Below are 55,145 nucleotides of genomic sequence, written 5' to 3'. Positions count from 1 at the left end.
ATAATTGCATGAAGGAGAATAAATTAGCGACAAGATTTTCTATAAAAACTGTACCTCGTATAATATGGGAATATGGCCCAGAGTCTCTACCCATCACCGTAAATGATGGACTATGAGGGAAGATGAATCATTGTGTGAAGACCAACAATGATTGTTACGAATGCATATATGAGTGATTGACGTATGCCTATTCATCTTCTCTTATTTCATAGGAGATGAATAGGCTTTTGTTGTGTGTAAATAGTATAACTACAGGGCGTAAATCGCTATTAATCGAAAAAATACGTACTACTTATAAAGAAAAGAGGCAAAAGTGATGGCAACTGTTGGTGTGATCATGGGAAGTATTTCTGATTGGGAAACGATGAAACATACATGTACGATCCTAGAAGAGTTGAACATCTCTTATGAGAAAGAAATAATATCTGCTCACCGAACACCGGAAGATATGTTTCAGTATGCGGAGCAGGCGAGAGAAAAAGGAATGAAAACAATTATCGCAGGAGCTGGTGGAGCAGCCCATCTGCCAGGCATGGTAGCAGCAAAAACAACGTTACCTGTGATTGGCGTGCCCGTGCAATCAAAAAGCTTAAATGGATTAGATTCGCTGCTTTCTATCGTACAAATGCCTGCAGGTGTTCCAGTTGCAACAGTAGCGATTGGAAAAGCAGGAGCGATGAACGCTGGTCTTTTAGCAGCACAAATCATTGGAAGTGCGGATGAAAAAGTTGCCGAACGGTTGAATCATTATCGCAAACAAATGAAAGCAAAAGTAGATGAAATGAGGGAGCAGCTTGAAGATGAATAGTCTGTTACCTGGAAGCACTATAGGAATTTTAGGTGGAGGACAGCTTGGGCGAATGATGGCGATGGCGGCAAAGCATATGGGCTATAAAATTGTCGTATTAGACCCAACACCAGATTGTCCAGCAGCACAGGTGAGTGATGAACAGATTGTTGCTAAGTATGATGACCTGGATGCGATCGCACAGTTAGCTAATAAAAGTGATGTTGTGACATATGAATTTGAAAATGTTGATCTAACAGCAGCTCGGTTATTGGAAACAAAGGGATGTTTACCGCAAGGATCGCAACTTTTAAAAATAACGCAAGATCGCGAGCAAGAAAAAACAGTGCTTGCTGAAAATGGACTTCCAGTTGCACCATTTAAGGTTGTGGAGACAGGACAAGAACTAAAGCAAGCGTTTGATACAGTTGGCTTGCCGGCTGTTATTAAAACTTGTCGAGGTGGATACGACGGTAAAGGGCAGCTTCAGCTTACTTCACTTCAAGATCTCGATATAGCAACTCAATTTATACAAAAAAATGGACGCTGTATTGTAGAACAATGGATAAAGTTCGATAAGGAAGTTTCCGTTGTATTTACGAGAACAATAGACGGAAATATCAGCTACTTTCCGTTAGCAGAAAATGAGCATAAAAATCATATTTTACATAAAACTACCGCACCAGCCAGAGTCTCCAATTCAGTGACAGAGCAGGCATTGGATGTAGCGGCACGAGTAGCGGAGGCAATAGAGGTTGTCGGCACATTTGCAATCGAAATGTTTGTTGTTGGTGAAGACATCTACATTAACGAAATGGCACCACGCCCACATAACTCTGGTCACTTTACAATTGAAGCGTGCAGCGTGTCACAATTCGAGCAGCATATGCGTGCAATTTGTGGTTTACCACTTGCACCAATCAAGTTTCACGGTGCTAGTGTGATGATTAACCTACTAGGCGACGATGTGACTGCTTTTACAGAAACGCCAGAAATATATGAACAGGCACATGTGCACGTGTACGGAAAAAAAGAAATTAAAGACAAACGAAAAATGGGGCATGTCACATACGTTGGCAACAGTCTTCCAGAGCTCGAGCAAATTGTTGCTGACAATCTACGAATTACGGAAAAAGTTTGATAGACTAGTCAATTTTTGATTCAGACAAATAGGAGGAAAATGATTATGATCGGTCGCTATACAAGAGAAGAAATGGGTGCGATTTGGACAGAGGAAAACAAATATCAAGCATGGTTGGAAGTGGAGCTACTCGCTTGTGAAGCGTGGAGTGAGCTTGGTGTTATTCCGAAACAAGATGTACAAAAGTTGCGCGAGAAAGCATCCTTTGATGTTAATCGCATTTTAGAAATTGAACAAGAAACAAGACATGACGTTGTTGCATTTACACGTGCCGTATCGGAAACGGTAGGCGAAGAACGTAAATGGGTTCACTATGGTTTAACTTCTACCGATGTGGTTGATACAGCATTATCTTACTTATTAAAACAAGCAAACAACATATTGCGTAGTGATTTGGAACGTTTTGTTGAAATTTTAAAAGCTAAAGCAATCGAACATAAGCATACCGTCCAAATGGGCAGAACCCATGGTGTTCACGCAGAACCTACTACGTTTGGTTTGAAAATGGCGCTTTGGTATGAAGAAATGAAGCGTAATTTGGAGCGCTTTGAAGCAGCTGCGAACACGATTGAAACGGGTAAACTTTCTGGAGCGGTTGGCACGTATGCTAACATCGACCCGTTCGTTGAAGAGTATGTTTGTAAAAAATTGGGCCTTGCTGCTGCACCAGTTTCTACACAAACATTACAACGTGATCGTCATGCGCAGTACATGTCGACACTAGCGTTAATTGCGACATCAATTGAAAAATTCGCAACCGAAATTCGTGGTCTGCAAAAAACAGAAACACGAGAAGTGGAAGAATTTTTCGCTAAAGGACAAAAAGGATCGTCTGCAATGCCACATAAACGTAACCCAATCGGGTCAGAAAATATGACTGGTATGGCAAGAGTAATTCGTGGCTATATGATGACAGCTTATGAAAATGTATCGCTTTGGCATGAACGTGATATTTCACATTCATCTGCGGAACGTGTAATTTTGCCAGATGCTACAATTGCACTTGACTATATGTTGAGTCGTTTTAGCAACATCGTCAAAAACTTAACCGTGTTCCCGGAAAATATGAAGGCAAACATCGACAAAACATATGGCGTTATTTTCTCACAACGTGTGTTGTTATCGTTAATCGACCAAGGCATGAGCAGAGAAGAAGCATACGATTTAGTGCAGCCAAATGCAATGAAGGCATGGGAAAACGGGATATCGTTTAGAGAACTAGTAGAAGCAGAGTCGAAAATTACAAATTTACTTTCTGCAGAACAAATTGCAGACTGCTTTGACTATACGTATCATCTGAAAAATGTCGATAAGATTTTTACTAAAATCGGACTATAAGTGCGTGTTCAAAAAGTTCCGTTTTTAGCATCGAGAAGATTGGATGAAGCTAGAAAAAGAAGACCGGAGTGTAGACAGAACCTACATGATGACCGGATTTTTCGGCTGATTCCAATATTCGACATCGGGTAAGCTACTTGAATAATCGTTGTGATTAATTGGGACTTTTTGAACATCCTCTATAAGGTACTAACCAAAATTGCTAATTGAGGTGAACAAGATGAAGGGTGAACTTTTGTACGAAGGTAAAGCGAAGCAAGTGTTTACAGTAGTTGGAGATGATACACAGTTAGTCTTGTCTTATAAAAATGATGCAACAGCATTTAACGGCGAAAAGAAAGCAACGTTTACTGGTAAAGGCAGATACAACAATTTAATATCCGCTAAGGTATTTGAGTTTTTGCATGAAAAAGGTGTTGCAAGTCATTTCGAACGGGTGTTAAACGATACCGAACAGCTCGTACAAAAAACGACAATTATTCCGATTGAAGTCGTCGTTCGTAACCTTGCAGCAGGAAGTATTACCCGTCGCTTCGGAATTGAAGAAAAAACAGCATTCACACCATCACTTGTTGAGTTTTATTACAAAAATGATGCGCTCGGTGATCCGCTTATGAGCGATGATCATGCCTTATTATTAACCGATGTTAGCTTAGAAGAAATTGCCGAAATTAAGTCAGCGGCTCTTCAGGTAAACGAACAGTTACAAAAGTTCTTCCTTGGTATTAATCTTGTATTAGTCGACTTCAAATTAGAGTTTGGTAGAAACGTAGATGGAAAGATTGTATTGTCGGATGAAGTATCACCAGATACGTGCCGGCTTTGGGATAAAGATACAGGCAAGAAGATGGATAAAGACGTGTTTCGTGAAGGTTTAGGCGATTTGCTGGACGTGTATGACAACATTCTTAATCGACTGGAGGCAGTAAAATGAAAAAAGTGAAAATTTACATTACATTAAAGCCGGGCGTATTAGACCCTCAAGGTAAAGCAGTACAAGAGTCATTAAATACACTAGGGTTTGCAGAAGTACAGCAAGCACGTGTTGGGAAATATATGGAGCTTGAGTTAGCAGATAACGGTGATGTCGAAAAGCAAGTAGAAGACATGTGTGCAAAATTACTAGCTAATCCAGTCATTGAGGATTATTCCTATACGATTGAGGAAGGTGTTACGCAGTGAAATTTGCCGTTGTTGTTTTTCCGGGATCAAACTGTGACAGAGACATGTACCATGCAGCTAAAGATAGCTTAGGAGAAGAAGCAGATTTAGTGTGGTACCAAGATGCAAATCTAGAAGACTATGACGCTATTTTACTGCCAGGTGGATTTTCTTATGGAGACTACCTTCGCACAGGGGCAATTGCCTCAACGTCAGCGATCGTCAATCAATTAAAACAACAAGCAGCCAAAGGTGTTCCCATCTTAGGTGTTTGTAATGGATTCCAGATTCTTTTAGAAGCAGGCTTACTTCCAGGGGCGATGCTGCGCAACAAAAATTTAAAATTCATGTGCCATTTTGAAGATTTAGTCGTACAAAACAACGAATCCATGTTCACCTCTGCATATACACAAGCAGAAACGATTGCATTGCCAATTGCACACGGCGAAGGAAATTATTATTGTGACGAAGCAACACTAGCACAGCTACAATCGAACAATCAAATCGTGTTCACCTATGCAAACAATCCGAATGGCTCGGTAAGTGACATTGCTGGAATTGTGAATGAAGCTGGTAACGTATTAGGGATGATGCCGCACCCAGAACGTGCAGTAGAAGCATTGCTCGGTGGAGATGACGGTTTGAAGCTATTTAAATCAGTAGTGAATCATTGGAGGGAAACACATGTTGCAAGCGCCTGAGATTAGCCCAGAAGTAGTTGAACAAGACCGCCTTTACCGCGATATGGGATTAACAGATGAAGAATATCAAAAAGTCAAAACGATTTTAGGTCGTCGTCCGAACTTTACAGAGACTGGGATTTTCTCGGTGATGTGGTCGGAGCATTGCAGCTACAAAACTTCCAAACCACTATTGAAGAAATTCCCGACAGAGGGCGCACACGTACTGCAAGGTCCTGGTGAAGGGGCTGGAATCGTTGATATTGGTGACGGGAAAGCAGTTGTATTTAAAGTGGAAAGCCACAATCATCCATCTGCTGTAGAGCCTTATCAAGGTGCTGCTACAGGTGTTGGTGGGATTATCCGTGACGTATTCTCGATGGGCGCTCGTCCAGTTGCCGTGTTAAATTCTTTGCGGTTCGGTAATTTAGATTCAAATCGCGTTAAATATTTATTTGAAGAGGTAGTCAATGGAATCGCAGGTTACGGCAACTGTGTTGGTGTGCCAACCGTTGGCGGTGAAGTTCAATTTGATAATTGTTATGAAGGCAATCCACTCGTTAACGCAATGTGTGTTGGAATTATTGATCATAAAGATATTCAAAAAGGAATTGCTGCAGGAGTAGGAAATACAGTCATTTATGCAGGGCCACCTACAGGTCGTGACGGTATTCACGGCGCAACTTTTGCATCTGAAGACTTATCGGAAGAGTCGGAAAGTAAGCGTCCATCCGTGCAGGTTGGCGATCCTTTTATGGAAAAATTACAAATTGAAGCATGTTTAGAGGTTATTCATTCGGAGGCGCTGATCGGTATTCAAGATATGGGTGCAGCGGGTTTAACATCGTCAGCAAGTGAGATGGCAAGTAAAGCAGGCACTGGCTTGGAAATGAACCTTGACCTTGTTCCACAACGTGAATTAAACATGACGCCATACGAATTGATGCTGTCAGAATCACAAGAGCGGATGCTACTTGTCGTCAAGCAAGGGCAGGAGCAAGAGATCATCGATGTTTTTAACAAGTATGGACTTGAAGCAGTACCAGTAGGTAAGGTAACCGAGGATAAACAATTCCGTCTGTTACATAAAGGCGAGGTTGTTGCAGATATTCCAGTTGATTCATTAGCAGAAGACGCACCAGTTTATTATAAAGCATCTGCGGTACCGGCTTATTTTGAACAGTTCCAGACGATGGAAGCTTATATGCCTAGTGTGAAAGACCATCAACAAGCATTACAAGCACTCTTACAGCAACCAACGATCGCTAGTAAAGAATGGGTGTATGACCAATATGATTCAATGGTACAAACGAATACAGTTGTCACACCTGGATCAGATGCCGCCGTGTTACGCGTGCGTGGCACAGATAAAGCATTAGCAATGACAACAGATTGTAATTCTCGTTACATTTATTTAGATCCAGAAACAGGTGGAAAAATTGCGGTTGCTGAAGCAGCACGTAATATCATTTGTTCAGGTGCCAAACCGTTAGCATTAACCGACGGCTTAAACTTCGGAAATCCCGATAAACCGGAAAACTTTTGGCAAATGGAAAAAAGCGTCGACGGTATGAGTGCAGCATGTTTAGCGCTTGGCACACCAGTTATCAGCGGTAACGTATCTTTATACAACGAAACAAACGGGCAAGCAATCTTCCCAACACCTGTTGTTGGCATGGTCGGATTACACGATTCGGTTGAACATATTACCCCATCTTTCTTCCAATCAGAAGGAGATGCGATTTATGTAATCGGAGCGGCGAGACATGAGTTTGGTGGAAGTGAACTGCAAAACATGTTAGAAAATAATTATTTTGGTAAAGCACCAGCGATTGACTTAACTGTGGAAGCAACGCGCCAAAGTGCTCTATTACAAGCAATTCGGTCAGGGTTAGTTGCTTCTGCACATGATCTTGCAGAGGGTGGCTTAGCCGTAGCCATAGCGGAAAGCTTATTCGATAAACAATTAGGTTGTGACATAAGTTTATCTGGTGATGCGACGGTAGAACTATTCAGTGAAACACAGTCACGTTTCCTTATATCTGTTACCCAAGCAAATCGCCAGGCGTTCGAAGCACAGGTTACAGACGCAGCGTATATTGGTGACGTTACAGCAGACGGTATCATGAACATAAAAGTTAACGAACAAATGACGATTGATACGGAAGTTGAAGGCTTGAAAGCATTATGGAAAGGGGCTATACCATGCTTGCTGAAATCAAGGGATTAAATGAAGAGTGCGGTGTATTTGCAATTTGGGGACATGAAAAAGCAGCTGAAATGACTTATTACGGCTTACATGCCCTGCAGCACCGTGGGCAAGAAGGAGCAGGCATCGTCACAAGTGATGGTGAAGCACTTCACCTGCATAAAGGCATCGGTTTGATTAACGAAGTATTTCAGCAGGGGGAGTTTTCACGACTAAAAGGCAATGCTGCTCTTGGTCACGTTCGCTACGCAACCCAAGGTGGTGGCGGATATGAGAACGTTCAGCCACTTTTATTTCGTTCCCAGAAAAACAGCATGGCGCTAGCACATAACGGAAATCTAGTGAATGCGAATGCAATGAAAAACCAATTAGAGGCACAAGGCAGTATTTTGCAAACTACCTCTGATACAGAAGTACTGGCACACTTAATCAAGCGCAGTGGCCATTTGAATATGGAAGAAGCGATTGCTTCTGCCTTATCGATGATTAAAGGGGCCTATGCACTTGCGCTTTTAACAGAAGAGCAGCTATTTGTCGCCTTAGATCCACGTGGATTACGTCCACTATCGATCGGGATGCTCGGTGGTGCGTATGTAGTATCGTCAGAAACGTGTGCATTTGATATTATTGGTGCAACTTATATTCGTGAAGTGCAACCAGGTGAATTACTAATTATTGATGATAACGGGATTACATCAAAGCAATTCGCTTCACCTCTCCAACGGACACTTTGCTCGATGGAGTATGTATATTTTTCCCGCCCTGACAGTGATTTGAATGGTACGAACGTCCATGCAAGTCGTAAAAAAATGGGCAAGCAACTAGCGGCGGAAGCACCAGTCGAAGCCGATGTTGTCACTGGTGTACCAGACTCTAGTATATCGGCGGCGATCGGTTACTCGGAGGCAGCGGGTATTCCGTACGAGTTAGGTTTGATAAAAAATCGCTATGTTGGTCGTACGTTTATCCAGCCGTCACAGGAATTACGTGAACAAGGCGTGAAAATGAAGTTATCTGCTGTACGTGGTATTGTGGAAGGCAAACGGGTCGTTATGGTTGATGATTCTATCGTGCGCGGCACTACGAGTAAAAGGATTGTTCGAATGCTTAAGGAAGCAGGTGCACTAGAGGTACACGTTCGTATTGCCTCCCCGCCTATCGAAAACCCTTGTTATTATGGCATTGATACTTCGAACAAAGGTGAGCTTATAGCCTCGAATAATTCGATCGAGGAAATTCGTGAACTAATCGAAGCGGATAGTTTAGCCTATTTAACAACAGATGGATTAGAAAAGTCGATTGTCACCGAAGATTCAATCGAACAAGGTATTTGCAACGCTTGCTTTACAGGTAATTACCCTACTGAAATTTATCCGGACACAGTGTTACCTGCATATAAAGGCTAAAAATCCCGTGTGATACGGGTAGACCAAATACCTTGATAAGGAGCTAAAGTGATGAGTGAAATATATAAGCAAGCGGGCGTCGATGTGACCGCAGGCTACCGAGCAGTAGATTTAATGAAAAAACATATAAACAAAACAAACCGCAAAGAAGTAATCGGCGGTGTCGGTGCATTTGCCGGGCTTTTTGAATTAACTTCTTTTTCCTATGAAGAGCCTGTACTCGTATCCGGAACAGACGGCGTTGGTACTAAGCTGAAGCTTGCCTTCGATACAGATATCCATGATACAGTAGGGATTGATTTGGTCGCTATGTGTGTGAACGATATTGTTGCCCAAGGTGCTGATCCGTTATTTTTCTTGGATTATATTGCTTGTGGTAAAAATGAGCCGGAAAAAATTGAGCAAATTGTAAAAGGAATCGCAGATGGTTGTGTTGAGAGCGGTGCTGCTTTGATTGGTGGCGAAACAGCTGAAATGCCAGGTATGTATCAGGATGGCGAATATGATTTAGCAGGCTTTGTTGTTGGAATTGCTGACAAAAAACAGCTAATTACAGGCGAGCACGTCCAAGCCGGAGATGTTGTCATCGGTATCGCGTCTAGTGGACTGCATTCGAACGGCTACTCACTCGTTAGAAAAATAGTAGCAGATTATCAACTCGATTTAACATCAGACTACGGTCAATTTGAAAAAACACTAGGAGAAGTATTACTTACTCCGACTAAAATATATGCAAAAACGATCAAGCAATTAAAAGAAGCTGTTACAATTAAGGGAATTAGCCATGTTACTGGTGGTGGTTTTTATGAAAACCTACCACGTGCATTACCAGCAGATTTAGGGGTAGAGATTAAATCCGGCTCTTGGGAAATTCCAGCAGTTTATAATTTCTTGCAAGAAAAAGCAAATCTAGTATTTAGCGACATGCTCGGCGTATTCAATATGGGCATTGGAATGGCTGTCATTGTTTCTGAAAACGAAGCTGACCAAGTATTAGATCTGCTTGCTGCTAACAAGGAAGTAGCTTCGGTGATCGGTAAAGTTACAGAAGGCCAAGGAGTGACAATTACAGCATGACACATTCCAACATTGCTGTGTTTGCCTCTGGTACAGGAAGTAATTTTGTTGCTATTATGGAGGCAATCGAACTAGGAAAGCTCGATGCAACAGTTAGTCTGCTAGTTTGTGATAAGCCAGAAGTGAAGGTACTAGAAAAAGCGGAACGATACGGTGTGCCAGTTTTCGCATTTCAACCAAAGAGCTATCCATCGAAGCAAGCATTTGAGCAAGAAATCGTTGCACAACTTACAGAAGCGAATGTAGCATGGATTGTCCTGGCTGGTTATATGCGGTTAATTGGACAAACTTTACTAGACGCATATCCGTCGAAAATAGTTAACATCCATCCGTCATTATTGCCAGCATTCCCAGGCTTAGACGCGATAGGTCAAGCGTTACAGGCTGGCGTTCAAGTAACCGGTGTAACCATCCATTACGTTGATGCTGGTATGGATACTGGGAAAATCATTGCCCAGCAAGCATTGTCGATTGAGCCAGAAGAAGATAGAACTTCCTTACAGCAACGCATTCAAACAATTGAGCATTATTTATATCCACAAACGATTCAACACTTACTGAACGACAAGTAGAAAGGGGAACACACCCATGAAAAAAAGAGCACTACTGAGTGTTTCAGATAAAACCAACTTAGCTGCATTTGCAAAAGGGTTGGACGCACTAGGCTATGAACTAGTATCAACAGGCGGAACGTTAAAAGCATTACAAGCAGAAGGATTACCAGCAATACCGGTATCTGCAGTTACAAATTTTGATGAAATATTAGACGGCCGTGTCAAAACATTACATCCATTTATCCACGCAGGACTACTCGCTCGCCGCGACGATTCATCGCACATCGAGCAGTTAGAAGAGCGCGATATCGACCCAATTGATATTGTCGTTGTTAATCTTTATCCATTTAAAGAAACAATCGCAAAAGAAGGTGTTAGCGAAGAAGACGCCATCGAAAACATTGATATTGGTGGACCAACGATGCTGCGTTCTGCTGCAAAAAATTTCCGTGACGTGACTGTTATTGTAGATCCGAGCGATTATGATAGCGTGCTTGCTGGATTGCAGGAAGGCACACAATCAGTAGAAGACCGTAAGCTACTAGCGGCAAAAGTATTCCGCCACACAGCAAATTACGATGCGATGATTTGCAATTATTTTATTGATATCACAGACGAACAAGATCCAGAAACGTATACCGTTACATATGAGAAAGTGCAGTCATTACGTTATGGTGAAAATCCACATCAGCAAGCTGCTTTTTATAAAGAAGGCAACGTGAAAGGTGCATCAATTGCAAATGCCAAACAACTTCACGGTAAAGAGCTGTCTTACAACAATATTCAAGACGCAAACGCAGCACTTGAGATGGTATTAGAATTCTCTGAGCCTGCGGCAGTAGCTGTAAAGCATATGAACCCGTGTGGCATCGGTATTGGCGCATCGATTTCAGAAGCTTTTGCAAAAGCTTACGATGCTGATCCAGTCTCGATATTTGGTGGTATCGTAGCCTTGAACAAAGAAGTAGATGAAGCAACTGCAAACCAGTTAAAAGACATTTTCTTGGAAATAGTAATCGCTCCATCTTTCTCGGAAAAAGCACTTGAAATCTTAACTGTAAAGAAAAATATCCGTTTACTTGAGACTCCAGTAGACCAATCGCCTGTAAACCCGAAAAAGGTGGTAAGTGTGATTGGTGGATTGCTCGTTCAAGACCGTGACGTTGCAAGCGTAACAAAAGACGACGTAACCGTTGCAACTAAACGTCAACCAACCGAGCAAGAGTTAGAGGAATTACTTTTCGCATGGAAAGTCGTGAAACACGTGAAATCAAATGCAATCGTTGTTGCAAAAGGTGATCAAACGATCGGTGTCGGTGCTGGTCAAATGAACCGTGTTGGTGCAGCGAAAATCGCACTAGAGCAAGCGGGCGATAAGGCCAAAGGTGCAGTGATGTCATCAGATGCATTTTTCCCAATGCCGGACACAGTTGAAGCAGCCGCTGCAGCAGGTATAACCGCAATTATTCAACCAGGTGGATCAAAGCGTGATCAAGATTCGATTGATGCATGTGATAAACATGGCATCACCATGGTATTCACGGGTATGCGTCACTTTAAGCACTAAAATTTTCGAAAACAGGGGGAAGTGCGATGGATGTTTTAGTTATCGGTGGCGGCGGACGCGAGCACAGCATTGTGAACAAGCTTAGAGAAAGTGAACAGATCGATATGATTTACGCTACACCTGGAAATGGTGGCATCGATCAGGTTGCTACCTGTATCGACATTAAAGATGATGATGTCGACCAGCTTGTTGCCTTTGCATCAGACCATATGATCGATTGGACATTCGTTGGACCAGAAGTACCTTTGTTGGCAGGTGTGGTCAATGCGTTTCAAGAGGCTGGATTAAACGTGTTTGGTCCAACAAAGGAAGCTGCATTAATTGAAGGTAGCAAAGATTTCGCTAAGGAATTTATGAACAAATATAATATACCAACTGCAAATCATCAAACATTCACAAATGTGGACGAAGCGAAAAGCTATATTGCTGAACAAGGTGCCCCGATTGTGATTAAAGCGGACGGTTTAGCTGCTGGCAAAGGTGTTGTCGTTGCACTTTCTGTTGAGGAAGCGATCGCTGCGGTGGAAAGCATGCTCGTTGATAATCAATTTGGCGAAGCGGGAAGTCGTGTTGTAGTTGAAGAGTTCCTAGACGGAAAAGAGTTCTCTTTAATGGCATTCGTCCACGGTGAGAATGTGTTTCCAATGGTGCCTGCACGTGACCACAAACGTGCCTATGACGAGGATAAAGGTCCAAATACCGGTGGGATGGGGGCATTTGCACCAGTGCCAGATTTGGCTGCCCCGGTCGTTGAGGAAGCGATTGAAAAAGTTCTGCGGCCCGCTGCTGCTGGATTGTTAGCTGAAGACCGTGCGTTTACTGGCATTTTATATGCAGGATTAATTGAAACTCCAGAAGGGCCAAAAGTAATAGAGTTCAATGCACGATTCGGTGACCCAGAAACCCAGGTTGTATTGCCATTGCTTGAGAACGATTTACTACAGGTCATGATTGACGTAAGTAACGGGGATGACCCACGTTTGAAGTGGCGTGATGCCTATTCAATCGGCGTCGTCGTCGCATCGAAAGGTTACCCGGGAGCGTATGATAAAGGTGTTGCTCTTCCTGTTGGATTAGATGCTGTGCCGGATGACTGCTTTGTCATTCATGCGGGCACAGACAAACGTGGAGATGACTACGTGTCCACTGGCGGGCGTGTTCTGCTCGTTGGATCCGTGCAAGCAGAGTCTGCGGCGGCTCAAGCGAAAATATATGATTATTTGCGTATTTTTGATAAGGTGGACGGATTCTTTTATCGTCGGGATATAGGTTTTTAAATATAATCCGAGTTGTGACCACGTTAGGGGAATGGGGTTACAGCTCGGATTTTTGTTTTTGTTAATTAAGGGCTTTGTTGTTTGGGTGATTTGCGTAGTTCATCGGTTGAATTAGTACGTTTGATGCAGTGTGGCAGGAAGATGTACTAGATCCTCGTTTGAACGAGTACGATTGATGCAGTGGAGCAGGAAGATGTACTAGATCAGGAGCTGAACGAGTATGTTTAGTGCAGTGAAGCAGGAAGATATACTAGATCGGCAGCTGAACGAGTACGTTTAGTGCAGTGAAGCAGGAAGATATACTAGATCAGCGTGTGAACGAGTACGTTTAATGCAGTGAAGCAGGAAGATATACTAGATTGGCAGCTGAACGAGTACGTTTAGTGCAGTGAAGCAGGAAGATATACTAGATCAGCGTGTGAACGAGTACGTTTAATGCAGTGGAGCAGAAAGATATACTAGATCGGCAGCTGAACGAGTACGTTTAATGCAGTGAAGCAGGAAGATATACTAGATTGGCAGCTGAACGAGTACGTTTAGTGCAGTGGAGCAGAAAGATGTACTAGATCAGCAGCTGAACGAGTACGTTTAGTGCAGTGAAGCAGGAAGATATACTAGATCAGCAGCTGAACGAGTACGTTTAATGCAGTGGAGCAGAAAGATGTACTAGATCAGCAGCTGAACGAGTATGTTTAGTGCAGTGGAGCAGAAAGATGTACTAGATCAGCAGCTGAACGAGTATGTTTAGTGCAGTGGAGCAGGAAGATATACTAGATCGGCAGCTGAACGAATACGTTTAATGCAGTGGAGCAGGAAGATATACTAGATCGGCAGCTGAACGAGTACGTTTGATGCAGTGGAGCAAGATAATATACTAGATCCGCAGCTGAATCGCAGGTGATTGAAAAAATACTAGATCACTCTCGACCACAAATCCCTAATTAACTAATTGCCACTCTGTTAGTGCCAAACCAAAGAAATCATTCTCGTGCCCTCGCTTCTTTCCTGATAATATAGTAGGATGATTGGCCTCGGGATACTAACTGATAGCTTTTACATAAAATATCTTTTAACGATTCTCTACTTCTAATCCTACCACACCATTCGTGTACTGTTCTTGTTGTGATTTTATGCTTAGGAAGTAACAGGATTAATTCCTCCACGCTCCGTTTTACTCCTACGTAGGCCCTCTCTTCATACCCACAACGATCACACACAAAATTCCAATTAACAGACTTCAAAAAGGAACAACACTCAGGACAAACTACCCCTTTTTTCAAAGACTCGAAATCAAATGGTGGTAGTTGTGCGAATGAGTTGTCAATCGAGTGTAAACTTGCTAGGTGCTTGGCCAACTTGTGATGTTTTTGGTTTAGCTTTTGTGTGTTATTAGATATTTTTTTCATATAGCGGTTTAGTTGGGTTGGGAAAATGATTGGTGAGTTCAATGGGGCTTGATATAGGGTGAATTCGGGATTTACAAAAACGAGGGAAGCGCTGATGGTGAATTTGTAGCCATTTTGTTGAAGCAGTTGTCTTAGCAACGATTCACTTCGCTTTAGCTGCTGGATCGGATTTTTAATCTCAGATCCTGATGCTGCATAAAAGCGATCTCCTTCCATGTAAAAGTCTCCTTCGTAATTTTTCACTTCATATAAATAGACTGCTTGCTGACAGATTAATAAGGAATCAATTTGGAAAGTGGTATTATTTACTTCTAGGAGTAGATCGTTGAGGATGAGACAATCACTTGAGATTTCTTCTAAAACACTATCAAAACGTCGTTCTCCCTCCCATCCTTTTTCCAAATTATAAAGATAGTTCAAATTCTCTTCGGGTAAATCTGAGCGGTTTTTCAAATGCTTTAATTGCTGTAAAATCAATGGTTCCACACGATGTTTTGTAATCACGATTCGCTTCCTTTCTATATATTATTCCCACTCTCTCTATCATACATGAATTTTCAAAATTATCTATAAATTAGTATAATAGATAAAAAGAGATGGGGGACGATCATGAGCTACGATTTGGTCATAAAGAATGGGACTGCGATTTTAGCGAACGAAGCTGAAAAAGTGGATATTGCAGTCAAAGATGGAATTATAACTGATATCGCCGAAAGTATAACTGCCTCGGGAGCAAAAATCATCGATGCCGAGGGCAAGCACATTTTCCCAGGAATGATTGATGTGCATGTGCATTTTAACGAACCAGGACGCGCGGATTGGGAAGGGATTTCGACTGGATCTGCGATGATGGCAGCTGGTGGGGCGACGGCGTATTTTGATATGCCTCTAAATGGAGTACCATCTACTATAGATAAAAAAGCGCTGAAAGATAAAACGAAAATAGCAGCGGCAAAATCATATACTGATTTTGGATTATGGGGCGGCCTCGTACCCGGCAATATTGATCAGTTAGCTGACCTAGCTGAAGCGGGTGTGGTAGGGTTTAAAGCATTTATATCACCTTCTGGAAATCAAGAGTTTGAGGCGGTTGATGATCAAACGTTATTTAATGGCATGAAAAAGATAGCTGAACTAGGCAAAATTTTAGCTTTACATGCCGAAAGTGCGCTTATCGTTACTGAGATGCAACGAGAAATGGAAGCACAAGGGTTAAAAAGTGCTGAATCATACACGGCTTCACGCCCGATTGCTGCTGAGGTTGAAGCAGTACAACGCGCCCTACATTATGGGGAGGTTACCGGGTGCGCCCTCCATTTTGTTCACATTAGCAGTGAACGTGCGGTCAAACTAATTACGGAAGCAAAGCAACGGGGACAGGATGTTACGGTGGAAACGTGCCCACATTATCTCATGTTTAATGATAATGATTTAAGCGAAATCGGCCCAGCAGCAAAATGTGCTCCGCCACTGCGAGCACAATCCGAGCAGCAAAAATTAATTGAATTAATTAAAGAAGGCCAATTTGATATGGTAGCATCAGATCACTCGCCAAGTCCGTGGGAATTAAAGGTGACCGAGGATAATAATATGTTTAAAGCTTGGGGCGGTATTAGTGGTGGACAATTCTCGTTATTGTCGATGGTCGAGCTTGCACTTGAAAATGATATCCCGTTATGGAAAATTGCTAGATTAACAGCGCTCCAGCCAGCACAACGATTTGGACTTTACCCACAAAAAGGGGAGATTAAAGTTGGCTGTGATGCAGATTTTGCAATCATCAATTTGAATGCTGGTTTTAAAGTTACGGAAGAGGACTTGTTTTCCAAGCATAAGCACAGTCTGTATGTAAATCACACGTTTCCATGTAGTATTGATACGACGATATTAGGCGGAAAGATTGTTTATCAAAATATGCAGATAATCGAAAGCCCAACCGGAAAATGGTTGAAAAATTAAGCAACAGTCGTGCATCCGTGCACGACTGTTTTCTACTCCCATCCTTACTGGACTAGCTGAAAAAGCCATTTAATTGGTCCACATCACCAAAAACATAAGTAGCTCCGGCATCTATTAGCTCTTCCGCTGAACCATAGCCGTATGTAACACCTACGGAGTCAATCCCGTTTTTCACAGCCCCGATTATATCGTGCTTTCGGTCCCCAATCATAACGAACTCATCTTGCTTAAAATCTTTGTAAATATCAGGAATGTATTGAATAATCTCTGCTTTTGAATTCCTTGTACCATCTAAATTACTGCCAACAACGATTTCAAAATAGTTATCAATTTGAAAGAAACTCAGTATTTGTTCTGCAAAAACAGTAGGCTTGGACGTTGCCACAACAAGTGTGTATTGTTGCTTCAATTGCTCTAACAAAAGAGAAATGCCAGTATATAGCTTGTTCTCAAACATGCCATTTTCCACAAATCTTTCTCTGTAAAAAGCGATTGCCTCATTTGTTTGCGTATTATCTAAATCATAAAAGTCAGCAAATGAATCCTGTAGCGGTGGACCGATAAAACGGTCAAGATTATCTAAAACAGGTTCGTCGATACCGATCCTTTTTAATGCAAATTGTACCGATTTAGTGATGCCTTCTTTCGGATCGGTTAGTGTCCCGTCTAAATCAAATAAAATAATTTTGTATTTTTCCATAGTACAAACCTCCTAATCTAATTAGCTGTCAAAAAAGCTACTACTTTCGGTACCCGCTTTTTAAAATTCTCATAGTTATGCTCCGCATCATCCAACACGTGAAATTCCGAATCTGCTATTTTTTCTTTAACAATCAAGAAGACAGCTTCGTTCGATTATAAGAACGCTGTGGATATTACATCATTAGCCCCGCTTTCCCTTGTCCCGCAATCCAAGTAAAATCGTTCGACCTTAGATAAATCGGAGCTTCTTAATAGCCTCTCAATTTCTTCTTGATTGCGATAGTAAGCGGCAGAAATTGCAGCAATTCGTTTGAAAATTTGCGGGTAACAACACATTGCATAAGTGGAAATTAAAGCACCTAAGGAAATACCAGCCATGTAAGTTTCGTTTGGTAATGTACGGTACTTTTTGTCGATCATCGGTTTTAACTGATCAACGATAAAATCAACATAGTGTGCCCCTTTGCCACCGGAAGTGCTTTGGTAGCCTAATAGTTTTTTACTGTATTCGCCGTTCGTCCATGGACAATACTCATTGATACGTTCCTCGCCAGTAATATTAAGGTCGATGGCAACAACAATCAGGTTAATATGATTATCTTCTAAATATCGATGAATTTCTAAAGAAACACCGCCAATAGCGTCTTCCTCTAAAAAAACATTCTGCCCATCATGCATGTATAAGACAGGGTAATTTATACTGCTAGAATGGTAATTTTCAGGCACATATATACGGATTTGTCGGTCCTCATCAAATAAAGGAAGTTTAAAAGTTTCTATCATTTTGGCACCTGCTTTACAGAAGATTAGCTTTTATAAAAACTATAAACAGTTGTTAGATTACGCTTAATTCCATTTATACCCTTCCAATTTTTGAATTGATCTGGAAGACTAAACGTAGCAGTAAATTCATCGAATGTCTTATTATGGTCATGTGCTTTCTTCACCTGCTTAATGATATTAGAAAGGTATTCCGTTAACGTTTCAGCAAGCGATAATGTCCCGATTTCTCCGTGTCCAGGTACGATTGTATCGATGTTGATTTGTCTAACTTTCGCTAGTATTGATATAAAGGCTTCTGGGTCAAAAATTGGCAAATGGATACCGTCAGTCACGATATCCCCCATAAATGCAATGTTATCATCGGGTATATACAGAAATAAATCGCTTGACGTATGTCCACCGCCAAAGCAATGTAATTCAACATCGCGTTTAGATCCATGTATAGTTAAGTGTTCGTTAAATGTAAGAGAAGGATACACCATTTGCAAGTGTGGTAGGTCATCAAGAACCTTGGACATTTCGTTGTATTGATTGGTCAAGCTATCTCTTAAAATAGCATCATGAGTTGCATCCACCTGCTTTTGTAAACTGTTTAGATAGGCGCGCATTTGCTTTTGTTCTAGGACAAGAAAGTATAAAATTATGCATGTGTCTAGCTCCGAGCGCCAGAAACTAGGCGACTTCACGAATCGCCTTACGATAAGTCATCATCGATTCGCAAGCTCATCGTGATTCCTTTATCTTAGTCGATTCGCTCCAGTCGCTACGTTTCTAAGCGGGCGCTCTGCGCTTTTCTTATGATTCGATATCTTTGATCACATTCTGTTCGATGCTCCACTTTCGTGTTAAAGCTGTGGAGACTATCACGGCATCGATAAACACTTGGTTACCGAAGACATGGTCACCATGATAGTGACTATTAATTAAGTATTTCACCTTTTTTGAAGTGAGCTTTTCTGCTATTTGTTTTAATGATTGTGCAGCAGATATAGTAGAAAAGGCATCAAATACGAGTAACTCCTCACCCAAATCTACAAAGCCCGCATTACTCCATGCCCCCTGTCCAGGTTTTGCAATCGCTGCATAGACTCCATCTCCCAGTTGACGAAGCGTGAAAAATTCAGTTTCTATGTTCATATAATATTTCGCCTCACATTCATCTATTTACTTATTATAATCAAATAGATGAGCAAATAATATCTAAAATAGCAGTCCATTTCTTCTAGAACAGTCAAATTATACTTCTGTTTCGCCTCCACATCTCCAAATTGGAAAATCTCACATATAAATCGTAATCGGTTGACTTGGTAGGTTATAATAGAAGTGGTGAATACCTATTAGTTATCTCTTTACTTTTACAGTATAAACTACTGTTAACGTGGCAATGAATAGCACAATAATGTTTTGAACGAAATCATAATCAAACTACTGAAAGGGAGTGTTCATGATGGGGCGTAAGTGGAATAATATTAAAGAGAAAAAAGCTTCAAAGGATAAACAAACGAGTCGGATTTATGCGAAATTTGGACGTGAAATTTACGTAGCGGCGAAGCAAGGGGAGCCGGATCCAGAATCAAATCAATCGTTAAAATTTGTATTAGAGCGGGCGAAAACATATAGTGTACCAAAACACATTGTTGACCGTGCCATTGAAAAGGCTAAAGGTGGCGGCGATGAAAATTTTGATGAAATCAGGTACGAAGGTTTCGGGCCGAATGGATCTATGGTGATTGTCGACACATTAACGAATAATGTAAACCGTACAGCAGCCGATGTGCGTGCTTCGTTCGGTAAAAATGGTGGGAACCTTGGCGTGAATGGCTCTGTTTCTTATATGTTTGATGCAACAGCAGTAATTGGTGTTGAAGGCAAATCAGCTGACGATGTGCTTGAAATATTAATGGAAGCTGACGTTGATGCACGTGATATTTTAGAAGAAGATGGCGTCGTGATTGTTTACGCTGAACCGGATCAGTTTCATGTCGTGCAGGAAGCATTGAAACAAGCAGGAATTGAAGAATTTTCTGTTGCAGAATTAACGATGCTAGCACAAAATGATATCGAACTTCCAGCAGACGCGCAAGAGCAATTCGAAAAGCTAATCGATGTATTGGAAGATTTAGAAGATGTGCAGCAAGTGTACCATAACGTTGATTTAGGAGAATAACCTTTGAAGCAGACCTTACATGAAGTGTGGAGGTCTGCTTTTTCTGTTTTTTAGGGCTGAGATTTGGTCCGTTTCTTATGACAAAATTAAATCGAAAATAGTACATAGGAGGAATCTATTATGATTGCAGCACTCATCGCTTGTGGAATTATTGTATTAATTAGTAGTGTAATAGTAGGTGTATTTTCAGGTTCATTTTTTGGCTTTATCCTTGCTGTAATAGGAGGAGTATTCTCTTCCGTTATTTTTTTCGCATTAGCCAAAATAATAGATAATCAAGAAACTATGTTGTTGAAAATATATAAGCTCGAAGACTTCAATAGAAAACAAGTGAAAAAAGAAGACACTGTTTGTTCAAAATGCAATTATACTTACGATCAAGAGTTGAATTCCTGTCCAAAATGTGGATGGCGGCCTAGTTAAACTACCGCCAAATCTGCATTTTGGATTTTTTGTCCTTAAAAGATGTTAAATCACTGTTTGTTCTGTGCGTCTATCTCATCAAGGTTTTTAGCTTGTTGGAGGTGAGCGCCTCGCCCCGCACTATTCTCACTCATTACCGACTTTCAAGCAGCCCCTTCAATTGATCCATAGAAACAATCGATGCAAATTCATTGTGTAGAGTTGCTAAAGATATTTGGTGAACTTCTTCTGCGGAATATTGTTTGTTTTCTGGTCCTGTTAATGCAAAGGCTGCTGTAGCGTCCGCAACTAAATAAGTGTTAAAGCCGAGATTTCCACTCATTCTCGTAGTTGTAGAAACACAATGTGGGGTTGTTAATCCAACGATGACGACGTCTGTGATATGTTGCTCTCTTAACCTTTTCTCTAAATCTGTACCAATAAACGCACTGTTAACACGTTTTTGGATGACAGATTCACCATCGATTGGTTGTACCAGCTCTTTAATATCTACTAAATCAGTTCCAGGGTAAAAAACGGAATTAGGGTTAGTGGAAATATGTTGAATATGAAAAACTGGTAGTTGTTTAGCACGCCACAAGTTCAATAACTCAGCTATGTTTTCTTCGGCATGAACATTGTTGCGCTCACCTAAGCTTGGGTCATCAAAGCCTTTCTGCACGTCTATGATTATAAGCGCAGGATTAGTTAATTGCTCCGCCATTGTGAACCCCCCCATAAAAATATTTTCAAAATTATACCACAAATCTGGCAATAAGTACCTCTAAGTAGACTATGATGATTGGGTTTTTAAATATTTATAGAGGTTGTTCAAAAAGTCCCAATTAATCACGATGATTACTCAAGAAGCTTATCGACGTCGAAGATTGGATTCAGCCGAAAAAACCGGGCCACACGTAGGTTCTGTCTACGCTCCGGTCCTCTTTTTCTAGCTTCATCCAATCTTCTCGGTGCTAAAAACGGAACTTTTTGAACACGCACTTATAGCGAGTTAACCATTGTTTTTTCAAATTATGGTATGATATGTGACGGACCGCATTCGATTAAAATCGCTCAGGAGCACTAGGAAATATCCACCTCTAGACCGAGTCTTTGATCTTGATTATGGATTACAATTGGTGATGGCCTTGTGAATCGATACATTATTTTTACTAATAATCACAGAACTAACGCTTCTTAGAGGGGGGAACATCGATGAAAAGATTCAGAGACTATCATAAAAATATTAAAATACGAATTTATCAAATCTTCTTATCGGATATGGTTTCAGGGGCAGTTATCCCGTTTATGGCCATCTATTTTTCGGAACATTTTGGGGCAACTTTAACAGGTATTTTACTTTTGTTAAATGTCGTTATTGGGCTCTTGGTAGGGCTTTACGGCGGGTATTATTCTGACCAAATGGGAAGAAAGAAATTAATGGTGATTGCAGGATTAATTCGGATGGTTGCTTTTATCGTGATGGCGATTGCCAATTCACCAATGCTTACTTCGCCAATGCTAACGTTTGTGATGGTGCTGATCGTAGGTGCATCATTTGGATTAGACGGACCGGCAGCAGATGCGATGCTGATTGATATTACCAAACCATCTGAGCGAAAAGGTGTTTATTCTCTAATGTATTGGAGTTTTAATTTAGCTTTTGCAGTTGGTGGGATTGTCGGGGCCTTAGCATTTAATCATTATTTATTTGAATTGCTCGTTATTATGGGTATTACGAGTGCGATTTCTAATATTTTGGTTATCTTCTTTATTGATGAGACGTATACGAAGAAAGAAGCAATTAAACACAAAAATGTGTTAGTAAGTATGTTTCATAGTTATAAAGAGGTTGCGGGTGATAAATTGTTTCTCCTATTTGTGCTAGCAGGGATGCTAATACAATCAATTGAAAACCAAATGGAAAACTACATTGGTATACGTTTGAATGAAGATATGCCAGCACAATCGGTCTTTTCATTCGAATTTACTGGTGTGGAGATGCTTGGTTTTCTTAAATCGGAAAATACAATTATTGTCGTATTTCTAACTGTATTCATCACTCGGTGGGTGACAAAGTGGAAAAACGAGGACAGAACATTTTTATCTTCTATTTTAATTTTTACAATTGGATATGTTGTGATTAGTTATGTTAACAATGTGATGCTGTTGTTTATATTCATGGCACTAGCAACAATTGGTGAATTAATGCGCGTTCCAATTCAGCAGGATTTTATGGCTAGTATTCCAACCGACGAAAAAAGAAGTTCATACATGGCTGTGAGTAGCATCGTATTTTATGGATCGATGATGATTAGTGCAATCTTCGTTTCGCTAGGAGCGATATTGAGTAATGAAATCATGTCATTTTTAATCTTACTTACGGGACTAGCAGGCATGCTTATTATAAAAAGCATTTTACCTGATTTGAAGAAAAGAAGGGCAATGCAGTCCCAGAATTAAGGGAAGTTACGTGAAGAAAGAAAAGGAACTTGGTCAACATTCCAAGTTCCTTTTAAAATAAGAACAACAATGCATTGTTAAACGTTACTTCAAGTAATATGTCATTAAATTGTTCAATCGTTAAATTCGGATTTTCTTGACCAGTCGCCAGTTCTTCTTTAAACCCTCTTAAATAACTTTCATCAATTTATCCATGTTAACGAATCCAGTTATTGCTCTTATTAATGGACTAATACCACAATAAACGTAACTTATTAGAAAAATTTTTAAAATTTAAGTTGTTTTTTTAATACCTTAATATATTCAGATGAACAGGTAAAACATCCAGGTCTGTTCCAAGTATCTATGGACATGCTGCAATCTGCAGACTACACTCTAAAGGATATCGTTAACAGTTATTACAAGGGCTTTAAGCTAATATATTCTCAGCAGTTTATTGAGGAATTAGCAGACAATAACTTCATGGATTCTATTCGAGAAATAGATATTCCTGTTACATTTATTCATGGATCAAAAGATTATCATGTGCATGGTAACTTGGTTCAGCAGTTCGTTGATCAATTAGTTACAAAGGATAAGCGGTTTATATGGGTAGATCAATCTGCACATCTATTTCATCCTCAAGATACAAAGCTGATTGAACAAATATTAATAGAACAGCGAAAGCACTATGATCATCGTGACGTGAATATACAAGATATAGGCTAATACCAAAGTGACTTCCTGAAAAATTCTTTTAAACGAAGAATTTACCGGAAGTTTTTTTAATTTCCGAACAAAAGCTCAACAATTTGACAGTACATGCTACTCATGATATATTTATCTCGAATTCAAGATAATATTTCGTGAGTGAATTATAAATTTAAACAAAACCTAACTAAACATAAATTGAGCAGATTTCTGCTCAGAATGGAGGAATCATCATGAACGGTTTAAAAGGAATACACCACGTAACAGCAATTACGAGTAGTGCGGAGAAGAACTATGAATTTTTCACCTATGTATTAGGAATGAGACTTGTGAAAAAAACGGTGAATCAGGACGATATTCAAACGTATCATTTATTTTTCGCAGACGATGCGGGGAGCCCGGGCACAGACATGACATTCTTTGATTTTCCTGGTATTCCAAAAGGGGAACATGGGACGAATGAAATTTCTAAAACATCTTTCCGTGTGCCGAGCGATGCTGCATTAGACTATTGGGTAAAACGTTTTGATCGTCTAGAAGTAAAACATACGGGCATCAAAGAACAGTTTGGCAAACAAACACTTTCGTTTGTCGATTTTGATGACCAGCAATATCAATTAATCTCAGATGAAAATAATCAAGGTGTTGAGTCAGGTACGCCGTGGAAAGATGGTCCAGTTCCGTTAGAATTTGCGATTACTGGTTTGGGGCCAATTTTTGTCCGAATTCAAAACTTTGATTATTTTAAAGAAGTAATGGAAAAGGTGTTGCAGTTTAAAGAAATCGATAAAGACGATTCTTTCCACTTGTTTGAAGTAGGAGAGGGAGGTAACGGAGCGCAGGTTGTTGTAGAACATAATGTTATGTTGCCTCAGGCACGACAAGGGTTTGGTACTGTTCACCATGCTGCATTCCGTGTTGATGACCGTAAAACATTAGAGGAATGGGATAAATGGTATCACCAATTTGGTTTGCAAACTTCTGGTTATGTAGATCGCTTTTTCTTTAAATCTCTCTATACACGAGTGGCGCCACAAATTTTATTCGAGCTTGCTACAGATGGTCCAGGATTTATGGGAGATGAACCTTATGAAACGCTTGGGGAGAAACTATCTTTACCACCATTCTTAGAACCGAAGCGTGAGCAAATTGAGAAGATGGTTCGCCCAATTGATACCGTAAGAAGTACGAGGGATATTCAGAAAGAAGAAGAATAGTTTATATAAGAAAATGAAAAAATCCTGCATCACGTGATGCAGGATTTTTATCGTGTTAATCTACCGGAATGACAAGTTCATATCCGACTGGTAATACGTGTAAATCAATTTCTGGGTTCGCAGCTTTAAGTTCGTTAATTGTTACACCGTCATAGACGCTAGCTATTTCATAAAACGTATTTCCTGGCTGAACTGTGTGATACACCGTATCGTTACTATTTGATTCGTTGCTGTTACGGTCTACTACAGTTACTTCAGAGCCTATTGCCAGATTATACGGATCAATTCCATCATTCATCTCATAAATTTCATCTAATGTTACACCATCATAAACAGAAGCAATCCCGAATAGTGTGTTTTCAGGCTGTACTGTATGCGTCACTTCGTTACCAGCGTTTTCATTTTCTAATTGAATCTCTGTTCCTACTGGGATGGCATAAGGGTCTACATCACCGTTCAGTTCAAGTATTTCATCAACGGTTATGCCTTCATTTTCATTGGCAATTTCCCATATAGTTTCACCTGACTCTACCATTTCCGTGGTGGCGTTAGCTGTCAAACCCATCGCTCCAAAAAACGTACCAAATGCTACAGTACTCGCTATAATTTTTGAAGTTCGTCTCATTCTAACTCCTCCTTAGTAGTGTCTTGTCTTACAGTATTCTCATTCCTGCTTGTCCGGTTGATTAAACATAGGATTTTTAAGAATAGAAAAAAATTCGAATTAAAAATAAAATTTAATGGGAAAAATCTGCATGATTTGGTGAAGAGAGCAGATGTAGGATATATATGGAAGTAAGTTTTAGGGCTGGCTAGATTAGTTTGTCTTCGGTCTTAAGTTTATTTTTAATAACATCGCTAATATGGTATCGGATAATAGTATTTTATTTGTAGAAACTAAAATAGCCTTTTATGTAGAAATAAATTATCCAATTTCATTAAACGGTTTGGCCATTCACATATAGTTGGATTAACTCATCCATTGGTTAGGTAATAATGAAATTGTCTACCATCCCTTATTGAATATTGCTCATGGAGGATTTTTATTGCTAAGTTAGAAAATCAGGGGGTTAGGTTTGCAATTGATGATTTTGGAACAGGTTATTCATCGCTACTCTACTTAAAGAAGTTTAAAGTAGACACCATAAAAATTGATCGCTCATTTATAGTTAATTTGGATGAAGATAGTCATAATGATGAGATTGTTTCTTCTATTGTCTCACTTGGTAAATCGTTAGGACTTAATGTGGTGGCGGAAGAGATAGAAACAAAGGAGCAATATTTTAGTGTTAAAGCATTAGGTTGTGATGAAGCACAAGGTTATCTCTATAGTAAACCTGTCCAAGAAGCAGAAATAGGAAAGCTTCTAACGTCATTAGTAAAAAAGGCGAATCGTAAGTAAAGAGAATAAACAAGGGTGCAACATCCCTTGTTTACTTTTAAAGCTCACTGATTATTATGTTTCCAATAAGTGTCCTTCCCACTGACAGGACATGCTGGAAAGTGTTCCTTTTCATTTAAGGTTGCTTTTTTACCCGACTGACATATATAATCACCAGTTGCTGGCACCCCTTGGCCAGTTCGGTATTCGCGATAAGTATCTGCCATTCTGATCCACCTCCAACTTTATCTTTTCCAGAAAAGATTTACTTACTCTTTGAGCTTAAAATCGTTTGCAAACCTGCCTCATTTCTAAGAGTTATGCGAATCCTTTAATGTATCTTCACATAATCATGTAAAATGGGAATATGTATATATGATGTTAAGGGGTCTTTTGATGAAAAAATTTTCGGCTATTGGCTTTACTGTTTCGATAACAGTTTATGCAGTGATGCATTACATAACTTATTTTTATCCGACTGAAGCAGGACAAGTTATGCTTTCCCTTTCAGGGATCGTTGCAGTTGTATTTACATTTATTTTTCTTCCGTATAGAGCTTTAATCATACCGTCATTTTTGCTTGTAACGGCAGTAATCGTGCATATGGTTTCTGGTGGATCGCTTGCGACATTATTAATGGACGGTATCATAAAAATGCGCAGTCTCATTGCACTACTATTAATCGTTCCTATTATTGGTTGGATTTTACACGAAGAGCGTTATATTGATTCAATCATGAATGTGGCACATAACTTTCTCAACAGTAGTAAGAAATTTTACTTTGGGACGATGGTGGTTAATCAGATAATTGCTTATTTTTTGCTATTCGGTGCAATTCCAATGATGTATCAATTTATCAGTGCATTTCTTGGCGATAAAAAAAGCGAGGCATGGGAATATTTTAAAGGAACTGCACTATTACGTTCGTTTGCACTGACAACGTTATGGGTTATTAGTATTCCAAGTTTTGCTTTTGCTGTCGATCATTTACATGCTTCATTAGGCTGGACGATCTTGCAAGGATTCTTAATATCGCTAGCAGGGATTTTCCTTGCAGTTGTATATTCTTCCTATAAAGAAAAAAGATATGGAGTTAATTATACATCGGGTATCGAGGATGAAATTAAGAAGTTAGTTCAGAAAACGGGTGATAGTACGAATTCAAAGCAGTTAGTGGTTGAATTTGGGTTATTATTTATTTCTTTGTTTAGTGCAATTTTTATTACCCATATCACCATGGGTTGGGGACTACTAATTATCGTACCACCATTCATTGTGATATGGACGGTTGCTTATTATTTGTTGAAAAAAAGACCAAAGCAATTAACAGAGCAAACGAAAACTTATTTTATGAAAGACATGAGATATAAGTCACAGCAGTTTTGCTTGCTACTTGCAGCAGGTATGCTTATCTATGCTGTTAACCAATCAGGAATAGGAAATTACTTAGTAGATGGGTTATTTTACGTAGAAGAAGCCATTCCCTTTTTAAACTTCTTGCTAATCCTGCCATTGACGATCATCATTTTAGGATTTCTTGGATTGGGTCCGCTAACTGTCATTGTGCTAGTAGCGGGTATTTTACAAAATGTTGCTTTACCATATCCACCAGAACTCGTCGTTTTGTCGATGACATCAGGAAGCGTCATTTCTGTCCTGTTATCGCCATTTATACTACCTGTAATTGTTTTAAGTGCGTCCAACGGTTTGAGCGTTGTTAAAAATGGCTTGCGTTTTAATCTTGGGTACACGGTTGCTTTTTATTTTCTAGTTCAAGCGTATGTGCAGTTTATCTGGTATGTTATTTATTAAGTGTGTTATGGATGAAGATAAGTCGGCAACATGAAATTTAATAGCTATAATATTGATCAATTAAAGCCGGAAAGGGAAGTCGCAAAAGCGAATTCTTTTTCCGGTTTCTAATTTTTGAAATTTTAATTACGTTTAAGAGTAATTTATAGTTGCTTTTAAACGTAATTTATAATACTATATAAAGTAACGGGAGGGATAACATGGAAAATATCAAACTTAATGTTGCTTTATTACGCCGACGAGTACCTAACCTTACTTCCGCTGCTAAATCTGTGGGCTTACGACCAGCAACCGTATCAAATCTATGCACTGGAAAAATACCAGTCAGCAGAGCAGAAGTGCGTACGATCGTCGCACTCGCATCACTCGCGGAATGTAGCTTGGATGAATTAATTATTCGAGAGGAGAATGTCGAAATGATTGAGACAGGAATTAAGACACTGGATTTATTTGCTCCGTTAGCAAAAGGAGGAACGATTGGTCTCGTTGCAAGACCAGGAATGGGCCAACTAGTTTTACTTGCAGAACTGTTTTATCGATTTAGAAAAGAAGACTATGTAACGATTTTACTTAAACCAGAGGAAGATATACCTGAAGTAAATGATGTTGTTGATTATTTTAATATAGTTACTAGTTCTGTAGAAGAGGCATATCAAAGCATAGTTAAAGCAGGTGAGCATAAGCAGATTGCTTTTGCTACAGACAGAAGCCATGTGTTAAATGGAAAACTATATGACATCCAAGACCAGTTATCCGCTACTAACATTACTAATGTGACGACATTTCTTATCGATTTGAAGGGAGAAGCGGTTGATGAAGACCTGCCATATGGCCCATTAGAAACGTTATGGAACTTTGATGCTGATCTTTCCGCAAGACACCAGTACCCAGCGGTAAATCCAGTTCAATCTACTTCATCTGTTTTAGAAGGTGCACACATTGACCAAACGCATTTTGTGATTCAGCAAAGAGCTAGAAAACTGTTACGTAGGTACCGTGAGCTAAGCGCTTTAGTTAAGGTTAGAGGACTAGACAGTCTGCCAACTTCAGAGACATCCACTTACAAAAGAGGCGAACGTTTAGAAGCCTATTTAACACAACCATTTTATGTAGCAGAAGCATTTACTGGTCAAAAGGGTAAAACCGTTACTTTGAAAGATACTTTAGAAGATGTACGAAAAATATTGGATGGTAGTACAGATACACAAGATATAGCTGCACTTTCTTATATAGGTACGTTGTAAGAAACCGTATCGTATATACAGAAAAGGTACATGAATAGTATCGTTCATATAACTGCTAGTTCAAATGCAAGCGTTGCATATTGATCTAGTAGTTTTTTGTTAATAGAGTTGGTAAGGTAGGAAAGTATTGACATAATAAATAAAATGGCTTTATAATACATACATAAAGAAAGCGGTTTCACCAAGTTTCCTCATAATATAAAACTGGTTATTAGTCTTTGTACTCGTGCAATTGTAGTCAAAAAAGAAACCGGTTTCCGTCTATCCATTCATCATTGAAAATACTTCATATGTTTTTTATAAGAAATATCGAAACCGGTTTCTGTGGAACTGGTTAAAGTCGTAATGTTAACTTCATCCAACTAAGAGAGAAATAACATGAATCAGTTTTGTAAGCGCCATTTTATGCTGTTAAGGAGGTGTTTAATAACGAACTTTTTCAGGAAAGCAGTTTAAACGCACACTAATATTAGGAGGGATTTCGCTTGCTTAGAAAATGGATGAGTATGTTTTTAATCGCTTTATTAATATTTTCAAACTTCAATATAGTATCCACTAATGCCGCAGCAGAATCAACGGATACTTTATACTTAATCGGCGGAGATCAAACGAAAGCATTATCTCCGGAAAAAGGCACGACAGCAACTGCTGATATATTGCCGCAATCAAATGATAAGGTGCAATATGTAGTAGAGGGTGTGAATGGGGAGTATAAAGGGTCTGGTAATGCAGAATCAAATCTATTTTTAAATGGTCTTGCCGCTGGTATTGGAATTGATGCCAGAATATCTTATGACTATGATGGTGACGGAAATTGGGATCGTATAGAAGTTACACCTTTAAATCCGGTTATGGCAACTAATGGGGATGTTGTCCCTGATAGCTATGAGCATTTTCCAAGAGTACTAGAAAAAGAATCTGGACAAGATCATGCAAGCTTTTCAAACGGAAAGATCATGTTCGAAGCATGGGTTCGATTCGGTCCCGGAGATGCAGAACTAAAAGTAAATGCACCATCTGAGGCATCTCATATCGTCCTACCATATAATCTGACTTTGTCAGATGACGGTAACTCGGATCCTGGTGATGGTGAAGACCCAGGAACTGGAGATGAGGACGTGCCAACTCCACTTCCGGAAGAACACTATGAGGACTGGGAACTTCAGTGGAGTGATGAATTTGATGGTGCTGGAGACAACCTTAACGCAAATGGGGTTGATTTAGATAAATGGGATTTCCAAACTGGTACAGGTTCACAATATGGGCTTGATGGTTGGGGAAATAACGAGCAACAATATTACCAAGAGGAAAATGCTAGTGTACAAGATGGTAAATTAGTGATTGAAGCAAATAAAGAAATGGTGAATGGAAAGCCATACACCTCTTCACGACTTTTCACCAAGCCTACTTTTCAAAAGAAATATGGTAAATTCGAAGCTAGAATGAAGTTACCAGAAGGTGATGGATTTTGGCCAGCTTTTTGGATGATGCCGCAGGATGATGTATATGGTGCATGGGCATCTTCTGGTGAAATTGACATTATGGAAGCGAAGGGTCGTTTTCCACATGAAAGCTCAGGAGCGATACATTATGGTGGAGTAGCCCCGAACAATAGTTTTTCCGGAGGAGCACAAGAATTTGAGAATGGTGATTCAATCACTAACTTCCATGTCTATTCTGTAGAATGGGAACCTGGGGAAATACGTTGGTATGTAGATGGCGAACTTTTCCATACTGAAAATAGTTGGACTAGTGTTGGTGCGAACCAACCAGCAAAATATGCATTTCCAGCACCGTTTGACCAAGAGTTTTACATGATTTTAAATCTAGCAGTTGGTGGAAACTTTGACGGTGGTCGTACGCCGGATGATTCGGAACTTCCAGCACAGATGGAAGTCGACTATGTGCGTGTTTACGAATTAACAGGTAGAGACTACAAAGAGCCAGTAGAAACGGTACTTGATAAAGAGGATTTACCTGAAAATGCAAAGGACCCTATCGATGGTAACTTAATCTGGGATCCAGACTATAGCGAAGGCTTTACTGAAATTTCGACTGACACAGAAACATTGGACACTGATTATTGGAACTTTGTCCATGTGAATACATTCGCTGGAAATGGTACGGTTGCGACTGACACATTAGATGGTGATACTTTTGCAAAAATTGATATAACACAAGCAGGAAATGCAACCCATGCGGTGCAATTAATTCAAAACATGACGTTAGGTACTGCTAGACATTACAAAGTTAGCTTTGATGCAAAAGCTGCTGCAGCGCGTAATATCAATGTTAAAGCAAGTGGCGGGGCATCTCGAGGTTGGGCTTCATACTCAAGCAACGAATCCTTTGCGCTAACACAAGATGTTCAGTCTTATGATTTTACGTTCCAGATGGGTGCAGAAACCGATCCATTAGCTAGACTAGAATTTAATCTTGGAACAGCTACTGGTCCAGTCTGGATTGGTAACGTAAAAGTAGAGGAAATGGAAGTTGAGAATAACGATCCATATAATGAAAATGCCGCAAAAGAACCTTTAGGAAATGGAAACCATATTTACAATGGAACATTTGATTTAGGTAACATGGACCGGATGACCTATTGGAATTTTGATGCATCTGCTACTGCAACAGCATCTGTTAATCCAGACGAAAGAAAGTTAAACGTTGCGATCACAGATGGAGGCAGTAATGTAGATGATGTAACACTTACTCAAAAAGGTATGAACTTACTGCAAAATAACGACTATAAAGTAACATTTGATGCATCTGCTGACCAAGCTCGTGATGTAAAGGTGAAATTGGTTAGTAAAGATGCTAGCATGGTTTATGGTCAGGAAACATTGAGCTTAACCACAGCGAATGCAGAGCATTCATTTACGTTCACGATGAGTGATGCAACTGATGTGGAAGGACAATTCGTTGTTCAGTTAGGTGGTAATAATGCAAATGTCACTATTGATAATGTGAAGTTGATTAGGACGACGAACAATATCGATTTTGATGGTATCGACGTATTTCCTTTAGATAATGGTGATTTTTCAGATGGACAATCGTCATGGGAAACATATGTGCACAATGATGGTGCAACAGCAAGTTTTTCATATGCCAATGAAGAAGCGAAGGCTACTGTAACGGGTGTTGGAGGACAACCTTGGAGTATCCAACTGTTCCAAACTGGAATGGAGTTTACTAAAGGAATTGACTATGTTCTATCTTTTGATGCGAAATCAACACAAAATAGAACAATCAGTGCAATTCTAGAAAATTCTACCTATACAAGATATATCGATCAAACGGTAGAGCTTACAAATCAAATGCAAAATTATAGCTTTGACTTAAAAATGTCAGCAAATGATAGTGCTGATTTGAAGTTCTTGCTCGGAAATATCAATGGCTCAGCATCATTAGGTCAGCATGATGTTGTTATCGATAATGTTGTACTTGAAGTGAAGGATGCACCGATTAACAGGCCACCTTCTCTAAGAGCTGATGCAACCAATACTAAACTTGGACAGGCGATGGAGATTACCTTTAAAGATGACGTTGACTGGAGAGATCAAGTAACTGCAGTTAGATTAGATGGTCAAGCACTTGCTGAAGAAGATTATATTTTGGAAGCAGGTAAACTGACACTATCAGCTGATTTGTTTTCTGAGGCAGCAGCTTATGAAGTAGTCGTAGAAGCTGATGGATATGCTTCATCTTCTGTAACACAGAATGTAGACGCGAATGATGGTAACCTAATACGTAATGGTGATTTTGCCAACAATACGCAAAACTGGGAAACTTGGTCAGGTGAAGGTGGAGCGGCGGCGCTTGCAGTTACGGATGGAATTGCTGAGTTTAATGTAACTGCATTAGGAAGTTATGACTATGCAAATCAATTCTTCCAAGGCCCTATTAATCTTGAAATTGGTAAAACATATGAGCTTAGCTTTAAAGCGAGTTCAACAATCGAGCGACCTACTCAGGTAGAGTTATTTGGTGAAGGTAGTGCTCGAGTACCATTCAATTTCACTACTGCTATGGAAACATATAAACATGAATTCACAGCTACCAAAGCAGCATTGACATTGAACTTTATGCTCGGTGATGTAGTAAATAGTGGTGAAACAACACCAACGGAAGCACATACCGTTTCATTTGATGATTTTGTATTAAAAGAAAAGGTAGAAGAACCAACAGAACCAGAGAAGGATTGGGTAGAAGTTGGGGAAAACCTAGTAATTGACAGTGGTTTTGATACAACAACCACTTTCGGTACAGCACCGGATAATTTAGTAGATGGTTGGAATATATTCAATCAAGGAGATCACGAACCATGGGCAGGGCTTGCTGCATTTGACGTTGAAAACGGGGAACTAAAAGTAAACATACAACAAGTAGGTTGGGCATGGTGGCAAATTCAGCTACTCCAAAACCTAGATGTTCCAGCAGGAATGTACAAAATTGCCTTGGATGTTCAATCTGATGTAGCACGACCAATGTCAGTTGAACTAGCGGGTAGTGAAATACAAACATTTAATGTGGACAATAACAAGCAAACATATGAAGCAGTTATTGAAGTTGGTGCGGATGGAGTGAAACAACTTCTCATCGGTTTAGGTAGAGGAGAGAACGATCCGGAGCTAACTGCACCTTACAATATGGTCATAGATAATGTGAGACTAATAGAAGTAGAAGAAGATACTGGAACAGAAGACCCTGGAACAGAAGACCCAGGCACCGAGGATCCAGGAACAGAAGACCCAGGCACCGAAGATCCAGGAACAGAAGACCCAGGCACCGAGGATCCAGGAACAGAAGATCCAGGGACTGAAGACCCAGGAACAGAAGATCCGGGAACAGAGGACCCAGGGACTGAAGATCCAGGGAACGAAAATAAAAACGTAACCGTAGACGATAAAAAAGTAAATGAGCTTGCAGATGGCGGAACATTAGAGGTGAACCTCAATGCATCTCAAAAAACATTAAAGCTAACTGCAGCACAAGTTGCTAAATTAAAGCTGAAAAATGCTGTTATTCACGTGAATAAAGATGGAATTGATATGATGATTCCGGCATCCAACCTTGTAGGTGAAGGTGATGTTGAAATCACAATGGAAAGATTCCAGGATAATCCAGATGCCCTTTCACCAGTATATGATTTTACAATAAAGCAAGGGGATACAATCATTGATAACTTTGAAAATCCTGTAACTTTGAAATTTAAAGTCGATGAATCAAAGGTTGATAAACCTGACGATGTGAAATTGTATTATTATGATGAAGATAGCGGCGAGTGGGTATTGATCGGTGGAACTTATGCAGATGGATATGTGACTGCAGAAACTAGTCATTTTAGTACTTTCACAGTCTTTGAGATTGCTGAAAAGGAAGATCCAGTTACAGAAGAACCTGAGCCTGTCACTGATGCTCCAGATGAAGACAAGGATGTTGAGCTTCCTGACACAGCATCAAATATGTTTAACTTATTATTGATTGGTGGAGTATTACTATTGCTAGGAATGTTTGTTTTATTTAGAAAAATAATTTTCATAAGAGAATAAATTAGAAAGGGGTAGCCGAGGCTACCCCTTTTTTATCTAATTATGTTAGTCGTATTGCACTAAATGAAGTAAACCGGTTTCTAGATAGTCTAGAGACTTTTGCCAATCAGACTTCCACATGATTCACGAACAACCAGCTGAGGTTCAACAAGTTTAGGTTCAATATCTTGCTTTTGTTGAATTAAATGCTGTAACATTTGTGCTGATAATTTCCCAATAGTTTCTTTATCCTGCTTGATTGTAGTTAATTTAGGCTTGCTAAATTGGCACGCTTCGATATCGTCACATCCAACCACAGCAATATCCTCAGGTACGCTTAATCCGTGCTCTTGAATCGCCTCTATCGCACCTAATGCCATTAAATCAGATATTGCATAAACCGCCCTTGGATAGGGTTTCTTGCTTAATATCCGCTTCGTTGCAACGTAACCACTTTCTGCAAAAAAATCACCAGTTTGAAGCCATTCATCAACTATAGGTAAAGATAAACGTTCCATTATGTTTATAAATCCTTGTTTTCGATTTTTTGCAACATAAGATTCTTGTTCACCGCCAATATAGGCAATATCTTTTATAGAATTATGATATAAATGTTGTACGACACATTCAGACAGCATCTGGTTATCTGTTGTAACGTAACTAGTGTTAGGTCCAATAATTTCTATATCAATCCCTATACAAGGTATCTCACTTTTTACTAATTCTTCAATTGTATCCTCGATATCGTCACCAGAAATAATAAGGCAACCATCCACACCAAAATGCTTACATCTTGCTAAATAGCTACCGTTGTCTTGTTTGAATTGCTCATTAGAAAACAATAAAATATCATAGCCGGACAATCCAACAGCTTTCTTAAAAGAAGTAATTACTTTATTAAAAAATGGGTGGGTAAAATCGACGTTAATTTTTCCAGCATAAATGACTCCAATTAAGTTGGATTTTTTTGTAGCAAGTGATTTAGCAGAAAAAGTTGGCTGGTAGCCAGTTTCATTAATGATCTCCATTACCCTTTGCTTCGTTTTTGCATTTACACCGTTATAATTATTAATAATTTTTGAAACAGTAGCTCTTGAAACACCTGCCCTGTCTGCAATATCTTGAATTGTAAGATTCATGCTAATTCCCTTCCTATCCGGCCTGTCGCTAGCTGATCCTGTCTATCCAATACGCCTAAAATTTATAGTTATATTATACCATATGCTGCTTCAATAGTTGATAAATTACAAAGCTTCTTGTTGAATTATGCCGAAAATTATAAATTTATATGTTTCCCCAATTGTATATGGGGAATCTACTATATATAAGGCTAAATGAAAGTTATCTTATATAGATTAAATAAAAGTTTGTATTATGGAATGATCTATAGGAAATACTAAAAGAGAGATGAACTGAAATTTAACTATAGAGGGGAACAATGATGACGAGAACGAATAGAATAATCTGGATAATAGGGAATATAATAGTTGGAGTTAGTGTTTACTTTGTATTTTTATTAGGTGTTTTCCAAGCGTGGGCACAACAAGGAAGTTTTTTGTTATATGCGATTGGCTCAATTGTAGTAGTTTTAATCATATTCTGTATATTTAACCTTATTATAATTTCTAAAGAAAAAGCGAAGAATTGGGCAATATCTGTATTTATTTTAATGGGTTCCCTAGGAGTTACGATGTTAATTTACGGTACTTTACAGAATACAATTTTTGAATAAGTAAACAATGCATTCTTACAGATTGATATTTTTTAAGTTTAATATTATAGAAAAAAGGACATACTGTTACTAATAAGAAATATATTTGTAATAATAATGAAACATTTCGCGGAGTTCAAACGTCTATATAGATAGAAAGTAAGTAAGTAGAAAGGATGTTTTTTTGTGAAGAACTTGGTTTTAGCTGCAATAGCTATCATTTTATTCTTATCTGGTTGTGGAACAAAGGAACTGAGCAGCAATGACGTGACTAGCGGTAAAAAAGAAGTGCATCAGCACGAAAGCAATGTTGTTAATGCTTCGCCAAAACTAAATACATTTGTAAACATTAACCAACCATCAGATAAACCAAGTACTGAGACGCAGTCCCTTACCGAGCAAACACAACCTGAAAACACAAATACAGAGAGTAAAGATGGAAATGAAGAGCAAATGGATGAATCTGTATTCCTTGAAGTATTAAATAAATACAATAATATGCTAGATACAATAAAATCAGATGTAAACAATGACAATTTCTCTGAAGAAAATATGGGATATAAATTTGAAACGATTCAAACGAAAGAACAGCTTTATGATGTATTCTCAGGATTTATGACAACAGATGCCGCTGGTGCCTTATGGAATGAGTACGTAAACCAAAGTGAAGATGGATTGTATTTAATCCCGAGGGATGGTTATCCTTTATTCACCAAAGAAACTGGCTATACGATTGAAAAGATAGATCAAGAAACTTACAGACTAGTGCATAATCATGATGATGAGCTACATGGAAAATTTGATATGATTTTCACTTTCAAAAAATTCGACGGTAATTGGAAAATTACAGAGATTGAATATCAAAGAACGGATAATGAATTTGTATAAGTGCGTGTTCAAAAAGGTGCCGAATTAGCAGCAAGCAGATCGAGGCGGCGTAGTTTCGAGTAGCGGAACGTATGCTTTTAATACGTGAGCAACGGAAAAACAAGCCAACGAAGAGATGCGCCGCTGATCATTTGGTGACTTTTTGAACAACCTCTATAAGCAAAAAAAGGCACCTAAGTCGGTGCCTTTTTTTATGGGCATGGAAGTATTAAATTTACGCTTGGATAATTTTTGGATAGGTTAGCTGAGGCTCTTACACAGGTACGTAATAATTTCTTGCGTTATTTTAGGATTATACTAGCGATTAAGATTTACTCTTATTGACAGATCATATTGTAAAGTAGATGACTAGGTTTGGTAAAATTAACGCTTCTTCAAGAAAGCCCTGCGTTCTGCATATTCTGAGCAGGCGAGGCATACGTTGATCGTTTTACCTTTGTCGTTTATATACGTTTGCAAAGGCTTAATTTTTCTATTACATATAGCGCAGCTTGAACGGCGGAATATACTAAAAATAGACAATGGCCTCACTCCTATAGCTATAGTTTGTGTATCCATGATAACATGGAACATTCTAATTTATCATGGACAGTGTGTTAGCGTGCTTTTCTAAGGCGGGCAGATATTATCAGTGGTAAAATGGTTATTAAATATAATGAGATCTAATAGGAGACGATAAATTTGTATATATACATCGTGGAACAGTTAAAAGAACAGCATGAACAATCGAATGTACTGCGGATTGAGGCGGGGAAGGAAATGAAATATCTGATCGAAACTGATCAGAAATTAGATGAAGAACTTCTCGGAAGTGAAGACAAAGTATACGAAGTGATTGATGGTTCGTTACATATGAGTGGCAATGCTTTCGCGGTATTTAATAATATCCCGGTAGTAGAAGAAGGCAGGGAGTTGTTTGAGGAAAGGTTCCAGGCGCGCGCCCGCAAAATAGAAAGTGAACCCGGGTTTGTAGCAATTAGAGTTTGCAGACCTTTGAATTCGGACACCTATATGGTGCTTACACTTTGGGACACGGAAGATGACTTTGAAACCTGGAGACAATCAAATGCATACCAACATGCGCATGAAAAGCGGAAAACCTCAGAAGGAATAGACGTACAAAAGCCGCAAATATTTCCACGACCATCTTATGTGGAGAAATATCATATAACAGAGTAAGCCTTAGCCAATTATGGTAGAGGCTTTTTTCTTATTTATTTTATAAATATATTAATGTACTATTTACAATAGTGTGCGATACACACTATAATGAAAATAGGAGTTGATCAAAGTGAGCGATGTAAATGAATTAGTGGATAAATTACTGCAGGAACTGCGCAGAGGAACGATAACGATTGGTGTACTTAGTCAGCTTAATCAGCCGCAATATGGGTATTCACTCGTAACAATGCTTTCGGAGAAGGGTGTACAGGTAGAGCCTGGGACTTTATATCCTTTACTTCGCAGGTTGGAAAAACAAGAATTGTTACAAAGTGAATGGGATACGAATGAAGCTAGACCACGGAAATATTATTTGCTCAGTCCCAAGGGAAAACAAGTGTACGATTTGCTTTGTGTACAATGGCAAAAAATTGTTTCAAGTATGGACATTTTAATTAGCCAAAAGGAGGAATGAAACGTGGAGATTATCGATCGCTATATTTATGCCGTCACGAAACGACTGCCACAAGCTCAACGAACCGATATAGGAGAAGAGCTACGCGGTTTAATTGCAGATATGCTGGAAGACAAAGTTGGAAATCGAGAGGCGACAAATCAAGAAGTAGAGGATGTATTGACAGAGCTTGGCAATCCTTATGATTTGGCAACTAAATATGGAGGGGCTAAAAATTACCTTATAAGTCCGGAGTTGTTTTTTCCTTATCTTACGATTTTAAAGATTGTATTGTTTGGAATATTAATAGCGATGACAGTAGTTTTTGTGATTGAAGTAATCATTGATCCAAACGCTATGATGCAGCATTTCTTAAATTTTATCGGATCAATTATTAACGTAGCCACAGGGGCTTTTGCTTGGATTACGATTTCATTTGCGATCGCCGATTATTATGGGTTGATTCCACCTGAAATGAAGCATAGTAGAATTGGCAATTGGAAGCCGTCAGATCTTCCAGCTGTCCCTGATAAAAAACGTCAGATCAAACGTGGTGAAGTTATAACGGGAATTGTCTTTTCTGTAATAGGTCTTGTATTCATAATTTCCTACAACCATTTGTTTGGGATACCAATCTTTGAAAATGATCAATTGATAACGATTGTTCCATTTTTAAACGAGGAAGCTCTCTCTAGATTTCTACCTGCTATATATATAATTGTCGGGATTGGTATTTTAAAAGAGTGTATAAAGCTTATCTTCGGAAAATGGACGAAAAAGCTTGCAATAATAAATGTACTGCTTAATATTGCAACATTTGCTTTTGTCTTTCTGTTGGTAGTCGATAAAGTAATTTGGAATCCTGATTTTATGCAGCAGCTTGCGCAATATACGGGAATCAATCCTGATGGAGAAGATTATACAACCATAGAAGCAATTTGGGAAAATTCAACATCCGTTGTTTTTATCGGATTTTTAATCGTCTTAATTGTGGATACGGTAACCGTGTTTTTTAAAGCGCTAAAAAAATAGGTGCGTACGGCTTAGAAGTATCTATTCGTAATAAGCTTGTTGTTATTGCACGGGGAACATCGGATTGGGGTATTTATCTATAGCTAGGTTATTACCAATCTGTAACGGTTATGTCAGCGGTGGTATTTGCTGCGGTCAATGAATCTGAACGGCCACTACTGCCCTTTTCTGTGACAAAGAGGCATTATAAAAGATTATGCGGCCACCAGCGCACTTATTTGGCTGGTATTGTGGTTTCAACGATTGTTTTCGACATATAAGTGCGCTGGTGTCCGTCAAATCATCGAAACTAAAACTTCAAGAGAAATAAGCGCTTATATGGCCGCTCAATCCGGTCAGTTCTTCTGCTGCTGGTATAACTAGACCCTTGAGGAGAAATCACGAGCACTACGTCGTATTTTCATTCAATTAGGTAGTTTAAAAGCAACAACTCAAAACAGCCTTTGAGAAAGATAACTATTGAACTTGTTGGTAATAAATAGGATAATATAAACAAGGAGGGATGTTATGAAGGTAATCATAGATCAATTGGACAAGTTATCTCAACAATATAAATATGAAGAAAAAGTGTTAATTGTCGATTCCTATGCAACTGGTAATAAAATTATTACCGCATTCATCCGCGCGGGACATCATGCAATTAACCTTAAAACCAAGACAGTTAAGCAACTAGCAACAGATTTGGTAGAGCAATTTACGAGTGAAACAAAGCATTATTTAGACGATGCTGTTGGATCACACTTTGTTTATACCGTACTTAAACAGTTAGCTGATCAACACTTACTCACGTACTTTCGTGGCATGGAAGTTACCCCATCATTTAGCAATAGCTTACATCGAACGATTACACAACTGCGCCTCGCTGGGTATGCCAGTCACAGCCTCAATAAACAAGCATTTATATCTCCAGAAAAAGCAGCAGATTTTGAATGGATTATGGCTGATTATGAAGCTTTGATGGCAGCAAACCAATTTGTTGATGATGCAGCATTGATTAAACAGGCGATAACACTGGCACCAACGCAAGACAACACAGTTTACATGCTGCAATCAAATTTACCTCTCACAAAACTAGAACATAAGCTGTTAGAACAGCTACTTCCTGATGATACCATTAAGCTCGGATTGCCTAATATACTTGGTATTCCCAGTCCTAACTACCATGATCTGCGAGCAATTTCGTGGTCTGAACCGACTCCATTTAGTTACTTGTACCAGCTAAATGAGGCGAGACAAAAGCCTGATTTATTCCTATCTACTAGCAAAACGGAAGAAGTGGAAATTAAACATATTTTTGAACAGATCAAACAGTCTCAAGCATACTTAGATGAAAGCGTCATTTTTTATACAAAAGCAGAGCCGTATGTAACAATAGCTTTTCAACTAATGGAAAAATATCAAATACCGATCACTTTTGCTGACGGGCTACCGATTAGCTTTAGCCGACCAGGCAAGCTAGTAAAAGGGCTTATAACGTGGATGAAGGATAAATATAGTGTGTCTACTTTTATCACATTAATGAACGAGGGTCTATTTGATTTTCCAGAAGGTGCACCATCAAAAACGAAAATATCCAGTATATTACGCGATACGAAGATTGGTTGGGATCAAGCGCGCTACCATACGCAACTGCAGTTAAGGCTGGAAGCGCTTAATCAAAAAATAGCAGGTGCGACTAGTGATGAACAATTGGAATATTACCAAAAGCAATTAGGTGATGTAACGTGGTTGTATGAATGGTTTGTGAAGCTATTCAAGCACCTTCCTGTAGTTGAAGCAGAGATGAATTATCGAGGTCTTTTGAAAGGAATTGAAAAACTGCTTAAAGATTATAGTCTTGCGGTTTCAGCACTTGATGAGATTGCCAAGGCGGAAATGCTTGAAAGGATCGAGATCATTTTACCATATGCAGAAGCATCATTAACTAGTTACGATGCTTTTGAAAAAGTTACCGACCTTCTATTGTCGTTGCGTATCAACCGTTCCGGTCCGAAACCTGGACATTTACATCTATCTTCTTATAAGCAAGGATTATACGGTAGTTGGTCACATGTATTCATTGTTGGCTTGGACAACCGCTCATTCCCAGGAACACCAAGTGAAAATCCGCTGTTGCTTGATGAAGAAAGAAAGCAGTTGAGCAGTTTTTTGCCTTTGCTTCAGGAAACGGGCAAGGAAAATGTTTATACGATGCTGCAGATTTTAACCTTAACGAACGGTCAGGTGTCATTTAGTTATTGTAACTTTGATATTAATGACAATCGAACAGTAAGCCCTTCGCACCTATTTTTACAAGGTTATAGAATGGCATGGGACAAGCCTGAAGCTGAATTTAAGGATGTTAAAACGATTGATGCACCACTAACTGCATCAGACATTTTTGAAGTGAAAGACTATTGGAATCGTATACTCGCAAAAGATACAGTATCCGAGCTGGATGCTAAGTTGATGCAGTATTATGAAAATCTCCCACATGGTATTAGAGCGGAGCAACAAAGAAAAGTAGATGCATTCACGTCATATGACGGTATGGTTGCCATTGATGAGGCTATTTATGATCCAAGGCAAAACAAAGATAGGCTGATGACAGCAGGGAAGCTAGAACAGCTTGCAGCGTGCCCTTACGCTTATTTCTTGGCGGAAATTCTTAAAGTGAAACCGGTCGAAGATGTGAGCTATGATCCGTATGCTTGGCTTGATGCAGCTACGAGAGGGAGTTTGTTACACAGTGTGTTCGAAACCTTTTACAAGTCTTTAAAACGTAAAAATGAGCAACCCTTTTATGCTTCTCATAAGGCACTTATTACTCAAATTGCCCAAGCGCATATGGATGAATATAAGCAGCTCCAGCCACCACCAAGTGCACGTATATTCGAGCTGGAAAGAGAAGATATTATGCTGTGCTGTGACATCTTTTTGAAAGAAGAAGAAGCGCATGGCAAAGATTACGAAGCCCAGGAATTTGAGTACACGTTCGGAATCGGTGACACCGTCCCAGCCAAGATCACCCTAGCATCACAAGAGACAATTTCTGTATCAGGAAAAATAGATAGAGTAGACAAATCGGCTGATGGTGATTATCACATTATCGATTATAAAACAGGGGGCACCTACAGCTACGCGGAGAATGATTATTTTAAAGGGGGACGTCAGCTGCAGCACTTTATTTATGCGGCAGCAATTGAGGAGCATTTAAAGCTAGAATCAGGATCTGTGAAGGAGAGTGCCTATTACTTCCCGAGCACAAAGGGATTAGGGGAACGATATGTGCGCAAACAAGACGATCATCTTCGTACAAATGGGCATGACATATTAGAAAGATTAGTTGATGTTATCAAACACGGCCACTTCACGATGACAGATGATGTGAACGATTGTAAGTTTTGTGATTTTAAATCGGTATGTCGTCGGGCTTTTTATGCAAAGGAAACATTGGAAGTAAAGCAAATTGATCAAGATGCAGTTGGATTGCAGAAGTTCAAGGGGATACGCGCTTATGAGTAGAGAAATAGTTGACCAACAAGCACGGGTTAAAATAGAGCAGGAGCTTTCTACCAACTTCTTAGTTGAAGCTGGAGCAGGTTCAGGGAAGACGACGAGTCTAGTGCAGCGGATGGTTAATTTGATTTATACAGGCACGTGTGAAGTAAACAAAATTGTTGCGATTACTTTTACGCGAAAAGCCGCTGATGAGCTAAAGCTTCGTTTTCAGGCAGAATTAGAAAAAAAGTGGCAGGCGGAAGTCGAGCCTGCTTCTGAAATACGTCTTGCTCATGCGCTGCAAAATATGGAGCAGTGCTTTATTGGAACGGTTCATGCTTTTTGTGCGAAGCTCTTAAGAGAAAGACCGATTGAGGCAAAGTTAGATTTAACGTTTCAGGAATTAGAGGAAACAGCTGACCAAGAGCTACTAGAAGAAGCGTGGCACAGGTACCTTTATCTTTTACAAGAAACTAATCCAGAGCAGCTTTCCGAAATGAATCTTTTAGGAATCAAGATAGATGAGTTATTTGAAACTCTCAAAGACATTAAAAATTACCCAGATGTAGAGTGGATAACTTCGCCAACCGAAAAACCGCAGCTACTAGCAACCTATCAATCGTTTGTGGCGATTATTCAAGAGGCAAAGCGTGCATTGCCGGAAACGGAACCTGACAAAAAATATGATAGCTTGCAAAAAGCAATCCTTGCAACATTAATGAAAATGCGTCATATCGATGAAGCTAGTGACAAGCAAATCATTGAGATCTTCGAGTTATTTGATAAGAACGTGAAGCCAACTTTAAATCGTTGGGAATCAAAAGAAGATGCAAAATATTACCACGAAAAAATTACAAGCATGTTTGATCAATCAGTTAAAGGATTGCTCCAAGCGTGGAGAGAGTATTGCCATCACAAGGTAATTGCGATTCTTTCTGGGGCAATGCAAGTATATGAGCAATTAAAGAAGCAACGTTCATTACTCAATTATCAAGATTTGTTAATCAAAGCAAATGCATTACTGAAGGATAATCCAGAGATTCGCAGCTATTTCCAACAACGATATCATTGTCTACTCGTTGATGAATTTCAAGATACCGATCCAATTCAAGCGGAGATCATGTTTTTTCTAACAGGTGAGGATCATCATCAAAGATTATGGACAGCATGTAAACCAAAGCCTGGTTCTCTATTTGTTGTTGGTGACCCGAAACAAGCAATCTACCGGTTTCGGCGTGCAGATATCGATACCTATAACCGTGTGAAACAATTGATTGAGGCACATGACGGAGAAGTGCTGCAGCTAACGATGAATTTTCGCACCGTAAATACCGTAACCGAAAAATTAAATGGTGTGTTTCAGCATGCTTTGCCTGAAAATGAAAGCCTTTATCAAGCGGCATACCGCCCGCTACATGCTTTTCATCAAGACACAGGAAATAAGCCTTCTGGGATAAAACGACTCGCTGTTTCTGCTGACTATACGAATAAGGATGAAGTTATTAGCCAAGATGCAGAAAATATCGCCCTCTATATTCAAGCGCAGTTAGGTGAGGGCTTTGCTGCGAAGGACTTTATGGTGCTCACGCGATATAACGATGGGATTGCTACATATGCACAAAAAATTGAGGATTACGGTATTCCTGTTAGTGTGAGCGGAGAAATTGTGATTGGTGAAATAATTGAATTTCAAGATTTATTAACGTTATTAAACACGTTTGTAGATCCGACAGATTCATTAGCGTTAGTTGCTACGTTACGAAGCGTATTTTTCGGTATCAGTGATGACGATCTTTACCAGTGGAAACAGGCTGGAGGATATTTCTCCGTATATAGTGATATGCCGAATACGTTACCTGTGCAAACGCAAGAAAGATTCACGATCGCATTAACTAAACTAGCAACCTATCAAAAATGGATTCGTGCCTTTAACCCTGCAACAGCGATTGAGAAAATCATCGATGATAGTGGCTTTTATCCGTTACTTTTACACAACAAACATGGAAAAAGAGCGCAAAAAAGTTTGCTGCAAATAATAGAAGCAATGCGAAAAGCAGAATCGAATGGAACGACGACATACCAAGCGATGTGTGAATTATTCACTAGCATGGTCATGGAAAAAACAGCAGTCGCTAACTTAGAAGAAGATGCAGATGCAGTTCGGGTGATGAATGTGCATAAAGCAAAAGGGTTGGAAGCACCAGTAGTCTTTCTCGTTCATCCGAAAAAACAAGTAGACCCAGAATCGTTTTTGTCCAAACATATCAAACGGGAAGACAATCGTTCGAAAGGTTATTTTTCATTTTCGATTAAAAAGAGCTTTCAGTCAAAGACAATCGCACTTCCATTAGACTGGGAAAACATGAAAGCAGAAGAACTGCGTTATTTAACTGAAGAAGAAATCCGTATTCTCTATGTTGCAGCAACTCGGGCAGAGCAAGCATTAATTATTAGCTCTAGTGCAAAAAATGATAACAAAAACCCGTGGCGTCAACTGTTGGCAATAGAAGATGTGGAACAGGTTGAACTTCCTGAAGTAGAACGAGGCGAAGAGACAAGTCAAACCACTACATTGATCACGCTACAGGAGTTTCAAACACAGACTACGAAACAATTAGACTGGTTGGAAACTAGCAAACATAATACGTATAGAATGTGGAGTCCAACGGATGACAAGGATTACGCGGCATTGTCAGGGATGGAGCGTGCTGCTGGTGGCGGACAAGCATGGGGGACGATTATCCATGAGGTATTAGAAAAGGTTGTCCAAGGTAAGGATGTAGATAACTTTATTAAAAATAGCTTGAAGCGTCATCGCATCCCGGCCGATCGCGAACCAGAAGTAAAAGACTATGTTCGTATATGGAAACAATCAACAATCTGGGACGAGCTTCAATTCGCTGATCAAGTGTTAACGGAAGTCCCAATAAGCATCAAGGTTGCTTCCGGTGATCCGTTATATCCGCTATTACACAAGCAAGCAGACGATTATTCGCCGGTGCTCGTTAAAGGTGTAATTGATTTAATCTATAGAAAAGATGGACAATGGACGATTGTTGATTACAAAACCGATCGCCCTGAACATGCTGACGATTTTAAAAGACTCCGAGATTTTTACCGTGACCAAATTACTTTTTACGAGCGTGCCTGGGAGTATATGACAGGGGATAAGGTGAAGGAGAGTCGGCTGTTTTTCTTTTCGGAAGTGGTGGGGTAGTGATTTCGAATAGTGTGTTCTGGATAAACAGGAAAAGGCCTCGATTATGCAACCGAGGCCTTTTATTAACTAATGGCGGACACTAGCTACTCTTTATCTACTAATTCTATACTAGCGCTGAATATAATATTCTAATCTCATGGTGACCGATTAAATTTCAGCAAACACACGACTACTCTGCATTCACAAAGTAAACGTGATTATCTGTCCATCCACCAAATTCATAGATGAAAGCTTTTCTCGTACATTCAAATTCCATTCCAACACTTTCTGCTAGACGAATAGATGCTGAATTATCTAAATTAATATGTGCCTCAATTCGGTGGTAATTCAATTGGGCAAAGCCGATCTGTAGAGCCTCTGCGATTGCCTCTTTGCCGTATCCTCGGCGCCAGTATTGATTATGTATCGAGTAACCAATCCGCCCCCATTGAAAATCCATTCTTTCTAACGTGGAGAAGTCTACCATGCCGACATGCATGCCATCATCCAAGCGAAAGATGCCGAATACGTATGCGACATCATCTGCGGCAAGCTGCTGATGCTTTTTCACCAGATCAGAAAACCATTGTTCTGTACACGCAGTCATATCTATCTTTCCTTGATCATGTCTGTGTTGAGAAGGTAATCGATCTGAAAACCCGTGTAACCAATTCGTATAATCGGATGCTTGCAGTGGTCGAATTATTAGTCTGTCTGTTGTTGATATGTGGTCAAATGTAGTCAAATAAACACCTCTTATGCTGTATCTTACTCAGAAAGTCTACCATAAGCAGATGTATTCTAAAAGAGAATGGTGGCAAATGTAACTACCGATATGAAATAGGAAAGCCTTCGAAATATACGATCTGGTCAATTCGGATATGGAAGGCATTTTCTTTTTGAGAATTCAAAGATAGAAGACTCTATTGAAATTAGACAAATGAAGCAGAAGTGATGCTATTCCCATTTAATAAAAGTTATGCTAAAATTTCTACAATTCTAACAACTCATTATAAAGGGGCTGTCTGTGTGAAAGAGGTCATGGAGTTTGCGAATAGCAGTTCGATTTGGATTTTTGCCTCGCTAGTTATTGCAATGGTTGTTTTGCAAGGTGCCATTTTTATTAAATTGGCAGCGAATACAAGTAAAGAAATCGGGATGACAGGTAACAAGGTGAAGAGTGCACTAAAGACAGGTGCGATCAGTGCGATTGGACCATCTTTGGGAATCATGGTGGTTGCCATTTCTTTAATCACCTTCCTTGGCGATCCGCTTACCATGATGCGAATTGGCATTATCGGTTCCGCACCAATTGAAGCGTTAGGTGCCAGTCTTGCTGCTGAAGCGTATGGTGCTGATTTAGGTTCCGAAGCGTTTACCCGTGAAGCACTCACTACAGTCGTCTGGGTTTTATCATTTAGTGGAGCGCTTGGGTTGTTCGTCGTTGCCTTTTTTACAAAATCGATGGGCAATGTTGAAAAGAAAATCGTTGCAAAACGTGGAGATGGAAAAATAATGATTGTTGTTACGACAGCAGCAATGATTGGAGCATTCAGTTATTTAGCAAGTGCTGAGATGATGAAGGGATCTGTTCATACGATTGTTGGGTTTGCTGCAGGGATTACGATGATGGCTTTTGTTTGGATTGCGAATAAGTTTAAGATTACGTGGTTAAAAGAATGGTCACTAGGTCTTTCTATTTTAAGTGGTCTGTTATTTGTTTACATCGTAACCTAATGGAGAGGGAGAGATTATCTTGGAAGCTATCAAAAAGAACAACGAGTCTGTGCAAGTAATCAGTGAAGCGAAAGCAATGGACAAGTTTCATCAACAAGCACATTTATGGGGGCGAATACCGATTTGGGTTGTTATGCTCGTATCAATCACCATGCCGCTTTATCTTTCGTTTGTTGTTGGCTATCATCCTGGCTGGCAACCAATCATAGCAGGATTTCTAGCGTATGCAGCGATTATGGCATTAGGGTGGGCACTTGAGCCTGTGCTTTATTTCCCTACGTTAGGCATATCAGGCACCTATTTAGCATTTCTAACAGGAAACATCTCAAATATGTGCTTGCCTTCTGCCGCAGCCGCACAACATGCAATCGGCGCAGAACCTGGTACAAGAAAAGGCGAGATTACCGCAACGTTAGCGATGGGAGCGGCCTCGCTCGTTAATATAGCAATCTTAATTCCTATCATTTTTACCGGCTCTTATCTATTATCTATCTTGCCTGAATCCGTTTATAGTCTATTTGAATATGTGCTGCCCGCGATCTTTGGTGCGATTGTTGGCCAGTTTGCGATGCGAAGGCCATTGTTTGGCGCCATTGGAATTGCAATCGCGATTGTCGTAGCGGTGTTTGCGCCACCAGCATTACAAAACATTTTCGTTCCGCTTATTGCGACGATTGCTATTTGTGTATGGATTGATTCTAAAGTCAGTTCGAAGGAGGCTTCCTAAGTGGAGAAGCAGCTATTAACTACCAATCAGACGTTAAGCATGCATGAAAGACCGGAGTTAATTTTACAAAAGCTTATCCAATTTAATACAACAAATCCTCCCGGCCATGAAAAGGCCTGTATAAATTATATAAAAGATTTATTGGGGGCGTATGGTATTGTGTCTACAATCGTTAGCCGTGATGAAAATCGACCAAATTTAATTGCTAGATTAAAAGGTGAAGGCGACGCTGCCCCGCTATTACTCTATGGCCATGTTGATGTGGTCACAACAGAAAATCAACGTTGGACGCATGATCCATTTGCTGGGGAAATTATCGATGGTTATGTATGGGGAAGAGGTGCAGTCGATATGAAAGGCTGTGTTGCGATGATGATAGCTGCCTTTCTAAAAGCAAAAGTAGAGCAAACCCAATTATCAGGAGATGTGCTGCTCGTTATCTTAAGTGACGAAGAGGACGGCGGCGATGATGGGGCAAAGTTTTTAGTAGAACAGCATCCCGAGCTATTTGATGGGGTACACTATGCGCTTGGAGAATTTGGTGGCTTTTCTATGGAGCTTGAAGGGGTCCGTTTTTATCCGATTATGGTTGCTGAGAAGCAAATGTGTTCGCTAAAGGTCACCTTAAGAGGTCAAGGAGGACATGGGTCGATGCCGGTTAAAGATGGCGTCATGAATAAGTTAGCTGTATTTTTAGAAAAGTTAAACCAGCCACTGCCGATTCACATCACACCCGTCATCATGGAGATGATTGAAGGTATTGCGAATGAAATGCCTTTTCCAAAAAAACAAGCACTAAAACAATTAGCTAATCCAAGAATGACACGTACGATATTAAAGCTGTTAGGAAAGCAAGGACAACTGTTTGAAGCATTGTTGCATCACACTGTTGCTGCCACGATTATTCATACAAGTGATAAAGTAAATGTGATTCCAGGTGAGGTTACCGTCGAAATTGATGGTAGGATTTTGCCAGGGTTTACGGAAGAACAATTTCTTCATGAGTTAAAGGAATTAATAAAGGATGATGAAATTGAGATCGAAGTGACGCGCGCAGATATAACAAATGCAAAAGTAGATATGGAACTATTTGATCGGTTAGCGACTATTATTAAAGAAAAGGATCCAGATGGCGTGCCGATTCCTTTCGTACTTCCAGGTGTAACCGATGGTCGCTTTCTATCAAGCCTTGGCATTCAAACATATGGGTTTACACCATTGCGATTACCACCAGAATTTGATTTTTTAAAAACGGTGCATGCGGAGGATGAACGCGTTCCTGTAGATGCTTTATACTTTGGTGCCGATGGGATATTTAAGGCGCTGCAGAGCTTTGGGAATAAATGATGGTTGAATTTATTATCATTATCGTTTAACCTTCCTAGTTAGCAAGCATCTTCTTAGATAGGAGGGGTGAGCATGAATCAATTTGAACATTCACTGGAATTATTTATAGAAAGTGCTGGATGGTTAGCTCCTGTACTTTTTGTTATTTTACATTTGATTCGGCCGCTGTTGTTTATTCCGGTTATTGTTATGTGCATTCTTGGAGGAGTACTATTTGGTTTTTTTGAAGGTGCTTTATTAAATTTTATCGGTCTTTCGCTCATGAGTTTGGTCTCTTATCTACTCGTTAATAAATTTCCTAGATTTCGTAAGGGAATCACTAGATTAAAGGACAAAATGTTTAAAGATAGGACAATATCTGTTAGCCAGGTTATGGTTCTAAGAATAATGCCATTTGTTCATTTTCATTTATTATCGTTTTATTTGATCGAAATGACAAAATCAATAAAGGAATATATGTATCTGTCTGTTATAGGGTTAATAATGCCTGCTATTATGTATACAGCATTTGGCGAAGCAATTACCAAACTTCCTTGGTATGTAACGGGAGTAATCGCTATTATATTAATCATTATTTTTCGTTATTTGGAGAAATTAAACAAGACGAAAGTGGAGCCGACGTAAAGGTGCGTCCGGCAACAATAACATACCAGATGCTCATCGATTTGAGTATCTGGTATTTTATGTTTCATGACAATGGAAAAAGGGAAAAATAAGGTTACTACATCCACGATATGGCAGGTGACAACATGTTTGAACTACACGATAGTCTGAGAGAGTTTAAATCAAATTTCACAAAATACATCGCTTTTGCTTTACTTTATATGCTGTTAACAAGTTTATTCTTTGTTCCGTTAATATCACTTATTTTTAATCGGATGTTACGAATGATTGGAACAGGTTCATTGCTAAATGGTGAGGTTTATCAAATTGGCCTAAGCTATACTGGCTTGCTTGGCATGATTTGTATAAGTCTGATTGCAGTTGTGATGTTATTTATTGAATTCGGTGTATTTATTACAATCGCTCAAAAAGGATATTTCGGTAAAAGTATTCTTATCTCCGAAGCATTTGTTACAACGATAAAAAAGTTGCCGAAGTTAATCGGATTTGGCGTTTTTGCAATGGTATTTATTTTATTATTAACGATGCCTTTTTTTGATTTATCTCCGGTAAAGGCACTAATTGATTTTAATTTGCCGATCTTTTTAACTAATCTTTTTTATGATTCATTTGTTTCCATTTTAATATATATAGCTCTCTTGTTTGTCGCTGTCTATCTGTTTATTAGATTGATTTTCACACTACATTATATATTTATTAAGCATCAATATATAATTCAAGCAATGAAAAGCAGTTGGAAGTTAACGAAACGTAAAAAACCTTCCATTATATCTACGTTGCTGTTAGTAAATGTGATTATGTATCTGCTAGGTTTCTTGCTGATTACCGTTGTTTCTTATGTAACAAGTCTACTTGAAACATCAATTATTGCTGATGTTATCCAAAACTACTTAGTCACAGTTACTAGTTATGTTACACTTGTTTTTTCCTTGTTTACATTACCAATCAACATCATTATCATTACAAGATTATTTTACCGACTCAACAAGAACTCCTTAACAGATGAGTTATTAGTGCAGAGAAATGAGAAGTTAAATGGTGTGGAACGTGGAATCACAAACTTTTTTGCTAAAAGGAAATATTCACTAGTAATCACGGTGTTTATTTATATTACGGTAATGTTTTTTGTTAACTTCTTTGTTAATGATAATATCGTTTATTTAAAATGGGATATCTCTGTGACTAGTCACCGGGGCGATCTGCAAAGTGCACCAGAGAACTCGATTAGTAGTATTCGGGCCGCAATTGATAAAGGGGTAGACACCATTGAAATAGATGTACAAATGACGAAGGATAAAGTGATCGTTTTAAATCATGACATTAACCTTCGCAGAACAGCAGATGTCAGGTCAAAGATAAGTGAGATGACGTATGAAGAAGTGTTAAAACTTGATATTGGCCGTCTGTTTTCTGATGAATTTATTGGGGAAAAAATACCAACGTTGGACCAGGTGATGGAAGAAATAAAACAAACCGATATACAACTGCTTATCGATGTAAAATCGGTTGATACAAATGAAGATTTTGCAGAGGAACTAGTAAAAATAATTGAGAAACATAACATGGTGGAAGCTACCTATGTTCAATCATTTAATTACGAAGATATAAAGGATATTAAACAGTTGAATAGTGATATTAAAATCGGCCAGATTATGTACTTATCTGCAGGTGATTTAGAAGATTTAGATGTTGATTTTTATGCAATTAAGCAAACGATGTTAACGCAGCGGTTTGTTAACAATGCTAAGAAGCTAGACCGTGAAGTGTGGGTATGGACAGTAAATAATAAAAGAAATATACGAGAAGTATTGAAGTATGATATTGATGGCATTATCACTGATTATCCGGAAAGGGTGTATCAAGTGTTAGGGGTGGAATTCTCGGAATAGCACCTGTTCAAGTACGAGCCAGTATATTCGAATGTCTGCATTCTATATTGTACAATAAAGGTGTAGTGTAAGGTTTAGGGGTGAATATATGAATCAAAAATCAATCGTAGATAAAGTGATTAACCACCAACCAACCATTCTTGGTGGTAAGCGTTTTTCTAAATATGCTGTCCTTATCCCACTTATTCAAAAAGAAAATGAAATGCAGATTTTGTTTGAAGTGCGCGCCGAAACAATGCGAAGGCAGCCGGGAGAAATCTGTTTTCCAGGCGGTAGAATGGATCGACAGGATTCAACCGCACAAGCTGCAGCGATAAGAGAAACAACGGAAGAGTTGGGGATTAATACAACAGATATCGAGAATGTGTACCCGTTAGATTATTTAGTTTCCCCATTTGGCATGGTCGTTTACTCCCATGTTGGATTTATTCATACTCCAGAAAAGATGCAACCAAATCCTTCAGAAGTGGGAGAGCTATTTACGGTGCCGCTCAGATTCTTTCAAGAAACAAAGCCAAAAATATATAAAGTTAACTTAGATATACAGCCAGAAGAAAACTTCCCATTTGACCTTATTGCTGGCGGAGAAAATTATAATTGGCGCAACAGTACGATGGATGAATACTTTTATACGTATGATGGAAAGGTTATTTGGGGATTAACGGCAAAAATCATTACCCATTTTATTGAAATATTGGAAGAAGCGTAAAGGTGGAAGACGAAATGAGTTGCTGCTTGACGGCCACCACGGACCTTATTTGTGACAGGATTGGCATTTTAAGAATTGCGCGGCCACCAGTACGCTTATTTGAATAAAAACCTTGCTGTAGTAAGCCATTCTTAGTAAATAAGGGCTCTGGTGGCCGTCAAATCATCAAAACTGGTATATTACGAGCAATAAGGTCCACTGTGGCCGCTAAAAGTTTATTAGCATCTTGATCCGCTATTTTATAGCCGTCACCTGCCGTTCTTCACAAAACGACTGCCTGGAGCGGAAATCACGAGCACTACGTCGGATTTCACTTCAATTATGAAGTTAAAAGAAACCGCTTTGACAATTATTTAACAACACCAGCAACAATTTAGTTTAGCTGGAAATCACCTGAAGTAACACGTACCGTGATGCTACTTTTTCCATCACCTATTTGTCCTACGAAGCGATTGCCGATTTTTTCTTCAAACATAAAGCCCGGAACATCGATTTCGCCGTCACCTGATTTTGCTTTAAAATCAAGTGTGAACGAGTCTGCTTCTGTATCAAGATGGATGTCACCACTGGTCAATTTTAGATTTAATGCTGTAAATTCCGATACCTTAGCAGTTATATCATCTTAGGTTGATTCAATCTCGAGTGTATCAGATATTAGCGAGGTTGAGGTAATATCTCCAGCAGTAACCTCCATACCGATACGAATTGTTTCTAGATCTGCAACATGAATATCCCCAGAAGTAGATGCTACATCAATTTCTTCATATAATTTAGAAGGTATGTTAATCGTTAGCATACCTTTTTTATTGATTGCCATAAAGGTAAACGAAGGGCGCATGCTTCTTTTAACAGTTCCGTTGTTTACTGTCACGTCTAAAGTATAGGAATCTTTCACTTTTAAGCAAAAGAAGAAGATATTGTATAGCTTTCATAAAACAATGATTCCTTTTTTTAGTAGGTATAAGCAGCATCTTCTCATAGAAAATAACAATATTGGTTTCTAATGAAGGAGATTGAAAAATGTGTAAAAAAACAATCAAATGTTTACTATTAACTGCTGTCAGTTTGTTTATCATATCATCTGGTGTGATGAAAACACATGCCCAACCAGACAGTCCACCAGAACTAGATGGTGGTGCTGAGGATCCCGAGCGAGTGCGCAATCCAGTTTCTAATTTTATTTTACAAGAACGTTATCCTGAAACAGTATACTTACAAGGCGCACAAACAGAT

At 39.3% G+C, this 55,145-nt stretch carries 46 protein-coding genes, 1 pseudogene and 1 riboswitch (1 of these 48 only partly in view); of the genes and pseudogenes, 36 read left to right on the top strand and 11 right to left on the bottom strand.

Translation table 11 applies throughout. From position 1 onward, the window contains the following. Window positions 1-35: 35 nt before the first annotated feature. Window positions 36-133: riboswitch (purine riboswitch) on the top strand. A 183-nt stretch (window positions 134-316) separates the two neighbouring features. The 12 genes from purE (at window position 317) to purD (ending at window position 13,197) form a co-directional block, all read left to right on the top strand. Further along, the gene (purE, locus tag ACI6MV_RS08335) at window positions 317-808 is read left to right on the top strand and encodes a 5-(carboxyamino)imidazole ribonucleotide mutase (protein WP_407269820.1); all 492 of its coding nucleotides are present in this window, start codon (window positions 317-319) and stop codon (window positions 806-808) included. Continuing rightward, window positions 801-1,928, top strand: coding sequence for a 5-(carboxyamino)imidazole ribonucleotide synthase (purK, locus tag ACI6MV_RS08330; RefSeq protein ID WP_407269823.1), 1,128 nt, complete (start codon window positions 801-803; stop codon window positions 1,926-1,928). The genes purE and purK overlap by 8 nt, the downstream gene beginning before the upstream one ends. A gap of 45 nt (window positions 1,929-1,973) precedes the next feature. Further along, window positions 1,974-3,266, top strand: a complete 1,293-nt coding sequence (gene purB, locus ACI6MV_RS08325; protein WP_407269819.1) for an adenylosuccinate lyase — start codon at window positions 1,974-1,976, stop codon at window positions 3,264-3,266. A gap of 220 nt (window positions 3,267-3,486) precedes the next feature. After that, window positions 3,487-4,200, top strand: a complete 714-nt coding sequence (gene purC / locus ACI6MV_RS08320) for a phosphoribosylaminoimidazolesuccinocarboxamide synthase (RefSeq protein WP_407269818.1) — start codon at window positions 3,487-3,489, stop codon at window positions 4,198-4,200. Continuing rightward, on the top strand, window positions 4,197-4,448 hold the full coding sequence (purS, locus tag ACI6MV_RS08315) for a phosphoribosylformylglycinamidine synthase subunit PurS (RefSeq protein WP_407269817.1): 252 nt from the start codon (window positions 4,197-4,199) through the stop codon (window positions 4,446-4,448). Before purC ends, purS begins: the two co-directional genes overlap by 4 nt. Next, the gene (gene purQ, locus ACI6MV_RS08310) at window positions 4,445-5,128 is read left to right on the top strand and encodes a phosphoribosylformylglycinamidine synthase subunit PurQ (RefSeq protein WP_407269816.1); all 684 of its coding nucleotides are present in this window, start codon (window positions 4,445-4,447) and stop codon (window positions 5,126-5,128) included. Before purS ends, purQ begins: the two co-directional genes overlap by 4 nt. After that, entirely contained in the window at window positions 5,112-7,337 is a 2,226-nt protein-coding gene (gene purL, locus ACI6MV_RS08305) for a phosphoribosylformylglycinamidine synthase subunit PurL (RefSeq protein WP_407269815.1), read from the top strand. The genes purQ and purL overlap by 17 nt, the downstream gene beginning before the upstream one ends. After that, window positions 7,313-8,722 carry an amidophosphoribosyltransferase gene (gene purF, locus ACI6MV_RS08300; RefSeq protein WP_407269822.1) on the top strand — a complete coding sequence of 470 codons (1,410 nt, stop codon included), beginning with the start codon at window positions 7,313-7,315 and terminating at the stop codon, window positions 8,720-8,722. Before purL ends, purF begins: the two co-directional genes overlap by 25 nt. 51 nt (window positions 8,723-8,773) lie before the next feature. After that, on the top strand, window positions 8,774-9,799 hold the full coding sequence (gene purM / locus ACI6MV_RS08295; RefSeq protein ID WP_407269814.1) for a phosphoribosylformylglycinamidine cyclo-ligase: 1,026 nt from the start codon (window positions 8,774-8,776) through the stop codon (window positions 9,797-9,799). Beyond that, window positions 9,796-10,371: a phosphoribosylglycinamide formyltransferase gene (purN, locus tag ACI6MV_RS08290; protein WP_407269813.1), complete on the top strand. Its 576-nt coding sequence runs from the start codon at window positions 9,796-9,798 to the stop codon at window positions 10,369-10,371. Before purM ends, purN begins: the two co-directional genes overlap by 4 nt. A gap of 16 nt (window positions 10,372-10,387) precedes the next feature. Next, window positions 10,388-11,920: a bifunctional phosphoribosylaminoimidazolecarboxamide formyltransferase/IMP cyclohydrolase gene (gene purH, locus ACI6MV_RS08285; RefSeq protein WP_407269812.1), complete on the top strand. Its 1,533-nt coding sequence runs from the start codon at window positions 10,388-10,390 to the stop codon at window positions 11,918-11,920. Window positions 11,921-11,946: 26 nt separating this feature from the next. Continuing rightward, the gene (gene purD / locus ACI6MV_RS08280; RefSeq protein WP_407269811.1) at window positions 11,947-13,197 is read left to right on the top strand and encodes a phosphoribosylamine--glycine ligase; all 1,251 of its coding nucleotides are present in this window, start codon (window positions 11,947-11,949) and stop codon (window positions 13,195-13,197) included. A 980-nt stretch (window positions 13,198-14,177) separates the two neighbouring features. On the opposite strand, the gene ACI6MV_RS08275 is transcribed toward purD, so the two are convergent. Continuing rightward, window positions 14,178-15,107, bottom strand: a complete 930-nt coding sequence (locus ACI6MV_RS08275) for an NERD domain-containing protein (protein ID WP_407269810.1) — start codon at window positions 15,105-15,107, stop codon at window positions 14,178-14,180. Between the two features lie 105 nt (window positions 15,108-15,212). Between ACI6MV_RS08275 and ACI6MV_RS08270 the strand changes: the two genes are divergently transcribed. Continuing rightward, a complete protein-coding gene (locus tag ACI6MV_RS08270; protein ID WP_407269809.1) occupies window positions 15,213-16,562 on the top strand; it encodes an allantoinase in 1,350 nt (449 codons plus the stop codon). Between the two features lie 52 nt (window positions 16,563-16,614). On the opposite strand, the gene ACI6MV_RS08265 is transcribed toward ACI6MV_RS08270, so the two are convergent. The 4 genes from ACI6MV_RS08265 to ACI6MV_RS08250 all read right to left on the bottom strand — a co-directional run bounded on the left by ACI6MV_RS08265 (window position 16,615) and on the right by ACI6MV_RS08250 (window position 19,184). Continuing rightward, the gene (locus ACI6MV_RS08265) at window positions 16,615-17,262 is read right to left on the bottom strand and encodes an HAD family hydrolase (protein WP_407269808.1); all 648 of its coding nucleotides are present in this window, start codon (window positions 17,260-17,262) and stop codon (window positions 16,615-16,617) included. A 155-nt stretch (window positions 17,263-17,417) separates the two neighbouring features. Continuing rightward, a complete protein-coding gene (locus ACI6MV_RS08260) occupies window positions 17,418-18,047 on the bottom strand; it encodes an alpha/beta hydrolase (RefSeq protein ID WP_407269807.1) in 630 nt (209 codons plus the stop codon). Between the two features lie 23 nt (window positions 18,048-18,070). Then, window positions 18,071-18,622 (bottom strand): MBL fold metallo-hydrolase, encoded by a 552-nt coding sequence (locus tag ACI6MV_RS08255; RefSeq protein ID WP_407269806.1) that lies wholly within the window; start codon window positions 18,620-18,622, stop codon window positions 18,071-18,073. A 220-nt stretch (window positions 18,623-18,842) separates the two neighbouring features. After that, entirely contained in the window at window positions 18,843-19,184 is a 342-nt protein-coding gene (locus ACI6MV_RS08250; protein ID WP_407269805.1) for an MBL fold metallo-hydrolase, read from the bottom strand. Between the two features lie 310 nt (window positions 19,185-19,494). On the opposite strand from ACI6MV_RS08250, the gene ACI6MV_RS08245 reads away from it, so the two are divergent. Then, window positions 19,495-20,214, top strand: a complete 720-nt coding sequence (locus ACI6MV_RS08245) for a YebC/PmpR family DNA-binding transcriptional regulator (RefSeq protein ID WP_407269804.1) — start codon at window positions 19,495-19,497, stop codon at window positions 20,212-20,214. Between the two features lie 120 nt (window positions 20,215-20,334). Continuing rightward, the gene (locus ACI6MV_RS08240) at window positions 20,335-20,637 is read left to right on the top strand and encodes a hypothetical protein (RefSeq protein WP_407269803.1); all 303 of its coding nucleotides are present in this window, start codon (window positions 20,335-20,337) and stop codon (window positions 20,635-20,637) included. Window positions 20,638-20,770: 133 nt separating this feature from the next. Here ACI6MV_RS08240 and ACI6MV_RS08235 read toward each other — a convergent pair whose 3' ends face one another. Continuing rightward, window positions 20,771-21,340 (bottom strand): cysteine hydrolase family protein, encoded by a 570-nt coding sequence (locus ACI6MV_RS08235; protein ID WP_407269802.1) that lies wholly within the window; start codon window positions 21,338-21,340, stop codon window positions 20,771-20,773. A 491-nt stretch (window positions 21,341-21,831) separates the two neighbouring features. On the opposite strand from ACI6MV_RS08235, the gene ACI6MV_RS08230 reads away from it, so the two are divergent. The 3 genes from ACI6MV_RS08230 to ACI6MV_RS08220 all read left to right on the top strand — a co-directional run bounded on the left by ACI6MV_RS08230 (window position 21,832) and on the right by ACI6MV_RS08220 (window position 24,986). Next, the gene (locus tag ACI6MV_RS08230) at window positions 21,832-23,079 is read left to right on the top strand and encodes an MFS transporter (protein ID WP_407269801.1); all 1,248 of its coding nucleotides are present in this window, start codon (window positions 21,832-21,834) and stop codon (window positions 23,077-23,079) included. Between the two features lie 345 nt (window positions 23,080-23,424). Beyond that, on the top strand, window positions 23,425-23,787 hold the full coding sequence (locus tag ACI6MV_RS08225) for a hypothetical protein (protein ID WP_407269800.1): 363 nt from the start codon (window positions 23,425-23,427) through the stop codon (window positions 23,785-23,787). Between the two features lie 215 nt (window positions 23,788-24,002). Further along, window positions 24,003-24,986, top strand: a complete 984-nt coding sequence (locus ACI6MV_RS08220) for a ring-cleaving dioxygenase (RefSeq protein ID WP_407269799.1) — start codon at window positions 24,003-24,005, stop codon at window positions 24,984-24,986. A 55-nt stretch (window positions 24,987-25,041) separates the two neighbouring features. Here the strand turns inward: ACI6MV_RS08220 and ACI6MV_RS08215 are convergent, their stop codons facing one another. Continuing rightward, the gene (locus ACI6MV_RS08215; RefSeq protein WP_407269798.1) at window positions 25,042-25,611 is read right to left on the bottom strand and encodes a LysM peptidoglycan-binding domain-containing protein; all 570 of its coding nucleotides are present in this window, start codon (window positions 25,609-25,611) and stop codon (window positions 25,042-25,044) included. A gap of 393 nt (window positions 25,612-26,004) precedes the next feature. Here ACI6MV_RS08215 and ACI6MV_RS08210 point away from each other — a divergent pair, with 393 nt between their 5' ends. Beyond that, window positions 26,005-26,388, top strand: coding sequence for an EAL domain-containing protein (locus ACI6MV_RS08210; RefSeq protein WP_407269821.1), 384 nt, complete (start codon window positions 26,005-26,007; stop codon window positions 26,386-26,388). A gap of 44 nt (window positions 26,389-26,432) precedes the next feature. On the opposite strand, the gene ACI6MV_RS08205 is transcribed toward ACI6MV_RS08210, so the two are convergent. Continuing rightward, window positions 26,433-26,594: a hypothetical protein gene (locus ACI6MV_RS08205; protein ID WP_407269797.1), complete on the bottom strand. Its 162-nt coding sequence runs from the start codon at window positions 26,592-26,594 to the stop codon at window positions 26,433-26,435. Window positions 26,595-26,763: 169 nt separating this feature from the next. On the opposite strand from ACI6MV_RS08205, the gene ACI6MV_RS08200 reads away from it, so the two are divergent. The 3 genes from ACI6MV_RS08200 (at window position 26,764) to ACI6MV_RS08190 (ending at window position 34,975) form a co-directional block, all read left to right on the top strand. Further along, window positions 26,764-28,179, top strand: a complete 1,416-nt coding sequence (locus tag ACI6MV_RS08200; protein ID WP_407269796.1) for a hypothetical protein — start codon at window positions 26,764-26,766, stop codon at window positions 28,177-28,179. Window positions 28,180-28,379: 200 nt separating this feature from the next. After that, window positions 28,380-29,423 (top strand): ATP synthase beta subunit C-terminal domain-containing protein, encoded by a 1,044-nt coding sequence (locus ACI6MV_RS08195; RefSeq protein WP_407269795.1) that lies wholly within the window; start codon window positions 28,380-28,382, stop codon window positions 29,421-29,423. Window positions 29,424-29,908: 485 nt separating this feature from the next. Next, a complete protein-coding gene (locus ACI6MV_RS08190) occupies window positions 29,909-34,975 on the top strand; it encodes a carbohydrate binding domain-containing protein (RefSeq protein ID WP_407269794.1) in 5,067 nt (1,688 codons plus the stop codon). Between the two features lie 89 nt (window positions 34,976-35,064). On the opposite strand, the gene ACI6MV_RS08185 is transcribed toward ACI6MV_RS08190, so the two are convergent. Then, window positions 35,065-36,093: a LacI family DNA-binding transcriptional regulator gene (locus tag ACI6MV_RS08185; RefSeq protein WP_407269793.1), complete on the bottom strand. Its 1,029-nt coding sequence runs from the start codon at window positions 36,091-36,093 to the stop codon at window positions 35,065-35,067. 302 nt (window positions 36,094-36,395) lie between these two features. On the opposite strand from ACI6MV_RS08185, the gene ACI6MV_RS08180 reads away from it, so the two are divergent. The 7 genes from ACI6MV_RS08180 to ACI6MV_RS08150 all read left to right on the top strand — a co-directional run bounded on the left by ACI6MV_RS08180 (window position 36,396) and on the right by ACI6MV_RS08150 (window position 46,897). Continuing rightward, window positions 36,396-36,686 (top strand): hypothetical protein, encoded by a 291-nt coding sequence (locus tag ACI6MV_RS08180; protein ID WP_407269792.1) that lies wholly within the window; start codon window positions 36,396-36,398, stop codon window positions 36,684-36,686. Window positions 36,687-36,851: 165 nt separating this feature from the next. After that, complete coding sequence (locus tag ACI6MV_RS08175; RefSeq protein WP_407269791.1) at window positions 36,852-37,553, top strand: hypothetical protein; 702 nt, start codon at window positions 36,852-36,854, stop codon at window positions 37,551-37,553. A 681-nt stretch (window positions 37,554-38,234) separates the two neighbouring features. After that, window positions 38,235-38,732, top strand: coding sequence for an antibiotic biosynthesis monooxygenase family protein (locus tag ACI6MV_RS08170; RefSeq protein ID WP_407269790.1), 498 nt, complete (start codon window positions 38,235-38,237; stop codon window positions 38,730-38,732). A 112-nt stretch (window positions 38,733-38,844) separates the two neighbouring features. Continuing rightward, window positions 38,845-39,189: a PadR family transcriptional regulator gene (locus ACI6MV_RS08165; RefSeq protein WP_407269789.1), complete on the top strand. Its 345-nt coding sequence runs from the start codon at window positions 38,845-38,847 to the stop codon at window positions 39,187-39,189. Between the two features lie 3 nt (window positions 39,190-39,192). Beyond that, window positions 39,193-40,200, top strand: a complete 1,008-nt coding sequence (locus ACI6MV_RS08160; RefSeq protein ID WP_407269788.1) for an HAAS signaling domain-containing protein — start codon at window positions 39,193-39,195, stop codon at window positions 40,198-40,200. 507 nt (window positions 40,201-40,707) lie between these two features. Beyond that, the gene (locus ACI6MV_RS08155) at window positions 40,708-43,704 is read left to right on the top strand and encodes a PD-(D/E)XK nuclease family protein (protein WP_407269787.1); all 2,997 of its coding nucleotides are present in this window, start codon (window positions 40,708-40,710) and stop codon (window positions 43,702-43,704) included. Beyond that, window positions 43,697-46,897 carry a UvrD-helicase domain-containing protein gene (locus ACI6MV_RS08150; protein ID WP_407269786.1) on the top strand — a complete coding sequence of 1,067 codons (3,201 nt, stop codon included), beginning with the start codon at window positions 43,697-43,699 and terminating at the stop codon, window positions 46,895-46,897. The genes ACI6MV_RS08155 and ACI6MV_RS08150 overlap by 8 nt, the downstream gene beginning before the upstream one ends. A gap of 172 nt (window positions 46,898-47,069) precedes the next feature. Here ACI6MV_RS08150 and ACI6MV_RS08145 read toward each other — a convergent pair whose 3' ends face one another. Beyond that, complete coding sequence (locus ACI6MV_RS08145) at window positions 47,070-47,624, bottom strand: GNAT family N-acetyltransferase (RefSeq protein ID WP_407269785.1); 555 nt, start codon at window positions 47,622-47,624, stop codon at window positions 47,070-47,072. Between the two features lie 284 nt (window positions 47,625-47,908). Here ACI6MV_RS08145 and ACI6MV_RS08140 point away from each other — a divergent pair, with 284 nt between their 5' ends. The 6 genes from ACI6MV_RS08140 (at window position 47,909) to ACI6MV_RS08115 (ending at window position 53,912) form a co-directional block, all read left to right on the top strand. Then, window positions 47,909-48,616: a DUF5058 family protein gene (locus tag ACI6MV_RS08140; RefSeq protein ID WP_407269784.1), complete on the top strand. Its 708-nt coding sequence runs from the start codon at window positions 47,909-47,911 to the stop codon at window positions 48,614-48,616. Between the two features lie 19 nt (window positions 48,617-48,635). Next, window positions 48,636-49,343, top strand: a complete 708-nt coding sequence (locus ACI6MV_RS08135; protein WP_407269783.1) for a small-conductance mechanosensitive channel — start codon at window positions 48,636-48,638, stop codon at window positions 49,341-49,343. After that, window positions 49,344-50,690 (top strand): M20/M25/M40 family metallo-hydrolase, encoded by a 1,347-nt coding sequence (locus tag ACI6MV_RS08130; RefSeq protein ID WP_407269782.1) that lies wholly within the window; start codon window positions 49,344-49,346, stop codon window positions 50,688-50,690. It abuts the gene before it with no gap. Window positions 50,691-50,762: 72 nt separating this feature from the next. Next, the gene (locus ACI6MV_RS08125; RefSeq protein ID WP_407269781.1) at window positions 50,763-51,314 is read left to right on the top strand and encodes a TVP38/TMEM64 family protein; all 552 of its coding nucleotides are present in this window, start codon (window positions 50,763-50,765) and stop codon (window positions 51,312-51,314) included. A gap of 110 nt (window positions 51,315-51,424) precedes the next feature. Beyond that, window positions 51,425-53,203 carry a glycerophosphoryl diester phosphodiesterase membrane domain-containing protein gene (locus ACI6MV_RS08120; protein WP_407269780.1) on the top strand — a complete coding sequence of 593 codons (1,779 nt, stop codon included), beginning with the start codon at window positions 51,425-51,427 and terminating at the stop codon, window positions 53,201-53,203. Between the two features lie 88 nt (window positions 53,204-53,291). Further along, window positions 53,292-53,912: an NUDIX hydrolase gene (locus ACI6MV_RS08115; RefSeq protein ID WP_407269779.1), complete on the top strand. Its 621-nt coding sequence runs from the start codon at window positions 53,292-53,294 to the stop codon at window positions 53,910-53,912. A gap of 373 nt (window positions 53,913-54,285) precedes the next feature. Here the strand turns inward: ACI6MV_RS08115 and ACI6MV_RS08110 are convergent. Further along, window positions 54,286-54,807: pseudogene (locus ACI6MV_RS08110) on the bottom strand (DUF4097 family beta strand repeat-containing protein). A 125-nt stretch (window positions 54,808-54,932) separates the two neighbouring features. Between ACI6MV_RS08110 and ACI6MV_RS08105 the strand changes: the two are divergent. Then, window positions 54,933-55,145, top strand: partial view of a polysaccharide deacetylase family protein gene (locus ACI6MV_RS08105; protein WP_407269778.1) — the start only. Its footprint extends 741 nt past the window's final position; the window shows 213 of its 954 coding nt (coding positions 1-213); its start codon is at window positions 54,933-54,935; its stop codon lies beyond the right edge, outside the window.

Origin of the sequence: Radiobacillus sp. PE A8.2, from assembly GCF_045635475.1 — a bacterium.
In the GTDB taxonomy this organism is placed as follows: domain Bacteria; phylum Bacillota; class Bacilli; order Bacillales; family Amphibacillaceae; genus JBJGXI01.
This window is presented reverse-complemented; position numbering and strand designations above follow the sequence as displayed.

Coding starts and splice junctions, on each gene's coding strand:
- purE (WP_407269820.1), top strand. CDS start 317: ATGGCAACTGTTGGTGTGATCATGGGAAGTATTTCTGATTGGGAAACG.
- purH (WP_407269812.1), top strand. CDS start 10,388: ATGAAAAAAAGAGCACTACTGAGTGTTTCAGATAAAACCAACTTAGCT.
- ACI6MV_RS08155 (WP_407269787.1), top strand. CDS start 40,708: ATGAAGGTAATCATAGATCAATTGGACAAGTTATCTCAACAATATAAA.
- purM (WP_407269814.1), top strand. CDS start 8,774: ATGAGTGAAATATATAAGCAAGCGGGCGTCGATGTGACCGCAGGCTAC.
- ACI6MV_RS08245 (WP_407269804.1), top strand. CDS start 19,495: ATGGGGCGTAAGTGGAATAATATTAAAGAGAAAAAAGCTTCAAAGGAT.
- ACI6MV_RS08125 (WP_407269781.1), top strand. CDS start 50,763: ATGAATCAATTTGAACATTCACTGGAATTATTTATAGAAAGTGCTGGA.
- ACI6MV_RS08215 (WP_407269798.1), bottom strand. CDS start 25,611: ATGAGACGAACTTCAAAAATTATAGCGAGTACTGTAGCATTTGGTACG.
- purK (WP_407269823.1), top strand. CDS start 801: ATGAATAGTCTGTTACCTGGAAGCACTATAGGAATTTTAGGTGGAGGA.
- ACI6MV_RS08240 (WP_407269803.1), top strand. CDS start 20,335: ATGATTGCAGCACTCATCGCTTGTGGAATTATTGTATTAATTAGTAGT.
- purD (WP_407269811.1), top strand. CDS start 11,947: ATGGATGTTTTAGTTATCGGTGGCGGCGGACGCGAGCACAGCATTGTG.
- ACI6MV_RS08195 (WP_407269795.1), top strand. CDS start 28,380: ATGGAAAATATCAAACTTAATGTTGCTTTATTACGCCGACGAGTACCT.
- ACI6MV_RS08270 (WP_407269809.1), top strand. CDS start 15,213: ATGAGCTACGATTTGGTCATAAAGAATGGGACTGCGATTTTAGCGAAC.
- purS (WP_407269817.1), top strand. CDS start 4,197: ATGAAAAAAGTGAAAATTTACATTACATTAAAGCCGGGCGTATTAGAC.
- ACI6MV_RS08185 (WP_407269793.1), bottom strand. CDS start 36,093: ATGAATCTTACAATTCAAGATATTGCAGACAGGGCAGGTGTTTCAAGA.
- ACI6MV_RS08235 (WP_407269802.1), bottom strand. CDS start 21,340: ATGGCGGAGCAATTAACTAATCCTGCGCTTATAATCATAGACGTGCAG.
- ACI6MV_RS08230 (WP_407269801.1), top strand. CDS start 21,832: ATGAAAAGATTCAGAGACTATCATAAAAATATTAAAATACGAATTTAT.
- purB (WP_407269819.1), top strand. CDS start 1,974: ATGATCGGTCGCTATACAAGAGAAGAAATGGGTGCGATTTGGACAGAG.
- ACI6MV_RS08220 (WP_407269799.1), top strand. CDS start 24,003: ATGAACGGTTTAAAAGGAATACACCACGTAACAGCAATTACGAGTAGT.
- purF (WP_407269822.1), top strand. CDS start 7,313: ATGCTTGCTGAAATCAAGGGATTAAATGAAGAGTGCGGTGTATTTGCA.
- purC (WP_407269818.1), top strand. CDS start 3,487: ATGAAGGGTGAACTTTTGTACGAAGGTAAAGCGAAGCAAGTGTTTACA.
- ACI6MV_RS08205 (WP_407269797.1), bottom strand. CDS start 26,594: ATGGCAGATACTTATCGCGAATACCGAACTGGCCAAGGGGTGCCAGCA.
- purL (WP_407269815.1), top strand. CDS start 5,112: ATGTTGCAAGCGCCTGAGATTAGCCCAGAAGTAGTTGAACAAGACCGC.
- ACI6MV_RS08200 (WP_407269796.1), top strand. CDS start 26,764: ATGAAAAAATTTTCGGCTATTGGCTTTACTGTTTCGATAACAGTTTAT.
- ACI6MV_RS08150 (WP_407269786.1), top strand. CDS start 43,697: ATGAGTAGAGAAATAGTTGACCAACAAGCACGGGTTAAAATAGAGCAG.
- ACI6MV_RS08265 (WP_407269808.1), bottom strand. CDS start 17,262: ATGGAAAAATACAAAATTATTTTATTTGATTTAGACGGGACACTAACC.
- purN (WP_407269813.1), top strand. CDS start 9,796: ATGACACATTCCAACATTGCTGTGTTTGCCTCTGGTACAGGAAGTAAT.
- ACI6MV_RS08250 (WP_407269805.1), bottom strand. CDS start 19,184: ATGAACATAGAAACTGAATTTTTCACGCTTCGTCAACTGGGAGATGGA.
- ACI6MV_RS08120 (WP_407269780.1), top strand. CDS start 51,425: ATGGCAGGTGACAACATGTTTGAACTACACGATAGTCTGAGAGAGTTT.
- ACI6MV_RS08260 (WP_407269807.1), bottom strand. CDS start 18,047: ATGATAGAAACTTTTAAACTTCCTTTATTTGATGAGGACCGACAAATC.
- ACI6MV_RS08115 (WP_407269779.1), top strand. CDS start 53,292: ATGAATCAAAAATCAATCGTAGATAAAGTGATTAACCACCAACCAACC.
- ACI6MV_RS08225 (WP_407269800.1), top strand. CDS start 23,425: ATGGACATGCTGCAATCTGCAGACTACACTCTAAAGGATATCGTTAAC.
- ACI6MV_RS08180 (WP_407269792.1), top strand. CDS start 36,396: ATGACGAGAACGAATAGAATAATCTGGATAATAGGGAATATAATAGTT.